Origin of the sequence: Clostridium culturomicium (genome assembly GCF_000821305.1) — a bacterium.
GTDB classification, from domain to species: domain Bacteria; phylum Bacillota; class Clostridia; order Clostridiales; family Clostridiaceae; genus Clostridium_J; species Clostridium_J culturomicium.
In genome coordinates, this window is record NZ_CCXK01000014.1 from 576715 (window position 1) to 627016 (window position 50302).

Consider the following 50302-nt stretch of genomic DNA (forward strand, 5'->3'; position numbering starts at 1 on the left):
CATCTCCGTGATAGCCATTAAGTATAGCTCCACAATCAACGCTTATAATATCTCCTTCAACAAGCACCCTGTTACCAGGAATACCATGTATTACAACCTCATTAACTGATGTGCATAAGGATCCTGGAAAACCTCCATATCCTTTGAAGGATGGAATAGCACCCTGTGATCTGATAAATTCTTCTGCAAGTCTATCAAGTTCACCTGTTGTTATTCCAGGTTTAATTACCTTCTCTATCATTGCTAGGGTTTCGGCAACAACCTTACCAGCACTTCTCATATATTCTAGTTCTGTGTCACTCTTAACTTTCATAACTATTTTACGCTCCTAAGATATCTACGATATCTTCAAAAACTTTTTCAATAGTTTGAGTGCCATCAACTTCCGTTAAAAGATTCTTATTTGAATAATACTCTATTAACGGTTGTGTTTGTGCATCATATATTTCAAGTCTTTCGCTTACTGTAGCTTCATTATCATCTGCTCTTTGATAAGTTTCTCCTCCACAAAGGTCGCATACGCCCTCTGTTTTAGTAGGATTAAACTGAACATGATAACTTGCTCCGCAAGCTTTACATACACGTCTTCCTGTCATTCTATCTATAATAAAACTCTTTGGAACCTTTATTAGTAGAGCTGTGTCAAGTTTTGTACCTAGGCCTTCAAGTAAAGTTTCTAAGGCTTCTGCTTGATTAACAGTTCTTGGGTAGCCATCTAGTAAAAAACCGTTTTTACAGTCATCCTGTTTTAACCTGTCTTTTATAATGTCGATGGTTAATTCATCTGGTACTAAATGACCCTTATCTAAGTATTTTTTAGCTTCAATGCCTAATGGAGTTCCATTAGAAATATTGTATCTAAAAATATCTCCTGTAGATATATGTGGTACAGAGTATTTATTAGAGATTGACTTTGCCTGTGTTCCTTTACCGGCTCCAGGAGGACCTAATAAAACAATCTTCACTAGTATCAACTCCAACTAAGTATTTTATTTAAGGAACCCTTCATAGTGTCTCATTACCAGTTGAGATTCTAATTGTTTCATAGTATCTAATGATACTCCTACTAAAATTAACAAACTAGTTCCACCGAATGAAATGCCTTGAAAATTTGTGAATATAGCTGCAAGTATAGGAACTACTGCTATAATAGCTGCAAAGGTTCCACCTAAAAGTGATATTCTAGTTAATATCTTTTCTAAGTATGCTGCTGTTTTCTCTCCTGGTCTAATACCTGGAATAAATCCTGATGATTTATTCATATTTTCAGCCATCTCATCTGGCTTGAAAGTAATTATAGTATAGAACCAAGCAAAGAATAATATTAGTAAGAAATATGCTACTACATATTTCAATGTATTCTGTTGGAATATGCTCCAAGGGCTACTTGTAACAAATTTAGCGAAGGAAGAATTAGGCCATATTTGAGCAATAACCGTTGGGAATTGCATCACTGACATACCAAAGATGATAGCCATAACTCCAGAAGAGTTTAAGCTAATTGGAATGTGAGATGATTGGCTCTTCACAACTTTTCTTCCTACTGCCTTTCCTGCATACTGAACTGGAATTCTTCTTTCTGCTAAGTTTATAACAACTACTGTTACTAATAAAGCTAAAGCTACTGCTACGAATATTACAACCTCTACTAAGCTAACTCTATTTGATTGAAGAAGTCCTGCTATTTGATAACCTGTAGTTGGCAGTGACGAAATTATATTAACAAATATAATTACCGAAACTCCACTTCCAATTCCTCGAGTTGAGATTTGCTCGCCTATCCAAACTAATAACATTGTACCTGTAATCATTGTTAAAAGTATTAGTAGTAATCCAAAAGTACCATCTATTAAAATGGCTCCTGAATTTTTGATTAATACATAAGATGCATATCCTTGTATTAGTGCAAATACCATTGCTGCATACTTTGTATAGTTTTGAATTTTCTTTCTGCCATCTTGACCTTCTTTAGAAAGTTCTTCTAAGTATGGAATTGCTACTGTTAGCAATTGAATTATAATCGAAGCATTAATGTATGGTGTAACTCCTAGAGCAAATATACTAAATTTACTGAAGGCACCTCCTGCTATCATATCATAAAAGCTCAATAATGATCCTGAATCTCCAACTAAAGTAGCAACTTTACTAGCATCTACGCCTGGTACTGGAATAAAGATTCCCATCCTAAAAATCGCTACTATCATTAAAGTAAATAGTATTCTTCTTCTTAACTCTGGGACTCTCCAAGCATTTCGTAGGGTTGATAACATTTTATATCACCTCAACTTTTCCTCCTGCTGCTTCTATCTTTTCTGCTGCAGCCTTGGAAATTTTATTAGCTTTAACAGTTAATTTCTTTTCAATGTTTCCATTTCCAAGAATCTTTATCCCATCGTTTACTCTCTTAGCCATACCCATTTCACGAAGTAACTCTGGAGTAACTTCTGTGCCATCTTCGAATATGTTAAGTCTATCTACATTTATACAAGTATATTCTTTAGCGAATATATTTGTGAAACCTCTCTTAGGTAATCTTCTGTATAAAGGCATTTGGCCTCCCTCAAATCCAGGTCTTACTCCACCGCCTGATCTTGAGTTTTGTCCTTTTTGACCTTTTCCAGCTGTTTTACCCCAACCTGAACCAGCACCTCTACCGATTCTTTTAGGAGATTTTTTAGCACCTTCTGCAGGTCTTAACTCATGAAGTCTCATAATTTACACCTCCTTAGTTTAAGCTTCTTCTACTTTAAGTAGATAACTAACTTTATTTATCATGCCTCTGATCTGAGGAGTCTCCTCGTGCTCAACAGTTTTTCCTATCTTTCTTAATCCAAGAGCCTCAACAGTAGCAATGTGATCTTTCTTTCTACCAATTAAACTCTTTACTAATGTTATTTTAACTTTAGCCAAGGTATTCCCCTCCTATCCTAGTATCTCTTCAACAGTTTTGCCTCTTAGTTTTGCAACTTGCTCTGCTGTTCTTAGTCTTGATAATCCATCTATTGTAGCGCTAACCATGTTTCTTGGGTTGTTTGAACCTAATGATTTAGCTCTAACGTCCTTTAATCCTGCAAGCTCAAGTACTGCTCTTGCTGGACCTCCAGCGATAACTCCTGTACCTTCAGAAGCTGGCATTATGTGAACAGTACCAGTTCCGAATTTACCATCGATTGTATGAGGAACTGTAGTTCCTGCTAATTCAACTTTAACGATGTTCTTTTTAGCATCTTCGATACCTTTTCTGATTGCTTCAGGTATTTCGATAGACTTACCCATTCCAACACCAACGTGTCCGTTTTCGTCACCAACAACTACTAGTGCGCTGAATCTGAAGTTTCTACCACCTTTAACAACCTTAGCAACTCTATTTATGTGTACAACTTTCTCTTTAAGATCAAGTGTGCTAGGATCTATTCTCATGTGTATACCTCCTTTTTTTAGAATTTAAGTCCTGCTTCTCTTGCGCCTTCAGCAAGCATTTGTACTCTTCCGTGGTATACATAACCACCTCTGTCGAATACTATTTCAGTTATTCCTGCTGCGATAGCTTTTTTAGCAACTGATTCTCCTACTAATTTAGCAGCTTCTTTGTTACTTCCAGCTTTTCCAGCAAATTCTTTATCTAAGCTAGATGCAGCAACTAATGTTCTTCCAGCTACGTCATCAATTATTTGAGCGTATATATTCTTTTCACTTCTGAATACTGCAAGTCTTGGTCTTTCAGCAGTTCCAGTAATTTTCTTACGAACTCTTAAGTGACGCTTAGCTCTTGATAGTTTTCTATCAGCTTTATTGAACATGAAATTCTCTCCTTTCCTAATAGCTATTATTTACCAGTCTTACCTTCTTTACGTCTGATAACTTCGTCAGAGTACTTAATACCTTTTCCTTTATAAGGCTCAGGTTTTCTCCAAGTTCTTATGTCAGCTGCAACCGCACCAACTAATTCCTTGTCGATTCCTCTTACTACTACTGTTGTAGAATCTGGAAGTTCAAATGTAATTCCTTCTACTGCTTCTATTTCAACTGGATGTGAGAATCCTAAGTTTAATGTTAAGCCTTTACCTTTAGCTGTTGCTCTATAACCAACACCAATTAATTGTAATGTCTTAGCAAATCCATTAGTTACTCCTACTACCATGTTGTTTATTAATGCTCTAGTTAATCCGTGTAGAGCTCTATGTTCTTTCACGTCGCTTGGTCTTGTAACAACCACTTGATTTTCTTCTATAGCTATGCTTATCTCTTTAGACATCGCTTTAGTTAATTCACCTTTTGGTCCCTTAACTGTAACAACGTTGTCTGGTGTTACTGTAACAGTTACACCTGCTGGTATAGCTATTGGAAGTCTTCCTACTCTTGACATAATCGCACCTCCTTGTTCATATACTACCAGATGTAGCAGATAACCTCTCCACCTAATCCTAATTTTCTTGCTTCTCTATCAGTTACTAAACCTTTAGAAGTTGATATTATTGCAACTCCTAGTCCGTTTAATACTTTAGGAATGTCCTCTTTACTAGAGTAAACTCTTAGGCCAGGCTTAGATATTCTCTTAAGTCCAGTGATAACTCTTTCTTTGTTTTGACCATATTTCATGCTTAATCTTAACATTGAAACATTACCATCTTGATACTCTTCTATATTTTTAAGGTATCCTTCTTCTAGCATTATGTTTGCTATAGATTTCTTTATTGTTGAAGAAGGTACTTCTACTATTTCATGTCTAACAATATTTGCATTTCTTATACGTGTTAGCAAATCTGCTATCGGATCAGTCATATTCATTATTTTTTGCCTCCTTTCAAATGATCTGTGTATTACCAGCTCGCCTTTTTACATCCAGGAATTTGTCCTTTGTATGCAAGTTCTCTGAAACATATACGGCAAATACCAAATTTCTTTAAGACAGAGTGTGGTCTTCCACATAATCTGCATCTAGAGTAAGCTCTAGTTGAGTATTTAGGTTCTTTTTTCCACTTTTCTATAATAGCTTTACGTGCCAAGTCATTCCCTCCTTTTATTGAGCAAATGGCATTCCAAGGAATCTTAATAATTCTCTTGCTTCCTCGTCTGTCTTTGCAGTAGTTACAAATATTATATCCATTCCTCTTACTTTATCAATCTTGTCATATTCTATTTCAGGGAATATTGTTTGCTCTTTTATTCCTAGAGCATAGTTACCTCTTCCATCGAATGATTTTGTAGGTACGCCTCTGAAGTCTCTAACTCTTGGTAATGCTATGTTCATTAATTTGTCCGCAAATTGGAACATTTTCTCTTTTCTTAATGTAACTTTGCAACCAATAGCCATATTTTCTCTTATCTTAAAGTTAGCTACTGAATTCTTAGCTCTAGTTAAAACAGCTTTCTGTCCAGTAATTAATTCCATGTCGCTTACAGCAGCGTCTAACACTTTCGCGTTATCTTTTGCTTCTCCAACACCCATGTTTATAACTATCTTTTCAAGCTTTGGTACTTCCATGATATTTTTGTATCCGAACTTATCCATCATAGCTTGAACTACTTCATTATTATATTTCTCTTGTAGTCTTGCAACCATTTGTTATACCTCCTTTCGCGAATTAAAATGTTTCTCCGCACTTCTTGCAAACTCTTACTTTAGTACCGTCTTCAAGTACTTTATTGCTTATTCTAGTTACGTTCTTACATTTATCGCAGTATAGCATAACTTTTGAGCTGTTTATAGCTGCCTCAAAGTTAACTATTCCACCTTGCATATTTTGTCTGTTTGGTTTTTGATGTTTTGTTACTACGTTAACGCCAGCAACAACAACTTTTCCAGTCTTAGGATAAACAGCTAAAACTTCTCCAGTTTTACCTTTATCTTTTCCAGAGATAACCATTACAGTGTCTTTCTTTCTAACATGTACTTTCATTTCTGCTACCCCCTATCCTATAGTACTTCAGGTGCTAATGATAATATTTTGTTGTATTCTTTATCTCTTAGCTCCCTAGCAACAGGTCCGAAGATACGAGTTCCTCTTGGATTTTTATCGTCTTTTATAATAACAGCTGCGTTCTCATCAAATCTGATATAAGTCCCGTCTGCTCTTCTTAAACCTTTAACTGATCTAACAATAACTGCTTTTACTACGTCACCTTTTTTAACAACTCCACCTGGTGTTGCACTTTTAACGCTAGCAACAATTACGTCTCCGATGTTTCCCCATTTTCTTTTGGAACCACCAAGTACTCTAATACACATTATCTCTTTAGCACCAGAGTTATCCGCTACTTTTAATAATGTCTGTTGTTGTATCATGTAAATACCCTCCTTTCAGTTAACTATTTAGCTCTTTCCATGATTTCAACAAGTCTCCATCTCTTATCTTTAGATAGTGGTCTTGTTTCCATTATTAATACTCTATCGTTAACTTTTGCTTCATTATTCTCATCATGAGCCTTGAATTTAGTTGTTCTATTAACTGTTTTACCGTAAAGTGGATGTCTAACTTTAGTTTCAACCGCAACTACGATTGTTTTATCCATTTTGTCAGATACAACTCTACCTATTCTTGTTTTTCTATATGCTCTCTCCACAAGATGAACCTCCTTTCAGTATTACTGTTCGCAAGCCCTTAATTCTTCTTCTCTAAGGATGGTCTTAATTTGGGCTATAGACTTTTTAACCTGTTTAATTCTCATTGGGTTTTCTAACTGTCCTGTAGCTAACTGAAATCTTAGGTTAAATAATTCTGATTTAAGATCAGATAATTTTGCTTTTAAATCTTGAGCAGTACTTTGTCTCAATTCTTTTAATTCATTAGCCTTCATTGATTTCACCACCCATTTCCTCAAAATCTCTTCTAGTAACAAATTTAGTTGTTACAGGTAATTTGTGAGATGCAAGTCTCATTGCTTCTCTAGCAGCTTCCTCAGATACTCCAGATATTTCGAATAATACTCTACCTGGTTTAACTACTGCTACCCAATATTCTGGTGAACCTTTACCAGATCCCATACGAGTCTCTGCTGGTTTCTCAGTTACTGGTTTGTCAGGGAAGATTTTTATCCAAACCTTTCCTCCTCTTTTAACGTATCTATTTATAGCTATTCTGGCAGATTCGATTTGGTTGCTTGTAATCCAACCGCACTCAGTTGCTTGTAAAGCGAAGTCTCCATAAGCAATGAAGTTACCTCTTGTAGCTTTACCTTTCATTCTACCACGTTGTACCTTACGATGTTTAACTCTTTTAGGCATTAACATGTCAAATTCCTCCTTCCTTACACGTTATTATGAGTTTGATTCTTCCTTTTGAACTTTCTTAGCTGGAAGAACTTCACCCTTATACACCCAAACTTTAACTCCGATTTTACCATAGATTGTGTTTGCTTCAGTGAAACCATAATCTATATCAGCTCTTAATGTTTGTAGTGGAATAGTTCCTTCATGGTACTGCTCTGTTCTAGCGATTTCAGCTCCGCCTAATCTTCCTGAACATGCAGTCTTAACTCCTTTAACACCTGTTCTCATAGCTCTTTGAATTGTTTGTTTCATAGCTCTTCTGAAAGATATTCTCTTTTCAAGTTGAGCTGCTATGTTTTCAGCCATTAATTGTGCATTGTTTTCTGGTTGTTTTACTTCAACTATGTTTATTAAAACATATTTATCTCCAACAACATTCTTTAATGCAACTTTAAGCTCTTCTATACCTTGACCGCCTTTTCCGATAACCATTCCTGGTTTAGCAGTGTATATGTTAATCTTAACTCTTTTAGCTGCTCTCTCTATCTCAATTTTTGATATGCCAGCAGTGAATAACTTTTTCTTTAAGTATTCTCTGATAGCATTATCTTCAACTAAGTTATCTGCAAAGTTTTTCTTATCTGCATACCATTTAGCGTCCCAATCCTTGATAACACCAACTCTTAGGCCGTGTGGATGTACTTTTTGACCCACTCTATTTCCCTCCTTTTTAAGCTCTTTCTTTAACTATAATAGTTATATGGCTAGTTCTCTTTAATATTCTGAATGCTCTTCCTTGAGCGTGTGGTCTGAATCTCTTTAATGTTGGACCCGCACCAGTGTGAGCCTCTGCAACATATAGTCTGTTTCTATCTAAATTAAAGTTGTTTTCTGCATTCGCAACAGCTGATTTTAATAATTTGTTTACTACAACAGCTGCATCTTTTGGAGTATATTGTAATATAGCGAAAGCTTCATTTACATTTTTATCTCTTATAAGATCAAGAACAATCCCAACTTTCATAGGAGACATTCTTACATATTTAGCTATAGCTTTAGCTTCCATTGATAACTTCCTCCTTCCCGTACTATCTCATTCTACTTGATTTTTCCTTAGCAATATGACCTTTGAAAGTTCTAGTTAAAGCGAACTCTCCAAGCTTGTGTCCAACCATGTCTTCTTGAACATATACTGGAACGTGCTTTCTTCCGTCATGTACAGCGATTGTGTGTCCTATCATTTGTGGAAAAATTGTAGAACTTCTTGACCAAGTCTTAACAACTTTCTTCTCGCCTGCTTTATTCATTTCTTCTATCTTCTTAAGAAGAGATTCTTTTACAAAAGGTCCTTTTTTTACTGATCTACTCACTTATAGTGGCCTCCCTTCATGCAAACTACTTATAATCAGAAGAGAATAGATTTCTCTTCTAATTACTTGCTATTTCTTTTCTTAACAATAAACTTATCAGAGTATTTCTTAGTCTTTCTAGTTTTGTATCCAAGAGCTGGTTTACCCCATGGAGTACGTGGGCTAGCGTGACCGATTGGAGATCTACCTTCTCCACCTCCGTGTGGGTGGTCATTAGGGTTCATAACAGAACCTCTAACTGTAGGTCTGATACCCATGTGTCTCTTTCTTCCTGCTTTACCTATGTTAACAATTTCGTGTGTTAAGTTAGAAACTGTTCCTATAGTAGCTCTGCAGTTAACTCTGATGTATCTAACTTCACCTGAAGGTAATCTTAATTGAGCGTAATCTGATTCTTTAGCCATTAATTGAGCTGAAGATCCTGCAGATCTAACTAATTGAGCACCTTTTCCAACTTGAAGCTCGATGTTGTGAACTATAGTACCAACTGGGATGTTAGCTATTGGAAGAGTGTTTCCAACTTTGATATCAGCATCTGGTCCAGATACTACAGTATCACCAACTTTTAATCCAACTGGAGCTATGATGTATCTCTTCTCACCGTCAGCATATACAACTAATGCTATGTAAGCAGATCTGTTTGGATCGTACTCGATAGTTGCAACTTTCGCTGGGATACCATCCTTAGTTCTCTTGAAATCTATTAATCTATATTTTTGCTTCGCTCCACCACCGTGGTGACGAACAGTTATTTTACCTTGAGCATTTCTACCACCAGTTTTTTTCTTTGATACAAGAAGTGACTTCTCAGGTACATTTGTAGTTATTTCTTCAAATGTTGCCATAGTCATGTTTCTTCTTGAAGGAGTGGTAGGTTTAAACTTTTTAACTGCCATTAGGTTTCCCTCCTTTTTTAGCTTATCTGGCTACTCGCCAATACTTGCTTTGTGATTTATTATTGCATTCCCTCAAAGAACTCAATAGTTTTGCTGTCTGCTGTTAATGTAACAACAGCTTTTTTGAAGTCAGCTCTTTTACCAACGTGTACTCCAACTCTTTTAACTTTTCCTAAGTTTCTAAGAGTTTTAACGTCTTCAACCTTAACTCCAAATACTTCTTCAACAGCTTTCTTTATTTGAACTTTGTTAGCGTGTATGTCAACGATGAAAGTGTATTTCTTTTCTGCCATAGCAGCCATACTTTTTTCAGTTATAACAGGTTTTCTTATGATATCATAACTAGTCATTTTCATTATGCATACACCTCCTCAATTTTTGATACAGCTTCTTTAGTGATCATTAAGTTCTCATATTTTAATATGTCGTAAACATTTATGTTGTTTACTGGAACTACTGATACACCTGGAATGTTTCTAGCTGATTTATAAACATTCTCGTTTGATTCAGCAACTACTATTAATGTCTTCTTAGCTTCGAAAGCATTTAACATGTTAACTACTGCTTTAGTTTTTGGAGCTTCAAAAGATAAGCTTTCTAAAACTATCATTTCGTTATCTTGTACTTTAGAAGTTAAAGCTGACTTCATAGCTGTTCTTCTCATGCTCTTTGGAACTGAAACTCTGTAATCACGTGGTTTTGGTGCGAACACGATACCTCCGTGAATCCATTGTGGAGCTCTTATAGAACCTTGTCTTGCTCTTCCTGTTCCTTTTTGTCTCCAAGGCTTAATTCCTCCGCCTCTTACTTCAGCTCTTGTTTTAGCACTTTGAGTTCCTTGTCTCTTGTTAGCTAACTGAGCTAATACAACTTGGTGCATAGCTTCAACGCTAACTTCAGCACCAAATATGCTTTCATTTAATTGGATTTCTCCAACTTCTTTTCTCTCAGTGTTATACACTTTTAATGTAGGCATTCTGCATCCTCCTTCCCTTATGCTTTAACAGCGTCTCTTATTACTACTAAACCTTTGTTTGGTCCAGGTATTCCACCTTTAACAAGAATTATGTTCTTCTCAGGTATTACTCTTACTATTTCAAGGTTTAATACTGTTGTATTAACACAACCCATGTGTCCAGGCATTTTCTTGTTTTTGAATGTTCTTGATGGATCTGATGATGCTCCCATAGAACCAACTGCTCTGTGGAACTTTGAACCGTGGCTCATAGGTCCTCTGTGGAAGTTGTGTCTCTTAATAACACCAGCGAATCCTTTTCCTTTAGATATACCAGATACATCTATTTTATCTCCAGCAGCAAAAATTTCTGCTTTGATTTCGCTTCCTACTTCGTAAGCGCTTGTATCTTCTAATCTAAATTCTTTTATGTGTCTTCTTACAACAACACCTGCTTTATCGAACTCACCCTTCTTTGGTTTGTTAACGATATTTTCTCTTATATCACCGAATCCAACTTTTATTGCTTCGTATCCATCGTTCTCAACAGTTTTCTTTTGGATAACTACGCATGGACCTGCTTCTACAACTGTAACTGGAACTACTTTTCTATTCTCATCGAATATTTGAGTCATTCCTAATTTTTTACCCATTATAGCTTTTTTCATTACAATACACCTCCTACTTATTAGCGGACCACCTTAGTGATCATAATAGTTAGTAATAGTTTTTCTATTACCCGTACTATTAGTTGTTACAAACTAAATACGATTATAATTTTATTTCGATATCAACACCTGCTGGTAAGTCTAATCTCATTAAAGCATCAACAGTTTTTGGTGATGGACTTAATATATCGATTAGTCTCTTGTGAGTTCTTATTTCGAACTGCTCTCTAGAATCTTTGTATTTGTGTGGAGCTCTTAAGATAGTTATAACATCTTTCTCAGTTGGTAGTGGTACTGGACCAGCAACCTTTGCTCCTGTGTTCTTAGCAGTCTCAACAATCTTCTCTGCTGATTGATCAAGTATTGTGTGATCAAACGCCTTTAATCTAATTCTGATTTTTTGTTTTGACATTGTGTTCCCTCCTTTTCATCGCACGCTATTACTTCTTACGCGCAACAGCGGATGTTCTGTAAACTGTTCCTAGTGTTTCCTATTTTTCAAGAAAACAATAGACACACCACAGACCCCGTCGCCCAATTCTTGATTAGGACATGCTCGGTTAAGAATTCCCCCGGAAGTCCGGCAACCTCTCACCTCATCGCTGTTACCACATTGCAACTTCTATAGTATACATTATTTTATTGTATTTGACAAGACTTTTATTTTATTTTTATTCTTGCCAAATACTTGATATCACTTACATTTATTCAATAAATTTTCAACAAATTTCGTCATTCTCAAAATATATACATCATATATATTTTATCCTTCAACATCAAATTACATTCAATACTGCTTAATATTTTTTCATAACACAACTTATTATTATGTTATGTTTTCTTTCGTTTAATTCATTATTTTTCGTAACTACATTTAGTTATTCTACACTAAGTTTTATATAATTTCAACACATAAAATTAGGTAAAAAAATAGAGAGCTGGGCGTCCCCCTCTCTCTATCTTTTTTCTATAGATTTTATTGTGCACACGACTTCCATATAACATCCTAGTGTTACGTTGACTACTCATCAGTTATTGGATGTCTTGTTTTAGAATTCTTTTTAGTCTTTCAAGACTATTCCTTATCCATTACAGATATTAACTAGTTAATTCAATTCTTATTTAAAAGAATTATTTGCTTAAGCTTTTAGTACTCTTACGAGGTTTATCATGATTATATTTATTTATTTTTAATTATAGTAATTAATACTAGAAGTTAAAACTATTCGATTATAGAAGTAACAACTCCTGAACCTACAGTTCTTCCACCTTCTCTGATCGCGAATCTTAATCCTTCATCCATAGCGATTGGAGTGATTAATTCAACGTTCATGTCGATGTGGTCTCCAGGCATTACCATTTCCATTCCTTCTGGTAATTTGATTGATCCTGTAACGTCAGTTGTTCTGAAGTAGAATTGTGGTCTGTATCCATCGAAGAATGGAGTGTGTCTTCCACCCTCTTCTTTTTTAAGTACGTATACTTGACCTACGAATTTTGTGTGTGGGTGTACTGAACCTACTTTTGAAAGTACTTGACCTCTTTCGATGTCTGTTCTTTGTACTCCTCTTAATAGAGCTCCGATGTTATCTCCAGCTTGTGCTTCATCAAGAAGTTTTCTGAACATCTCTACTCCTGTACATACTACTTTTCTCTTATCTTCGCTTAATCCAACGATTTCGATTTCATCTCCTACATGAAGTACTCCAGCTTCAACTCTTCCTGTTGCAACTGTTCCTCTTCCTGTAATTGTGAATACGTCCTCTACTGGCATTAAGAATGGCTTATCTGTTGCTCTCTCTGGAGTTGGGATGTAGCTATCTACTGCTGCCATTAACTCCATTATGCATTTAGATGCTTCTTCATCTGTTGGGTTTTCTAATGCTTTTAATGCTGATCCTGTTATTATTGGAATATCATCACCTGGGAAGTCATACTCAGATAATAATTCTCTGATTTCCATTTCTACTAATTCTAATAATTCTGGATCGTCTACCATATCAGCTTTGTTTAAGAATACAACTATGTATTGTACTCCAACTCTTGATGCTAGTAGGATGTGCTCTCTTGTTTGAGGCATTGGACCATCTGCTGCAGATACAACTAGTATAGCTCCATCCATTTGTGCAGCTCCTGTGATCATGTTCTTAACATAGTCAGCGTGTCCTGGACAATCAACGTGTGCATAGTGTCTTGTTTCTGTTTCATACTCAACGTGTGAAGTGTTGATTGTTATTCCTCTTTCTTTTTCTTCTGGTGCTTTATCGATATCAGCATAGTTGAATGCTTCTGCATATCCTCTGTTAGCTAATACTGATGTTATAGCAGCTGTTAATGTAGTCTTACCGTGGTCAACGTGTCCTATAGTTCCAATGTTAACGTGCGGTTTGCTTCTTTCAAATTTTGCTTTTGCCATTTCAAATTCCTCCTTATTTAGAAAACAATGATTTATAATCTATTATTTATCTGAAATTATTTTTTAGCTATTTCTTCTTGGATACTCTTTGGAACTTCTTCGTAGTGATCGAATACCATTGAGTAAACTCCTCTACCTTGAGTTCTTGATCTTAAAGTAGTTGCATATCCAAACATTTGAGATAGTGGTACGAACGATCTGATAACTTGCGCGCCGTTAACAGCTTCCATTCCTTCTATTCTACCTCTTCTAGAGTTGATATCACCCATTACATCTCCCATGTACTCTTCTGGAACTGTAACTTCTACTTTCATCATTGGTTCAAGTAGAACTGGGTCTGCTTTAGCCATAGCGTTTTTGAATGCCATAGATCCAGCAATTTTGAATGCCATTTCTGATGAGTCAACTTCGTGGTATGATCCGTGTACAAGTCTAATTTTGAAGTTTATAGTTTCGTATCCAGCAATTATACCGTTCTTAGCAGCTTCTCTGATTCCGTTGTCGATTGGTGCAATGTACTCTTTTGGAATTGCTCCTCCAACTACAGCATTTTCGAATACGTAATCTCCTTCGATTGGTTCCATTTCGATTACACAGTGACCATATTGTCCTTTACCACCTGATTGCTTAGCGTATTTAGCTTCAGCTTTAACAGGCTTTCTGATAGTCTCTTTGTAAGCAACTTGTGGAGCTCCAACATTACATTCAACTTTGAACTCTCTTGTTAATCTGTCAACTATGATATCTAAGTGAAGCTCACCCATACCAGATATGATTGTTTGACCAGTTTCTTGATCAGTGTGAGTTTTAAAAGTTGGATCCTCTTCAGCAAGTTTAGCTAAAGCTAATCCCATCTTCTCTTGACCAGCTTTTGTCTTTGGCTCTATAGCTACAGATATAACTGGCTCTGGGAATTCCATTGATTCAAGAACTATTGGGTGGTTTTCGCTACATAGAGTATCCCCTGTAGTAGTGTTCTTTAATCCAATAACTGCTCCTAATTCACCAGCTTCTAATGTCTCAACTTCTTCTCTTGTGTTAGAGTGCATCTTAACAAGTCTTCCGATTCTTTCCTTCTTACCTTTTGTTGAGTTAAGAACGTAAGAACCACTTTGCATTATTCCTGAGTATACTCTTGTGAAAGCAAGTTTTCCAACAAATGGGTCAGTAGCAATTTTGAATGCTAACGCTGACATTGGAGCTTCATCTGAAGCTTCTCTTGAATCTTCTTCTCCCTCAAGGTTAGTTCCAGTAACAGCAGGGATATCTAATGGTGATGGTAAGTATGCCACAACACCGTTAATCATTTCTTGAACCCCTTTGTTTTTGTATGAAGAACCGCAGATACATGGAACAATTTCGTTAGCTATAGTAGCTTTTCTTAATGCAACATGTAATTCCTCTTCAGTGATCTCTTCACCTTCAAGATACTTTTCCATTAATACTTCATCTGTTTCAGCTATAGCTTCTATCATAGCCATTCTGTACTCTTCAGCTTGATCTTTTAATTCTGCAGGAATTTCTTCTCTTCTTACATCTTTTCCAAGATCATCGTATGTTATTATAGCATGATTTCCTATTAAGTCGATCATACCTTTGAATTCTGATTCAGCTCCAACTGGTATTTGTATTGGAACTGCATTAGCTTTTAATCTATCTCTTACAGTATTGATGCATCTAAAGAAGTTTGCTCCAGTTGCATCCATCTTATTTACGTATATCATTCTTGGTACGCCATACTTGTCTGCCTGTCTCCAAACAGTTTCAGTTTGTGGCTCAACTCCACTCTTAGCATCAAGAACTGTAACAGCACCATCAAGTACTCTTAAAGATCTCTCAACCTCTACTGTGAAGTCTACGTGTCCAGGAGTATCGATGATGTTAAGCTCATGTCCTTCCCAGAAACAAGTTGTAGCAGCAGAAGTAATTGTTATTCCTCTCTCTTGCTCTTGAACCATCCAGTCCATTTGAGATGCACCTTCGTGAGTTTCCCCTATTTTATGTGTTTTACCTGTATAAAATAGAATACGCTCAGTAGTAGTAGTTTTACCTGCATCTATATGCGCCATAATTCCAAAATTACGGAATTTTTCTAACGGATATTGTCTAGCCATTCGTATTTCCTCCTCTAGCGAGTATTTTTAAATTCGACAAAACTGTTTTGGCTTTAGCCAAAACAGTTTTGAATTAGTATCTGTAATGAGCAAAAGCCTTATTCGCTTCAGCCATTTTATGAGTATCTTCTCTTTTCTTAACTGCAGCTCCAGTATTATTAGAAGCATCAACTAACTCGTTAGCTAATCTTTCTCTCATGTACTTCTCGCCTCTTTTTTCGCAAGCAAGTAACATCCATCTAATTCCTAAAGTCTGTCTTCTTTCAGGTCTAACTTCGATAGGCACTTGGTATGTTGCTCCACCTATTCTTCTAGCTTTAACCTCTAGTAATGGCATTATGTTGTTCATAGCTGCCTCGAACACCTCTAGTGGTTCTTTACCAGTTTTCTCAGTAACGATTGCGAATGCATCGTATACTATCTTCTGAGCAACACCTTTTTTACCATCTTCCATTACACTGTTTATTAACTTTGTAACAACTTTTGAGTTGTACATTGGATCTGGTAATACATCTCTTTTTGCAATAAATCCTTTTCTTGGCATCTTTCTTCCCTCCTTAACATTTTAAATTAACTCATAGGTACTCGGTACATATACCGTAAAATGCTCTGCTTCTATATCTATTTAAATTAATTATTTAACTCTCCATAAATTCGAAGGCATAGCACTCTCTAACTATGACCTATTTTTTCTTAGGTCTCTTAGCACCGTATTTAGATCTTGATTGTAATCTGTTTGCTACTCCAGCTGAGTCTAAAGCTCCTCTTACGATGTGATATCTACATCCTGGAAGGTCCTTAACTCTTCCACCTCTTATAAGAACAACACTGTGCTCTTGTAAGTTGTGTCCCTCACCTGGGATATAAGCAGTAACTTCGTATCCGTTTGTAAGTCTAACTCTGGCAACTTTTCTTAACGCTGAGTTTGGCTTCTTAGGAGTACTAGTTTTAACAACTGTACAAACTCCTCTTTTTTGTGGGCACTCTTTTAATGCTGGTGCAGTAGATTTTGTTGCTAATGTTGATCTACCTTTTCTTACTAATTGGTTTATAGTTGGCATTGTGTCACCTCCTCATTTATTTGGAAAATTTTTGTTTTTATCTATCATATAATAATAATAGATATTCTATAATAATTAGATTGATAGCTATTCTTTAATTATGAGTGCTGTTGCAGCTGAAACATCAATCCCACAAAGAACTCCTAGTTCTTTCATGGTGTCAATCTCTTCAATCTCTAGGGACTTATCTGCTGCTATCTTAAGTATTGGTTCAAGTAATCTCATATCAGCATCTTTCGCAACATATAATTTACTTCCTAGATTGTTTTTCAAGGCTTTTGCTGTTTGCTTTATGCCAACAACCTTTTCACCTGTCAGTCTAGTTACCATACTACTATCCCCCCTCATAACTCAAGTTTAGAAAGTGATAAAACACATTGTTTTTATTCACACACAAAATGTATTTTATCACTTAATATATATCATGTCAAGAAAATGTAAGGCATGATTATGCGTTAATTTCTACCTCTTCTACCACTGGTTTATTATCAGAAATTTTGATACCTCTATATCTGTTCATTCCTGTTCCAGCAGGTATTAATTTACCTATAATTACATTCTCTTTTAATCCAACAAGTGGATCAATTTTTCCTTTAATTGCTGCATCTGTAAGAACTCTTGTAGTCTCTTGGAATGAAGCTGCAGATAAGAATGAATCTGTAGCAAGTGCAGCCTTAGTAATACCAAGTAATGCAATCTTACCTTCTGCTGGCTCTCCACCTTGAGCTATCGCTCTTTCATTTGCTTCTTCGAAGTCGAATATATCCATCATTGTACCTGGTAATAAATCAGTATCTCCAGTCTCTTCAACTTTTATCTTTCTAGTCATTTGTCTAATTACTACCTCAAGGTGTTTATCATTGATATCAACCCCTTGCAGTCTATAAACCTTTTGAACTTCAGAAAGAAGATAGTTTTTAACACCTTTAACACCTTTAATTCTAATGATGTCATGTGGGTTAACTGATCCTTCTGTGATTTCGTCTCCTGCCTCTATTATTTCACCATTTTGAACTTTTACTCTTGAGCCAAATGGTATATCATAAGAATGCTCTTCTCCATCATTTCCAGTAACAATAACTGTTCTCTTCTTCTTAGTTTCTTCTATTCTAACTGTACCTGCACAATCACTAACTATCGCAAGTCCTTTTGGTTTTCTAGCTTCAAATAACTCTTCAACCCTTGGAAGACCCTGTGTAATATCGGCTCCAACAACTCCCCCTGTGTGGAAGGTTCTCATTGTAAGCTGTGTTCCAGGTTCTCCGATTGATTGAGCTGCTATAATTCCAACAGCCTCACCAATATTAATCTTATCTGCTGTTGCCATGTTCATACCATAACACTTAGCGCAGACACCAATTTTACAGTTACATGTGAATACAGATCTAATTTTAACTTTCTTAACTCCAGCTTTTTCAACTTTTTCAGCTAAAGCCGAATTCATGTATTCATCTCTCTCAACAATAACTTCACCAGTTGCTGGATGAAGTACTTGTTCAGCACTATATCTACCTGATAGTCTCTCACTTAGTGGCTCGATTACTTCAGATCCTTCTTTGATTTCAGTAACCTCATACCCCTCATGAGTACCACAGTCTTCTTCTCTTACTATAACATCTTGGCTTACGTCAACAAGTCTTCTTGTTAAGTATCCTGAGTCAGCAGTCTTAAGGGCTGTATCGGCGTTTCCTTTTCTCGCTCCGTGAGTAGATAAGAAGTACTCTAATACTTCAAGACCTTCTCTGAATGAAGCTCTGATTGGAAGCTCGATAATCTTACCAGATGGACTCGCCATAAGTCCTCTCATCCCTGCAAGCTGTTTAATCTGACTCTTAGAACCTCTGGCTCCAGAGTCCGCCATCATGTTGATTGGATTGAACTTATCCAAACTATCCATAAGTGCGTTCGCTACATCTTCTGTAGTCTTAGTCCACTTATCAATAACCTTCTCATATCTTTCATCTTCAGATATGAATCCTCTTCTGTACATTTTTTCAATCTTCTCTACTGTCGCATCTGCATCTGCAAGTAAATCCTTCTTAACTGGAGGAACTTCCATGTCAGCAATAGCAACTGTAATAGCACCAATTGTAGAATAGTGATATCCTTTTGCTTTTATAGCATCTAGCATTTTAGATGTTTCAGAAGGTCCATGTAATGTATAGCATTTATCTATAATTGTACCAAGATTCTTCTTACTTACTAGGAAATCTACCTCTAATTTAAACTCATTACCTGGAATAGATCTATCTACAAAACCTAAATCCTGTGGTATTGACTCATTAAATAATAATCTTCCTAAAGTAGTATCTATCATACCATACTCTTTTTTACCATCTACTTCTCTGCACATTCTAACTTTAATAGCAGCATGTATTTCTACATCTTTAGCTGCATATGCCATCATAACCTCATCTGGTGAAGAGAATACTCTTCCTTCTCCCTTAGCTCCCTCTCTATCTAATGTTAGGTAGTAAGAACCAAGAACCATGTCCTGTGTAGGTGCACAAACTGGTTTACCATCTGATGCTTTCATGATGTTGTGAGCTCCAAGCATTAAGAATCTTGCTTCTGCTTGTGCTTCTACTGACAATGGAACGTGAACCGCCATTTGGTCTCCGTCGAAGTCAGCGTTATATGCTGTACAAACAAGTGGATGTAATTTTATAGCTCTACCTTCTACAAGGATTGGCTGGAATGCTTGAATTCCAAGTCTGTGAAGAGTAGGAGCACGGTTTAGAAGAACTGGATGATCTTGAATTACACCTTCAAGTATATCCCATACTTGAGGCTGAACTCTTTCAACCATTCTCTTTGCACTCTTAATGTTGTGTGCAACTCCACTTTCAGTAAGCTTTTTCATTACAAATGGCTTAAATAATTCTAATGCCATTTCTTTTGGAAGACCACATTGATACATCTTTAATTCTGGTCCTACAACGATAACCGAACGTCCTGAGTAGTCAACACGCTTACCAAGTAAGTTTTGTCTGAATCTTCCTTGCTTTCCTTTTAACATATCAGAAAGTGATTTTAAAGGTCTGTTACCAGGACCTGTTACTGGTCTACCTCTTCTTCCATTGTCGATTAATGAGTCAACTGCTTCTTGAAGCATTCTCTTCTCATTTCTAACGATAATGTCAGGAGCTTGTAAATCAAGCAACTTTTTAAGTCTATTATTTCTGTTTATAACTCTTCTGTATAAATCATTAAGGTCAGATGTTGCGAATCTTCCTCCATCAAGCTGGACCATAGGTCTAAGGTCTGGTGGAATAACAGGTATTACATCTATTATCATCCATTCTGGCTTATTGTGAGATTTTCTAAAAGATTCAACTACGTCTAATCTTCTAATAGTTCTTATTTTCTTCTGTCCTGTACTTGTTTTAAAATCTTCTTTTAACTCAGCAGAAAGTTTTTCTAAGTCTATATCTTGTAATAAGATTTTTACAGACTCAGCTCCCATACCTGCTACGAATCCATCATATCCATATTTGTCTACTGCTTCTCTATAATCTTTTTCAGTTAAGATTTGTTTCTTATCTAGTGGTGTATCTTTTGGATCTAACACAACATAAGAAGCAAAGTATAATACTTTCTCTAAAGAACGTGGTGACATATCAAGGATTAATCCCATACGAGATGGTATACCTTTGAAGTACCAGATGTGAGACACAGGGGCAGCAAGCTCTATGTGCCCCATTCTCTCACGTCTTACTTTAGATTTTGTGACCTCAACACCACATCTATCACATACTATACCTTTATATCTAACCCTTTTATATTTTCCACAGTGACATTCCCAGTCTTTTATTGGTCCAAATATTCTTTCACAGAATAAACCATCTCTTTCTGGCTTTAAGGTTCTGTAGTTTATTGTTTCAGGTTTCTTTACTTCTCCTCTAGACCATTCTCTGATCTGTTCTGGTGAAGCTAACCCTATTTGTATTGCATCAAAATTATTTAATTCAACCAAGGGTACATCCTCCCTTCCATTTAGTGTTCATCATTAAAATCATCTAAAACTAAATCGCTATCCAAATCAGATTCTAGGTTAATATCCAAATCTGAATCTAAGTCATCACTGAATTCATCTAAATTAATATCTAATTCAGCATCCTCATCCACATCAGATCCTTCAATATCTATAGGCTCAGCAAATTCTTTTGATGGTTCAGCAGGAGTCACTTCTTCCTTGCCTTCCATATTCACTTCTAATTCCTCTACCTCATCTTCAATAGACTCTCTAAGTTTTATTTCTTCAAGGCTTTCATCAAGCAACTTAACATCTAAGCAAAGCGCTTGAAGTTCTTTGATAAGAACTTTGAATGATTCTGGAACACCTGGTTCTGGAATATTCTCACCCTTAACAATAGCCTCATAAGTTTTAACTCTTCCAACAACGTCATCAGACTTAACAGTTAAGATTTCTTGAAGTGTGTGTGCAGCTCCGTATGCTTCTAGAGCCCAAACCTCCATCTCTCCAAATCTTTGTCCTCCGAACTGTGCTTTACCACCAAGTGGCTGTTGAGTTACTAGTGAGTATGGTCCAGTAGATCTTGCGTGTATCTTATCATCAACTAAGTGGTGAAGCTTTAAGATATACATGTATCCAACTGTTACTCTGTTATCAAACGGTTCCCCTGTTCTTCCATCGTATAGAACAGTCTTTCCATCTCTATTATATCCAGCTTTTTCTAAGCAATCTTGAATCTCTACGTCTAATGCACCATCAAATACTGGAGTAGCTATATGCCATCCTAATTCGCTTGCTGCCCATCCTAAGTGAACCTCTAGTACCTGACCGATGTTCATACGTGATGGTACCCCTAGTGGGTTTAAGCAGATTTGAAGTGCCCTTCCGTCTGGTAAGAATGGCATATCCTCAACTGGTAATACTCTTGAGATAACCCCTTTGTTACCGTGACGTCCAGCCATCTTATCTCCTACAGAGATTTTTCTCTTTTGAGCTATATAGCATCTTACTAATTGATTTACTCCTGGTGGAAGTTCATCTGCATTATCTTTAGTAAATACTTTAACATCTACTATAATACCTGCTTCTCCATGAGGAACTCTTAATGATGTATCTCTAACTTCTCTAGCTTTCTCTCCGAATATTGCTCTAAGTAATCTCTCTTCAGCAGTTAATTCTGTTTCTCCCTTTGGAGTAACTTTTCCTACTAATATATCTCCTGATCTTACTTCGGCACCTATTCTAATTATTCCACGCTCGTCGATATCTCTTAGAGCATCTTCACCAACGTTTGGAATATCTCTAGTTATTTCTTCAGGTCCTAGTTTAGTATCTCTAGCCTCTGATTCATATTCTTCTATATGGACAGAAGTGAAGATATCATCTCTTACTAACTCTTCAGAAATAAGCATAGCATCCTCGTAGTTATAACCTTCCCAAGTTATAAATCCGATTCTGATGTTCTTTCCTAAAGCTATTTCACCTAGGTCTGTAGATGGACCGTCAGCTAAAACAGTGTTTACTTCAACCCTCTCGCCTTTATCAACGATTGGACGTTGGTTTACACAGGTTCCTGCGTTTGATCTCTTGAACTTTAATAGGTGGTATGTGTCTGTACCGCCATCTGAATCTCTTTTTATTCTAACCTCGTTAGCACTTACATAAGATACAACTCCAGCATTTTTAGCCTTAGGTAATACCCCTGAGTCTACTGCTGCTTTGTACTCTATTCCTGTACCAACAACTGGTGCTTGCGTTTTTAATAGTGGAACTGCTTGACGTTGCATGTTTGATCCCATCAGTGCACGAGTAGCGTCGTCATTCTCAAGGAACGGTATCATTGCTGTCGCAACAGAAACGATCTGTCTTGGAGATATATCTATAAGATCTACCTCTTCTCTGTTTACAACAATAACATCTTCTCTTGCTCTAACAGTAACCTTCTTATCAATGAAGTGTCCTTCTGCATCTAATGGCTCACTAGCTTGAGCTACTAGGTAGTTATCCTCTTCATCTGCAGTAATATATATAATTTTGTCTATAGCCTTACCTAGCTTTTTATCAACCACTCTATATGGCGTCTGCATAAATCCATACTCATTTACCTTAGCATAAGTAGCTAATGAGTTAATAAGACCTATGTTCGGACCCTCTGGTGTCTCGATAGGACACATTCTTCCATAGTGAGAGTAGTGAACGTCTCTTACTTCAAATCCAGCTCTTTCTCTAGATAATCCTCCAGGTCCTAAAGCTGATAATCTTCTCTTATGTGTTAACTCAGATAATGGGTTAGTTTGATCCATGAACTGTGATAACTGAGAGCTTCCAAAGAATTCTTTAATAGACGCAACAACTGGTCTAATGTTTATTAATGCTTGTGGAGTAATTATCTCTTGGTCTTGAACAGTCATTCTTTCCTTAACTACTCTTTCCATTCTAGAAAGCCCAATTCTAAATTGGTTCTGTAATAACTCTCCTACAGATCTTAATCTTCTATTACCTAAGTGGTCTATATCATCTATATTACCAACTCCATATGGTAAGCCAAGTTCATAACTTAGTGTTGCATATATATCATCTCTGATTATATGTTTTGGAATCAGTCTTGTAATATTTGCTTTTATTTGTTCTCTTATATCATCTTCATCACTGTATGTGTCTAATATCTCTTTTAAAGTTGGATAATGAACATACTCTTTAACATGTAAATCTGAAACATCAAAATTCACATATTTAGCTAAATCAACAAAGTTGTTTCCTATGACTCTAATAACTCTATCATCAACCTGAATATCAACAGAATTTATTCCTAAGTTCTGAATTTCAGTTGCTAATTCTCTATCTATCCTGCTACCCTTTTCAACGATAATTTCACCTGTTTCTGGGTGTATTATATTTTCAGCAGCAATTTGATTCATAATTCTAAGTCTGATAGCTAACTTCTTATTGAATTTATATCTACCTACTCTTGATAAATCATATCTTTTCGCATCAAAGAATAATGATTCTATTAATGAAATGGCACTGTCCACAGTTGGTGGTTCACCAGGTCTTAATCTCTTATAGATTTCTAATAGCGCATCATTCTTATCCTTTGTATTATCTTTTTCAAGAGATGCCTTTAATCTTTCATCTTCACCGAAGATTTCAAGAATCTCTGCATCACTACCATAGTTAAGCATTACTCTCATTAAAACAGTAATAGGTAGCTTTCTTGTCTTGTCTATTCTTACATATATTATATCGTTAGAGTCTGTCTCGTACTCAAGCCAAGCCCCTCTATTCGGTATAACTGTTGCAGAATATAACTTTTTACCTGTTTTGTCTACTTCTTCTTTGTAATATACTCCTGGAGATCTAACTAGCTGACTAACAATAACTCTCTCAGCTCCGTTGATAACAAAGGTACCTTGATCAGTCATAAGTGGGAAATCTCCCATAAAGACTTCTTGTTCCTTTATTTCTCCTGTTTCATTGTTTTGTAGTCTAACTTTCACCTTCAATGGTGCTGCATAAGTAGTATCTCTTTCTTTGCACTGTTCAATTGAGTATTTAATATTTTCCATATCCAACTTATAGTTGACAAATTCTAAAGATAAATTGCCAGTATAGTCTTGTATTGGATTAATATCATCAAATACCTCGTGCAAACCTTCAGCTAAGAACCAATCATATGAGTCTAATTGCACCTCAATTAAATTTGGCATCTCCGCCGTTTCTTTTACCTTGGAAAAGCTCATTCTTTCCCTTTTACCAACTTTTACAGGATGTACCATATTATTTTCACCCCTTGTATAAACTAAAATAACCCAAGACACACTTTCCCCTAGGACTTTGTGTTTCGGACTCACACTTGTTCATCATGCAATTTTACCCAAATCAAAAAAAATTATTCATTGTCCGCAAACCAAAAGGTTCCACCTAATTTTTTCACATTTTACTCTTACCGCATGATTTTATATACTTTATTCGCATTGAAATATGATATCACTAAACTTATCACATGTCAACAATTATTTCATTTATTTCTAAATTTCTTCATTTTCTGAGGAAATTCTTCTGTTACAAAAATGGAGTACTTAATCTAAGTACTCCATAATATAAATCTTTTAAAGATCTACTATTTTACTTCAACAGTAGCTCCAACTTCTTCAAGTTTAGCTTTCATGTTTTCAGCATCTTCTTTGCTTACAGCTTCTTTAATTGTTTTAGGAGCTCCATCAACTATATCTTTAGCTTCTTTTAATCCTAATCCAGTTAATTCTCTAACAACTTTTATAACTTTTATTTTTCCTGCTCCAGCGTTAGTTAATACTACGTCGAATTCAGTTTTCTCTTCAGCTGCTGCTGCTCCAGCTCCTGCTCCTGCAACTGCTACTGGTGCTGCTGCGCTTACTCCAAATTCCTCTTCACAAGCCTTTACTAGCTCGTTTAATTCTAAAACAGTCATATCTTTAATAGCTTGAATTATTTCTTCTCTTGTCATTTTAAAATGCACCTCCGAATATTTTTAAATAATTAATGTGTTTTTTCTAACTACAAATTAGTATATATTACTCTGCTACTTCTTCGCCTTTTTTCTCAGCAACTGCACTTAATAAGTACGCTAAGTTTGAAAGTGGAGCTTTGAAGCTTCCAAGTAGTTTTGCAAGAAGTACGTCTCTTGATGGTATAGAAGCGATTTCTGTAATCTCTTTCTCACCGTAAAGAGTTCCTTGGATAACCCCTGCTTTTAATTTAAGTTTTTTATGAGTTTTTGCAAAGTCATTTAAAACTCTTGCTGGAGCTGTTGGATCTTCATATCCTAGAGCTATTGATACTGGCCCTTGAAGATATTGATCTAATCCTTCAATTCCTAATTCTTTAGCAGCTAATGTTACTAGAGTGTTTTTGTATACTCTATATTCAACACCTGCTTCTCTTAATGCTTTTCTTAATTGTGTATCTTCTTCAACGTTAAGTCCTTGATACTCACTAAGAACAACTCCTTGAGCACTTTGTAACTTTTCCTTTATTTCAGCAACTTTTGCTTCTTTTAAAGATCTATTTTTACTTTGCACTGTGTGTCCACCTCCTTACAGTTTTCACTGTATTTTTCCAAAAATTAAGGTCTCCCCGTAGACACACGAAGAGACCAATAAAAATCACATTTATTAGCATCCTCGGTAGGTATAAGTTACGCTTAAAGCACCTACTGTCTACGGAAATATATTCAACTCTTTGTATTATAACAGATTACTCTGTATAATGCAATACTAATCTAAAACTTTTGCTGGGTTAACTTTAACTCCAGGTCCCATAGTTGATGCTACAGTAACTGATTTAATGTATTGACCTTTAGCTGCAGCTGGTTTAGCTTTAACTATAGCGTCCATTAAAGTGTGGAAGTTCTCTTGAAGTTTTTCAACTCCGAAAGATGTCTTACCAATTCCTACGTGTACGATAGCTGTTTTATCAACTCTGTACTCAACTTTACCAGCTTTAATATCATTTAAAGCTTTAGCAACGTCAAATGTAACTGTTCCTGATTTTGGATTTGGCATTAATCCTTTTGGTCCTAATACTCTACCTAGTCTTCCAACTACACCCATCATATCTGGAGTAGCTACAACTACATCAAAATCAAACCAGTTTTCTTTTTGGATCTTATCTACTAATTCTTCTGCTCCAACGAAATCAGCTCCAGCAGCTTCTGCTTCTTTAGCCTTATCTCCTTTAGCGAAAACTAATACTCTAACAGTTTTACCTGTTCCGTGTGGAAGCACTACTGCTCCTCTTACTTGTTGATCTGCATGTCTTGGGTCAACACCAAGTCTTACGTGAACTTCGATAGTCTCATCAAATTTAGCTTTTGATGTTTTTATTGCAAGGTCCATAGATTCTGCTGGTGTATATAGAGCGTTTTTGTCTACTAATTTAGCACTCTCTATGTAGTTCTTTCCCATTTTAGCCATTTTGCATCCTCCTTTGTGGTATTAACGGTTTTTGCCTCCCACCGAATTAATTGAATTACTCTTCGATTACTATTCCCATGCTTCTAGCTGTTCCAGCTATCATGCTCATAGCAGCTTCTACTGATGCAGCGTTTAAATCTGGCATCTTAAGCTCAGCAATTTCTCTAACTTTAGCTTTAGAAACTGTTGCAACTTTAGTTCTGTTTGGAACTCCTGAACCGCTTTCGATTCCAGCTGCTTTCTTAAGTAATACTGCTGCTGGTGGAGTTTTTAATATGAAGCTGAAAGATCTATCCTGATATACAGTTATAACAACTGGTATTATCATACCTGGTTGATCCGCAGTCTTCGCGTTAAATTCCTTACAGAATCCCATAATGTTTACACCGTGTTGACCAAGTGCAGGTCCAACTGGTGGTGCTGGTGTTGCCTTCCCTGCAGGAAGTTGAAGTTTTATCATTCCTGTTATTTTCTTAGCCATGAGTTTACACCTCCTATATTGTGGTAAGCGGGCGTTAAGCCCTCCCACTTAAATAGAACTAATCCTTAGGATTTGCCCTACTAAGTCTCTCTTAAAGTTTTTGTATTTGATTAAAATCAAGTTCAACAGATGTTTCTCTGCCAAACATGTTTACTAATCCCTTAACCTTGTGTTTTTCTATAGATATTTCGGTAATAACTACGGTGAAGTCTTCAAATGGTCCTGATATGACTCTCACTTGTTCTCCTACTTCCACATCTATGTTCACTTGTTTTTCAACAATTCCCATGTTATGAATTTCGTCTTCTGTTAAGGCTACAGGTTTTGATCCAGGACCTACGAACCCAGTAACCCCTCTTGTATTTCTTACGATATACCAAGAGTCGTCAGTCATAACCATTTTAACCATAACATATCCAGGGAAAACTTTTCTAAGAATAGTTTTCTCTTTACCATCTTTGATTTCAACTTGTTCCTCCATCGGCACTTGTATGTCATGAACGAACTCGTGTAGGTTTCTATTTTCGATAACCTTCTCAAGATTAGCTTTTACTTTATTTTCGTAACCTGAATATGTATGAACTACATACCATTTTGCTTTTTCTCCTGCCATAGCTCCAGGGGTAATAATCCGTATTCCCCCTATACCTCCCTTTTAAATTATTTAAAAATCAAATTAAAGAGGTTTTTAAAACCAACATCTAACAAACCTACAGTTATTGTATAAAGAAGACAAAAGCATACTACAGCCGCGAAAGCAGTTTTCACTTCATCTTTAGCTGGCCATGTTACTCTTTTAAATTCTGCCTTTAAGTCGATAAAGAACTGTACTATCTTCATTCGTTTTTTCGGTTCTATTGTTTTAACATCAACTTTTACAGCCATTTTATTCACATCCCCAAAATATTTGAAGTTCTATATGAACTATTTTGTTTCTTTATGAAGTGTATGTTTGTGGCAGAATCTGCAGTATTTTTGCATTTCAATTCTGTCTGGATTATTTTTCTTGTTTTTCATTGTGTTGTAGTTTCTTTGTTTACATTCAGTACATGCTAAAGTTATTTTAACTCTCACAATCAACACCTCCTAGTTGCGTGTAATTAATTTCAATTTATAAAAAAATCCAATAAGCTTAAATAATTATTTGTTATCATTAACTGCAATTTGTTACTTTAACACTCTATCACATGTAGTGCATCATGTCAAATGTAAATACTTTCTTAATTCAAACCATTTTATTACTTATAAATTCACGCCATTAGATTTTTCTTTTAAAAGGACTAGGTTTTCAAAACCCAGTCCTATTTATTTTTTATTTGTAATTATTCAACGATAGAAGTAACAACTCCTGAACCTACAGTTCTTCCACCTTCTCTGATCGCGAATCTTAATCCTTCATCCATAGCGATTGGAGTGATTAATTCAACGTTCATGTCGATGTGGTCTCCAGGCATTACCATTTCCATTCCTTCTGGTAATTTGATTGATCCTGTAACGTCAGTTGTTCTGAAGTAGAATTGTGGTCTGTATCCATCGAAGAATGGAGTGTGTCTTCCACCCTCTTCTTTTTTAAGTACGTATACTTGACCTACGAATTTTGTGTGTGGGTGTACTGAACCTACTTTTGAAAGTACTTGACCTCTTTCGATGTCTGTTCTTTGTACTCCTCTTAATAGAGCTCCGATGTTATCTCCAGCTTGTGCTTCATCAAGAAGTTTTCTGAACATCTCTACTCCTGTACATACTACTTTTCTCTTATCTTCGCTTAATCCAACGATTTCGATTTCATCTCCTACATGAAGTACTCCAGCTTCAACTCTTCCTGTTGCAACTGTTCCTCTTCCTGTAATTGTGAATACGTCCTCTACTGGCATTAAGAATGGCTTATCTGTTGCTCTCTCTGGAGTTGGGATGTAGCTATCTACTGCTGCCATTAACTCCATTATGCATTTAGATGCTTCTTCATCTGTTGGGTTTTCTAATGCTTTTAATGCTGATCCTGTTATTATTGGAATATCATCACCTGGGAAGTCATACTCAGATAATAATTCTCTGATTTCCATTTCTACTAATTCTAATAATTCTGGATCGTCTACCATATCAGCTTTGTTTAAGAATACAACTATGTATTGTACTCCAACTCTTGATGCTAGTAGGATGTGCTCTCTTGTTTGAGGCATTGGACCATCTGCTGCAGATACAACTAGTATAGCTCCATCCATTTGTGCAGCTCCTGTGATCATGTTCTTAACATAGTCAGCGTGTCCTGGACAATCAACGTGTGCATAGTGTCTTGTTTCTGTTTCATACTCAACGTGTGAAGTGTTGATTGTTATTCCTCTTTCTTTTTCTTCTGGTGCTTTATCGATATCAGCATAGTTGAATGCTTCTGCATATCCTCTGTTAGCTAATACTGATGTTATAGCAGCTGTTAATGTAGTCTTACCGTGGTCAACGTGTCCTATAGTTCCAATGTTAACGTGCGGTTTGCTTCTTTCAAATTTTGCTTTTGCCATTTTAAATTCCTCCTTATTTGGAAAACATTATATTTTCACTTGATTAATGTAAACTTATCCACGTGTGTTGCTATTTAATTGGAGCTCATAACCGGGATTGAACCGGTGACCTCCACCTTACCAAGGTGACGCTCTACCTACTGAGCTATATGAGCATTCAATACTAAATTTAAGCTTATAAAATACTTTTATCAGTTTTTTATTATATATTAAACTAAATCATTTGTCAACACGGTTTCAGCTTTGTTCCAAACACTTTTCAAGCTTTCTTTTCACTCGCTGTAACGCATTATCAATAGACTTAGCTTGCCTGTCTAAATCACTTGCAATTTCTTGATAGGATTTCCCATCAAGATATGAATTTAGAACCTCCATCTCTAAACTTGATAGAACTTCTCCTATCTTACTTTCAATATTCTCCATTTCCTCTCGGTCAATGATAAGTTCTTCAGGGTCAGATACCTTTATACCGGATATTATATCCAATAATGTCCTATCTGATTCCTCATCATATATAGGTTTATTCAAAGATATATAAGTATTAAGCGGAATATGCTTTTGTCTCGTTGCTGTCTTAACTGCCGTTATTATCTGTCTAGTTATACATAACTCTGCAAATACCTTAAAGGATGCTAGTTTATCGTCTTTAAAATCTCTGATAGCTTTAAAAAGACCTATCATTCCCTCCTGGTATATATCTTCCTTGTCTGCCCCAATTAAAAAATAAGATTTTGCTTTGGATTTTACAAAGTTTTGATATTTACAGAGAAGATATTCCAAGGCTCTGTCGTTACCTTCTTTTGCCATAGCTACTACTTCTTCATCTTTTTTCCCTACAAATATGGAGTTGTGTTCATTATTGCTATTTTCATTCCCCAACAATATCCCCTCCAAAGCGTAAATAACCTCAACTAAATTATACATTAACAAATTTTATGTAGTCAAGATTAATTACCTACTTCTCCTAATCTTTTCTAATTTTTCAGCACTTTCTTTATCAATATACTCTTCAAAGAGATTTCTTTGGGTTCCCCCAGTGGTTTCACAACGTTTAGCTATCCTATTCTTCTCATCATTTATCCAATGATAAAACTCCAAAGAGGAAACTCTACTTGCTCCTCTTTGGAAAATCAACTGCTGTTCTAACGAATCAGAAGTTACTACATAGACCTCAGATTTTCTACCAATATTATTAACTGTTCTTTCAATATAACTATCAGCAGTCTCATCTGTCTTTGTAAATACTATTGTCAAATTGCCGATTCTCTCTTTTTTTTCTAAGCTTCCTTTAACCATATGAGCATCAAATACCAATACCACCTTACACCCCTTATAGGCAGCATAGTTTAATAGCAAATCAATCAGCTTAGTTCTTGCACTTTCGTAGCTATCATTTTTCAAGCTATTTAATTCCGGCCAACTATTAATTACATTATATCCATCCACGAAAATATGTTTCAATTTACTAACCTCATTATCCTATTTTAATCTTTGTTTAAGTATTTCATAGCTAATCATTCCGCAGGCAACAGATGCATTTAATGAATTAACCTTTCCTACCATAGGTATTTTCACTAAAACATCACATTTGCTTTTTGTAAGCTTAGAAATTCCTTTTCCTTCACTTCCAATTACAAGTGCTACTGGACCTTTTAAATCTGCATCATAACAGTATTTTTCACCATGCATATCAGCTCCATATACCCATATACCAGCTTCCTTTAATTGGTCAACAGCTACATTAATATTTGTAACCTTAGCGATTTTAATATGCTCTGTAGCTCCAGCAGAAGTCTTATATACTGTAGCTGTAACCCCTACATTTTTTCTTTTTGGAATTATTATTCCATGAACGCCACATACTTCTGCAATTCTTATTATTGATCCAAAGTTATGAGGATCTTCTATTTCATCAAGAACTAATATAAATGGATCCTCTTCTTTTTCCTTAGCACCCATTATTATGTCTTCTATTGAAAAATATGTATACGGTGTAACTATTGCTATAACACCTTGATGAGCGCCTGTTTCGCTCATACCATCTAATTTAGCTCTCTCAACATATTTAACAACAACTGACTTTTCTTGTGCTAATGCTGTAACAACACTAATTGAACCCTTAGTATCACCTTTAGCTATCATTATGTACTCTATAGTTCTATCAGATTTTAAAGCTTCTATAACAGCATTTCTTCCTTCTATCATATCTTCTCTTGCAGCCGCTTCAAATCTCTCTGCTCTTACAAACTCTTGTGCTTGCTCTCTACCATAGTTCTTTTCTCTTCTTGGAGCTGGTGAATATTCATTTCTATATTCCTCTCCGCTTCCACGCTTAGTCATATGTTGGTCTCTTCTGTTCTTGCCTGTACGTTTTGGCTTTGCTACTTCTCCTGAACCATAACCACTTTTGTTTTTTCTTCCATATTCCATCTTTATCTCTCCTATTACTATTTTGTTTAATATTTTTCTTTAGTTTATTATCAATATTTATTTACCTTAATATATATTTTTTTAAAGATTATTATATTTATCTCTCATTTCTATAACTCTTCCACAAGTCATAGCTCCCTCTGTGCAAGGTCCTTTAACGCATGCTGGACCACACCCTATAAATATATTAGGTGCTACTGCTTTTGCTTGTCTAAGCATTTCGTCAGCCATATCTCTAATTTCCCACTGAGCTCTATCACAGCATCTGTGTCTAAAGAAATGCTTTAATTCCCTAGCATTCATAGTAACTATAATCTTTGTTTCACATGCATTGGGAAACACATATCTAGCATCTTCTATTGCAGTTTTCTCTGCCTTTGACCTCAATGACTTAAGTTCTTTTTCTGTAAGCTCTTCAACATTTTTGCTAGCTTTAAATTTTTCAATAGATTTATCTAAGATTTCAGCCTTTAATATTTCAACTATCTTATCATAATCCTCTTGATCCCTTTTCATCGCTTCTACAAATATTTTCTTACACTCTTCATTTGCAGCAATAGCTGGTGGAATTATATACTCAAATGCTGCTAGCTTAACATATCTTTGACTTTGCTGTGAATACGAAGCAACTCTGTGTCTAACTAATTGATGTGTTAAACTTCTTGATACACCCTCAATAGCAAAAGTAAAGCTTACATGTTCCATTGGTGACTCATGCCCATAGCTTGAAAGCATTTTTATAAATTTTGCTGTTGATTCTTCACTTAAGCCTTCTGATATTTCATCTACGCCAACTGCGCTATAGCACAACTTAGCCGCTGCTGCTATAACCTTTTCTGGATTTGGTGTGTGCTCTAAAATTTTAACTTTTAACATTTAGTTTCTTCCCCCGCTTCAATAATCTTATTAAGCAAATAATTCATTCTATCTGTTTTCCCTGCAATATACAGATAACCTATAATTGCTTCGAACCCTGTAGCCCATCTATATTCGCTTACATCTGCATTTTTTGGTGCAGTTGATTTTGTATTTCTCCCCCTCTTAAAAACTGCCATCTCATCTTCTTCTAATAAATCTAGAATAGCTTTAGCATAATTACTTTGAGCTTTAGCTTTAACATATGCAACAGTTTTAAGATGAAGCTTTTGTACCTTCATCGTCTTGTTTTCACTAAGTAAATAAGTTCTAACAAACACCTCATATACAGCATCCCCTATAAAGGCTAATGTTAATGGACTAATGAGGTGCGCCTCTTCAGGTTTAAACTTTTCCTTTAGTATATCAAACTCCATAAACTTCTCCTTCGAAATAAACCTTCGTAAATTATAAGTTACATATAATTATAGTTTATATTCTTTATCTTTCCTAGACATATATTTATAAATCAAATCTACCTTCAATCATTTTACCATAAATATTTATTAATATACTTTTCATCTTAACTTTCTCCAAATTTAATTAATAATAAACAAATAAGACTATACTTACTTGAGGTTAAGTATAGTCTTATTTGAATCTTAAAATCTTATATTATTCTTTTCTAATTCAGCCTTAATTCTTTCCACTGCGTTCTCTATAGTTACTTCTTCAATATCATTTCCAGTTCTTAATTTAAACTCAACCATTCCCTCAGTAACCTTCTTACCAACAGTTATTCTCATAGGTATACCAATTAAATCTGAATCCTTAAACTTAACCCCTACTCTTTCATTTCTGTCATCTAGTAGAACCTCTATTCTATTAGCTTTTAATTCATTATATAGCTTTTCTGACACTGCAACCTGCTCTTCATTTTTCATATTGGCTGGCATTACAATTACTTTATATGGAGCTATCTCCATTGGCCATGTAATTCCATTTTCATCATAGTGCTGTTCAATAATCGCAGCAACGGTTCTATTAACACCAATACCATAGCATCCCATTACTAGTGGCTGCTCTTTACCATTTTCATCTAAGTAATTAGCTCCCATAGCACTTGAATATTTAGTTCCTAATTTAAATATGTGGCCAACTTCTACTCCTCTTCTAATATTTATTGGAGCTCCACATTTGGGACAGCAGTCACCTTCTACAACTGTTCTAAAGTCGCCAATAGTTCCTTCAAAATCTCTTCCGTAATTAACATTGTCGTAATGATATCCTGTTTCATTAGCACCAACTATAAAGTTCTTCATACTTACTACTTCTTCATCAACAAATAATAAGTCAACCTTTAAACCTATTGGTCCAGCAAATCCAACTTCAGCTCCAGTTACTTCTAGAACTGTAGCTTCATCCGCCATTTCTAATTCAAAATTTCCTTCAATAGCATTAGTAAGCTTAGTTTCATTTAGAGTTCTGTCTCCCCTTACCATTACACCTATTACTTGTTCACCAGCTTTGAATATAAGTGTCTTTGCAAACTTCTTGCTGTCAGTATTAAAGAACTTTTCTAATTCTTCAATAGTCTTAACATCTGGTGTTTCAACCTTTATCAACTCTTTTTCTGCCTCAGATGATTTTTCACTTAATTGAGATGTAGCCTTTTCTGTATTTGCTGCATAGCTGCACTTAGAGCAGAATGCAATTTCATCTTCACCACTATCTGATTTAACCATAAATTCAGCAGAGCTAGAACCTCCAATGGCTCCTGAGTCAGCCTCAACTGCACTAAACTCTAATCCACACCTTGTGAATATTTTACTATATGCTTCATGCATTTTATCATATGACTTATCTAAACCTTCACTATCCTTATCAAAACTATAAGCATCCTTCATTAAAAATTCTCTAGACCTCATAACTCCAAATCTTGGTCTTCTTTCATCTCTATATTTCATTTGTATTTGGTATAAGTTAAGTGGCAATTGTTTATATGACTTAATTTCACTCCTTGCCAAATCTGTAAATATCTCTTCATGGGTAGGTCCAAGGCAGAAGTCTCTTCCATTTCTATCTTTTAATCTGAACATCTCTGGACCATAAGCATCCCATCTTCCTGATTCCTGCCATAAGCTTGCTGGAATTAAAGCTGATGCTGATAGTTCTTGAGCTCCTGCTTCATTCATCTCTTCTCTAACAATGTTCTCAACATTTCTTAATACTCTAACCCCTGTTGGCATAAAAGTATATATTCCTGTAGCTGACTTTCTAATTAACCCAGCTCTTAACATAAGCTGATGACTTATAATCTCTGCTTCTCCTGGCACTTCCCTTAATGTACTTATTAACATATTTGATAATCTCATTTAATACACCTCATTTTAATTTTATATATTTAAATTCAATAATTAATTTTAATTGTTTTGATTTTAATTTTCTTTATATCGTTACAAGAAAAAAGTACTTAATCTTAACAAAATAAAAAAAGATAGAATCCACCCCCATTAGGGCGAATTCTATCGCGGTACCACCTAAAATTTATTACTTAATTCATTAACGGCCTGCAGCCGGTAGCTGTTAACTACTGCTCTGAAGTAGGTTCAAAGCTGTTGAGAATCTCTCAGCCCATGAATTCTCTCTCTGTGGTTCTGCTCCTACTAGTCTTCGTCATCACATATATTATATTTTATTCATTGCTAGAGTTTTTTAATATGTTTTCCCCTATAATCATATCATCAGGGGTTGTAATCTTAATATTAAAATAGCTTCCTTCATAAAGATACACCTTATGGTTAAACATTTCAACAACCATTGTATCGTCAGTAACCATTTTTCTGTTTTTATTAAGCTTCTCATGACAATCCAATATTAATTCATACTTAAAGCATTGTGGTGTTTGCACTAAGAAGGTAACTTCCCTATTTAAGGTTTCCTTAGAAAACCCTTCAGAATCCTTTAATTTAATAGTATCCTTTGCCTTAACTCCACAAGTACATGCACCATGAATATGGGCCATTTTAATACCCTCATCAATAATCTCATTAGTTATAAATGGTCTTGCACCATCATGAATTAATACTATATCACAACTTTTTATAGCTTTCAACCCATTATATACTGAATCTTGTCTCTCTGCTCCACCTGATACTAAAGATTTAACCTTAGAAAAGCCATACTCTTTAACAATACTATTCTTGCAGTAGTCCATATCCTTTTCTGCACATACCAAAACTATCTCATCTATCTTTGAATTATCAGAAAATGCTTTTAATGTGTGATATAAAACTGGTTTATCCTGCAGAGTTAAAAATTGTTTATTAATTCCTGCACCCATTCTTTTTCCTTGACCTGCAGCTAAAATAAGAGCTATATTCTTTCCCATAAGTCCTCCATTGTCCCTAATCTTCCTTTGGTCTTGCAAATATCATTCTTCCTGCGGCTGTTTGAAGTACTGATGTAACTACAACCCTAATATTCTCACCTATGAATTTTCTACCTTCTTCAATAACTATCATAGTTCCATCATCTAAATATGCAATACCTTGGCCTGCCTCTTTTCCATCTTTTATCACTACTGTATTCATCACTTCTCCAGGCAATAAAACTGGCTTAACTGCATTAGCTAATTCATTAATATTTAAAACTGGAACTCCCTGAAGTTCTGCCACTTTATTCAAATTATAATCATTTGTTATTACTTTTCCATTTAAAGTTTGGGCAAGTTTAAGAAGTTTAATATCTACTTCCTTTATATCTTTGAAATCACCTTCCCAAATTTCTACCTTTATACTTAATTCCTTTTGGATTTTATTAAGTATATCTAATCCTCGTCTACCCTTTGTTCTCTTTAACGAATCAGACGAATCTGCAATATGTCTAAGCTCATCCAATACAAATGTTGGTATTACCAGTGTGCTTTCAATAAAACCTGTTTCACAAATATCAAAAATTCTTCCGTCTATTATTACAGAAGTATCTAACACCTTTGGACAACCCTTATCCACAGCTACCTTATTTTTTGAATCCTTAACACCGGTTTTTCTTAGGTTAGAAAAAACATGCATAATTTCATCTTTTTTTCTAACGCAAATATCCGCACATAATACTGTAATTATTATAGTTACAATTACAGTTATTATAGTAAATATCACGGACTCAATTCTTATCAATGATGATAGTAAAACTGATATAACAAGTCCAATTAAGGCCCCAACCCCTGCAAATACGATATCAATAACAGGTACCTTCTGTGCTGACCTTTCTAAGTATTCCATACTTTTTATAATTCCTGAATTTAAAACTGGTGAAATAAAATAAAATATAAGTCCGACAAATAAAATGCAAAAAACAACAAATATAACTGGTGCAAGAGGAATTTTACTTAATCCTAGTTTTGATACAAATTCCATAGATACGCCCCACGCACCTAATATATATCCAAGAACGCCTCCAATTAAAGTAAACAGCCCTCTTAGTATTTTTTTCAGCATTATAACACCTCCCTAAAATTTAATATTATAACTTGATTATTTACAACTTTTAACCATAATATCCTATATTATCGACTTATTTTAAACATTCTTAAGTTTTTTCAATAATCATACATTACCCTTTACAATTAATATATATTATCACTTAATTCATTTCAACGAAAACTAAAAATATTAACTAAAATTTGATTAAGTATATATAAATTTAATCTTTTACAAATTTCCCCTTAAACTAATAGTTTGAATATATTCCCATCAACTAAAAATAATATCAAAGTCTTCATCACCCCCTATCAATAAATTAAATAATGAGATATCATATATTTAAAGATATTTCCAGTAAGCACATAGGTTTAAAAGGAGTGATACATTATGAAGGATCTAATATTTGATGAATATCAAAATTCCGTTGATAGCTGTCTTTTAAGACATAAGAGTATACTTGATATACTAAGTAAGATTCAGGAATCCCAAAGCAGAGTTAACAGATCCGTTGTAAAAGCTGTTACTGGCTGTGGATGTATTAAAATCAAAGCTGAAAAACAGAATATTAATTACTCTTTAAGCAATGAAGAGTTAGATAAATTAACACTCGATGATCTAGACGTCCAACTAAGTTCACACCTTGAAGGATGCATATGTGAAAATTGTAGAAAAGTAATTGAAACTGAAATAGGCAACCACTTATTTTACATAACCTCATTATGCAATAGTTTAGATCTAAATTTATACGATATACTTCTTACTGAGTATAAAAACATTACAACCTTCGATAAATTGCATTTACTTTAATATTAATACAATAAAAAGTAATAATAAATATTCTTTAACAACTCAAACGGTCTTTATTTAAAATAAGCTAATTTAAAATTTTTAATATTATACTAAAGAATAGCACAAAGCCTTAGCTTTGTGCTATATTTGTCTGTCCAAAATAAATCTTTCCTTCAATGTTCTAAGTCCGTTTTTTATAGCTTTAGCACGTGCCTCTCCAATACCATCTACTAAGTCTAACTCTTCTAAGGAAGCATTCATAATTTTTTGAAGTTCCCCAAAATGCTTTACCATATTATCTACGATACTTGATGGAATTCTAGGAATCATATTTAGAATTCTATATCCTCTTGGTGAAATCAATTTATCAACTAACTGAATTCCAGGATACCCTAACACCTTTGCAATTATATCTAAATCAAGTAAGTCCTGTGATGAAAGCTTCTCTATATTCTTATATATTTCCTCATATTTAGCTTCATCGCTGCAATAATCTCTGATTAATCTTCTTCCCTCTTGCTCCACTCCATTAATCAATTCATATAACTGCATAGAAATAAGTCGTCCTTCATTTCCAAGTTCACATATATATGTTTCAATTTCATATACAATCCTCATTACCATCTCATTACGCTGAACTGCAGTAACTACATCTAATAAACTTGATAAATCCTGAAGCTCTAATAAGTTCAAATTGCTTATAACACGATTTAGTACAAGCTGATATTTCTCCAGTGTTTGGATAGCCTGATTAGCTTTAGCTAATACTTCTCCACTCTCTCTTAATACATATTTAATATCACCTTTATATAAACTAATAATATTTCTTCTTTGTGAAATAGCTACAACGATATCGCCTGTCTGCTTAGCAACTCTTTGTGCTGTTCTGTGTCTAGTTCCAGTTTCTTGTGTCACAATTGAAGGATTAGGCATTAATTGCGTATTTGCATAAAGAATTCTTTTCAAATCGCTGCTTATAACTATAGCTCCATCCATCTTAGCCAGCTCATATACATATGCAGGAGTATACTCTGAATTTATTGCAAAACCTCCATCAACCATTTTTAAAACTTCTTCTCTATCACTTAACACCACGAGTCCACCTGTTTTTGCTCTTAGTATATTATCTAATCCTTCTCTTAACAAAGTTCCTGGAGACATGATATTTAATATTGCCATTAACTCCTTCTGCTTTTGTTCCCTCATAAAACCCTCCTATAGCTGCTTCTACTAAAATATTTTCGAAACTGCTTCTTTAACTGTTGTTACACCAATAAGATTTACCATCTTATTAGTTATTTTTGCTTTGTTTTTTTCAGGTAAGATAATGTTCGTAAATCCCATTTTAACAGCTTCATTTATGATTTTTTCAGCATGTGCTATAGGCCTTACCTCACCTGTCAATCCAACCTCACCAATTACCAAAAGGTTTTCTAGTTTAATCTCACGACTTTTTATGCTTGAAATTAAAGCTAACACTATACCTAAATCTCCATAGGTTCCATCTACATTTAATCCACCAACTACGTTCACATAAACATCACTGTTATAAAATGGAACTTTAAGCTTCTTCTCTAAAACTGCTAGAATTAAGCTCAATCTTTGATGATCGACTCCAACCGCTGTCCTTCTTGGCATAACAGCTTTAGTTTCACTTGCTAATGCTTGTATTTCTACTAATATAGGTCTAGTTCCTTCTAATATTCCAATAACTACTGACCCCTCTTGCTGCATTGATTTTTCTTGTAAAAACACAGATGAAGCATCTGTTACTTCCTCAAGACCACTTTCTCTCATTTCAAAAACACCAATTTCACTAGTTGTTCCAAAACGATTTTTAATAGTTCTTATTATTCTAAACTCCTGTGTTCTTTCACCTTCAAAATAAAGTACTGTATCTACCATATGTTCAAGAACTCTTGGTCCTGCCAATTCACCTTGCTTTGTAACATGGGCCACAATAAATAAAGGAATATTTTTTGTTTTTCCAATTCTCATCAAGTCATTAGTACACTCTCTAACCTGAGATACACTTCCTGGTGCTGACGTTATAGTTGCTTTATATAAAGTCTGTATAGAGTCTATTATTACAAAAGTTGGCTCCATAGATAAAATATGCTCTTCAATTATATCTATATTAGTTTCGGAAACTATATAAAGCTCATTACATGTAGCTTTAAGTCGTTCTGCCCTCATTTTTATCTGTTCTTCGGATTCCTCACCTGAAACATAAAGAACCTTACCATATTTTTTTGCTATATTACTTGCACTTTGAAGCAAAATTGTAGATTTTCCAATCCCAGGATCTCCTGAAATTAAAGTTAAAGACCCCTTAACTAAACCCCCGCCTATAACTCTGTTTAACTCCCCAATACCTGTATCTAATCTTTCATATTCGCTAGATTTTACTTCAGTTATACTTTTAGGCTTATTGCCTGATGATATTGTTACAGCCCTCTTAAAATTATTTATGGACTCATCCTTAACTTCTTCTGTAAATGTGTTCCATCCATTACATCCGGGACATTTTCCCATCCATTTTGGTGACTCATATCCACATTCATTACACACAAACATCTTTTTTATCTTGGCCATAAAACACCTCACCCACTAATAAAAAATCATTAGTTTTTCTTCCCTTATTTCATATTCTAAATATATTTATACACTAATAAATAATTTCTATACAATTAAAACCACTTATTCAAGTGGTTTTAATTAAACGTGCACAGTAATTATATACCTATTTTTACATTAAAACAATATAACTTCTACATGGATTTCATGATCTTCAAATCATTATTATCCATATCCACAGTAATACAATCAGTAACTTCTAAATTTCCTTTTAATACTTCCTCAGCTACTCTATCTTCAATTAATTTAGTAACTAATTTTCTTAGTGGCCTTGCTCCATAAGTATCTGTTTCACTTTGTTTACTTATATATAATTTAACTGCATCTGTTACTGTTAAATTAAGCTTGTTTTTTCTCGCACGTTCACAAAGTGCCCTAACCATTATATCGGCTATACTTATCATATCTTTTTCTGTAAGCTTACGAAATACGATAATTTCATCAACTCTATTTATAAGCTCTGGCCTAAATGTCTTCTTTATATCCTCAAGAAGTATTACCTTCATTTTCTTATATTCTTCCTCATCCTCTTCAAATGGCTTTGCAAATCCTAAGGAATTTTGTTTTTTAAGCATGGCTGTGCCAGCATTTGAAGTCATTATTATAATTGTATTTTGGAAATTTATCTTTCTACCTGTTGAATCTGTTAGTATTCCATCGTCTAATATCTGTAACAATATATTGAATATATCAGGATGAGCTTTTTCAATTTCATCAAATAGAACTACTGAATACGGCTTTCTTCTTATCTTCTCTGTTAATTGTCCTCCATCATCAAACCCAACATATCCTGGTGGCGATCCGATTAATTTAGAAATAGAATGCTTTTCCATGTATTCTGTCATATCAACTCTTATCAAAGCTTCTTCGTCATCAAATATTGCTTCTGCCAGGGCCTTTGATAACTCCGTCTTACCAACTCCAGTTGGTCCTAAGAAAATGAAACTTCCAATTGGTCTCTTAGGATCTCTAAATCCAACCCGAGCCCTTCGCACAGCTTTTGATATAGCTTCAATTGCTTCCTCTTGACCAATTACTCTTTCTCTTAATATATCTTCCAGCTTCAAAAGCTTTGCAGTTTCTTTTTCAGTTAGTTTGTCAACAGGTATTTTCGTCCATCCTGCTAATACTCTAGCTATTTCCTCTTCATCAACTCTAATCCTCATGGTCTCTTTGCTTCCAACAAGATTTCTCTTTTTAGAATTAATAGAACTTCTAAGAGTATTCTCTTCTTCACGTATAACTGCTGCTTTTTCAAACTCTTCATTTTTAACTGCAAGGAGCTTACACTCTATTAAAGTATCTAAATCTGATTCCATTACTTTAACTTCTGTATTTCCATTAATGCTGCTAGCTTCAATTCTCGACTTAGCTCCAGCCTCATCAATCAAATCTATCGCTTTATCAGGGAGATATCTATCTGGAAGATATCTAGAAGATAAATTTACTGCTGCTTCAATAGCTTTATCTGTAAACTCTACCCCGTGATAAAACTCATATCTCTCCTTTAATCCTCTCAATATTTGTATTGCTTCTTCCTTTGATGGTTCACTTATCAAAACTGATTGAAATCTTCTTTCTAAAGCAGAGTCCTTCTCAATATGCTTTCTAAATTCTTCTATTGTAGTTGCTCCAATACATTGTAATTCTCCCCTTGCCAATGCTGGCTTTAATATGTTAGCAGCATCTATAGCACCTTCGGCTCCTCCTGCTCCTACAATTGTATGAATTTCATCAATGAATAAGATAACATCCTTACTTTTAGTTACTTCTTCAATTAGAGATTTTAAGCGTTCTTCAAATTCACCTCGATATTTTGTTCCTGCAACCATGGTTGCCATGCTTATGCTTACAACTCTTTTATTTCTTAATACCTCAGGTACTCTTTCCAAATAAATTAATTGTGCTAAACCTTCAATTACAGCAGTTTTTCCAACCCCAGGCTCACCTATTAAACAAGGATTATTTTTCATCCTTCTGCAAAGAATTTCTAAAACCCTCTCTATATCCTTTTCTCTACCTATAACAGGGTCTAGTTTTCCTTCCATTGCATAAGCAGTTAAATCCTTTCCATACTTATTAAGTATAGGTGTATTTATTTTTATATCCTCATTAAATTCATTACTATTTTCATTTAATACTATATTCCTAGCTGTTCTGTATCCCTCCTGTTGATCTCTTATATTGGATTTAACAGTTTTAGAGCATCCATCCTTTAACTGATTCGTTAAATTTCTAAAATCAACATCCAATCCATCCAAAATGGTATATGCCACTCCACTTTCCTCTTTTATAATTGCCAAAAGCATATGTTCAGGTGAAACAAATTCCTCACTCAGAGCTCTAGCTTCAACAACACTGAGTTCCATTAGTTTTTTTGTCCTTGGAGTTAAATAAATATCCTCTTGTTGTACTTTACTTTCTCCATACCCAACTAAATCTTCAACTTTTTTGTTGAGAACCATATTGCTAACTTTAATATTACTTAATAACTCTGCAGCAATGCCGCCTTCTTCAGAAATTCCCATTAAAACATGTTCTGTCCCTATGTAATTATGTTGAAACTTTCTTGCTTCTCTGTGAGCGTACATGAGAACCTGACGTGATCTTCCATTATATTTATTAAACATAACTCTACCCCTTGTCATTTCCTATTTTCCTATATAAATAAGTTTACCCATTTTTACCATTAATATCCACACATTTTGGTATAAAACTAAAAAAACTCTCCTTTAAAATAAAATGCTCCCTGTTAACTTACCAGGGAGCATTAAAAATTGCTTAACTTTATTTAATTCTTACTCTGCTATATCTCTCATAAATCCATTAAATTGAGAATTATATAATTTCGCATACATAGAGTTATTTTCAATTAATTCCTTATGATTTCCTCTTTCTAAAATTCCATCACTAGTTATAACCACTATTTCATCAGCATTTTTTACTGTAGATAGTCTATGAGCCACTACTATTGTGGTTCTTCCTTTAGATAAGGCTTCTAATGATTTTTGAATAACCAGTTCCGAAGCATTATCAAGAGCTGATGTAGCTTCATCTAATATAAGTATTGGTGGATTCTTTAAAAATACCCTTGCAATTGATATCCTCTGCTTTTGTCCACCAGAAAGCTTAACCCCTCTTTCACCAACATAGGTATCATACCCATCTGGAAGTGACATTATGAAGTCATGGATATTTGCATTTATGGCAGCTTCAACAACCTGTTCATCTGTTGCTTCTGGATCCCCATAAAGAATATTATCTTTTATACTACCTGTAAATAAAAATACGTCCTGTTGAACAACTCCAATATTCTTTCTTAAAGACTTAATAGTAATTTCTTTTATGTCATTTCCATCAATTGTTATTTTTCCACTTGTCAATTCATAAAACCTCGGTATAAGATTACAAATTGTTGTCTTTCCACCACCAGATGGTCCAACTAACGCCAAGGTCTTTCCAGCTTCTATATCTAAATTAATATTTGAAATTATTTCAGTACTATCACTATACTTGAAAGTAGCATTATTAAATTGAATTTCACCCTTGATATTTTCTATATCCTTAGCATTTTCACTATCAACTATATCAGATTTAGTATCCATTAATTCAATAAATCTCTTAAATCCTGACATACCAGACTGATATTGTTCAACAAAAGAAGTTAGCCTTCTTATAGGGTTCATAAAGTATGCAATATATAGAAAATACGTTGCTAAATCTACAACTCCCAAAGATCCATTATAAACAAAATATCCTCCAAAACCTAATACTACAACATTAAGCATATCAACAAAGAATCTCATTCCAGACATAAACTCTGCCATATACTTGTAAGCATAGGATCTGCTTTCTTTAAATTCACTATTTCCCTCATCGAATTTATCCATTTCGAACTCTTCATTTGTAAAAGATTTTGAAACCCTTATTCCTGATATACTATTTTCTAATTTTGTATTTACTACAGCAACCTTTTTTCTAACATCATAGAATGCTTTAGACATTTTTACTCGCTTTGACATTGCAAAGATTATTATTAAAGGTATGCAAGCAAAAACTATTAGTGTTAACTTAATGTTTATTGTGCATAACAAAATAAATGAACCGATTAATGTAACTATTGATATAAATACATCTTCTGGACCATGGTGTGCTAATTCAGATATATCCATCAAATCATTAACAATCCTAGACATAATTGTTCCTGTCTTATTATCATCAAAATAGCTAAAAGGTAATGTCTGCAGATGTGCAAAAACTTCCTTTCTCATATCATACTGCAGTCTTACGCCCATAACATGCCCCCAATAATCTACTACGTAGTTAGCTATCAGTTTTATAACATATAACCCTGCAAGTACAGCTGTAAATATAATTATTGCCCTCAGGTTTTTATTTGGAATTGCATCCTTTAATAAGAAATTTGTGAGCATTGGAAATACTAAGTCCATGGCTGCTACTAAAAATGCACAAAGCATATCTATAAAAAATAGTTTCTTATGCGGTTTATAGTAAGCTAAGAATCTTTTTATCATTTTAAGTCCCCCCCATTATAAATCTAATTAATTTTTCATATAGTTTTCTATATCTTCTACAGATTTTATTATATTTTTAGATAAATTCACATATCCATCCTCTGTAACTAATATATCATCTTCTATTCTAATTCCAATTTTTTCCTCTTCAATATATAATCCTGGCTCATCAGTAATAATCATACCTGCCTTTAGCTCTATACCTCTCGGACCAACATCATGGGTATCAAGTCCTAATGGGTGTGCAACTCCATGGTAATAATATCTGTCTATCTCTGAATCTTCTTTTATAAGGCCTATAGCTTTGCAGCCTTCTGATAAAACTGCTTTTGCAGTCTTTTGTAAGTCTAAAGTTGTTACACCAGGCTTTACGGCTTTCATAACTTCTTCATTAGCTTTTAAAACTATGTTATAGATGGCTTTCTGTCTTTCCGTAAATTTACCATTAACCGGAAATGTTCTGCTTATATCTGCATTATAATATTTATATTGTGCACCTAAATCAAGTAATAATAAATCCCCATCAGCCGTTTTAGAATTATTCTCTCCATAATGAAGGATTGTACCATTAACTCCCGCCGCTGCAATGGTTGGAAATGCAAAATCTTTAATTCCATTTCTTTTAAGTTCAAAATCAAAATATGCTTCTATTTCATATTCCATCATACCTGGTTTAGCATTTTTCATCATTGATAAAATACCTGTATTGGTAACTTCTATTGCTTTAGTGATTAGCTCAACCTCCTCCTTAGATTTTACCGTTCTAAGCAATGCAATTTCATGATATATATTTTTTATTCTTATGTATGGATATTTATCAAGCATTTTTTTTGCAAAATCTTGTGCTTCTGTTGAAGCCATCTTAAACTCTTGTCTTTCTAAATCTAAATATATATTTTCAACATTAATTCTACTTAAATAACTTCCAACAGTATCATTAAAATCCTTTATATATTTAACATCTGTTAAGCCTGAAATCTCATTAACTTCATTAGCACTAATAGTTTTTCCTACCCATTTTTCCATTACTGGATCACTTTCTTGTATAAATAAATGCTCAATAATTTTATCCTCATCTTTTATAATCATTAGTATTACTTTTGATTCATCAATACCTGTAAGATAATAGAAATTTCTATTTGGTGTAAATTTATATGTCTCATCAGCAGACTTATAAGGTGCTTGTCCTGCGAAAAGTATTAAAATAGAACCATTGTGAAGCTTCTCTGAAATTTTTCTTCTGTTTGAGATAAAAAACTCTTTATTCATTTATATTCCCCCTTTAAAATAAATCTTTAATCATGTTTACTTTATCAACTTATTACTTTATTAACTTATTAAACCCACAAATATTATTACAAAATTTAATTACACATACTCATTTGTTATAACTTTAAAATCTTAAATTATAACTATAAGTAGAATTTTTATTAGATATAAATTTTAAATACCTAATAGACTACTCTAATAATATTACCTTTTTTTATTATTAAATATATTTTATACCAATATTTTAATTTTAATATAATCACTGAAAATATGCAATTATTTAGAGTTGCTAAATAATTATTAACTTTGAAATTATCTTCTTTTTGATGCTAAAATACGATATCCTCTTTCAAATTGCTGTCTATCAATAATATCAAACTTATCACTTTCTAAAATGGAGCATAGAACCTTTACGTCATCTTCACCAGTATCCTGCATATCTATTTGGAAATTATCAGTTGCTCCTATTATCCCCATATAATCATGAATATAGCTGTAATCACTTAGGTTAATGCCTCCTGATATATTCATTCTATAATCAGACATAATTGGCCCCCTTTCATATTTAGTTAAGGTTAATCTTTATTACTAAATAAAAGTATAATTTAATAATATGATAACCTTATTTTCAAAAAATAACCTAGAAATAAATAAATTTATAAAAAAATAACCTATGGAATGAAATTCTCACTCCATAGGTATCTCTATTTCATATTTAAAACTTTGTAACTTGAATTTACGCTTCTTTTTTAATATCAGCTATTATTTTATTTACTATGTCATTAGGAACTTCTTCATATCTTTCAAATTTTGTACGGAAGGTTCCTCTTGCACCAGTAATACTTCTTAAATCAGTTGCATAGCTGTATAATTCTGATTGAGGTACCTCTCCAATAATTCTCTGCCCTTTAGATACAGGCTCCATCCCAAGAATCCTACCTCTCTTCTTATTAATATCAGCTATAACATCACCCATATAATCATCTGGAACATCTATTTCAATATACATTATTGGCTCAAGAAGTACTGGCTGAGCATCTTGAAGTCCTTTCTTATATGCTAAAGAAGATGCAACCTTAAATGCCATTTCTGATGAATCAACTGGATGGAATGAGCCATCATATAAAGTAGCCTTTAATTTAATAACTGGATATCCCGCTAATACTCCATGAGATATACATTCTCTAAGTCCTTTTTCTACTGCCGGAATATACTGTCTAGGAACGGCACCACCGACTACAGCATCTACAAATTGTAATTCATCTTCACCATCAATTCTTGGCTCAAATTTTATCTTAACATCTCCATATTGTCCATGCCCACCAGATTGCTTTTTATGTTTACCTTGAACATCAGCAAGTTTTTTAATTGTTTCTCTATATGGAGTCTTTGGCACTCTAAGAAGAACCTCCGCACCAAATTTACTTTTTAGTTTACTCACAAGAACCTCTAAATGAGTTGATCCTAAACCTGAAATAACCATTTCGGCATTTTCTACGTCCCTAGATATTGCAAATGTAGGATCCTCTTCTAACAATCTTGCAAGTCCATTAGAAATCTTATCTTCATCACCTTTTGCATTAGCTACTACAGCTCGTGAATAAACTGGTAATGGGAAAGATAGTCTTTCATACACAACAGGTTTATTAGCTGCGCATAACGTATCTCCTGTACTTGTATATTGCAACTTAGCTACTGCTCCAATATCTCCAGCTTTAATTTCATTTACTTGATTCTGTTTTTTACCCTTTAGGAAATATAATGAACCTAACTTCTCATCTTTTTCCTTAGATGAATTATATACTAAACTATCTGATTTAGCAGATCCAGTTATAACTCTAAACATAGATAATTTACCTATAAATGGGTCAACAACAGTTTTAAATACTATTGCGGAGAATGAATCCTCTTCATTAATTTTGACTTCAACCTCATTACCACTTGCATCTTTAGCTGCATATGTTGTATTCTCAACTGGTGATGGGAAACATTCAACTATATCTTCAAGTAAGGTCTGAATACCAACACCTGTTATAGCTGAACCACACATAATTGGACATATTTCTCCTTTGGATGCCCCCTTTACTAATCCTTGATATATCTCTTCATTACTAAGTTTACCTTCTGAAAAATACTTTTCAAGTAATTCTTCATCAGTTTCTGCAATAGCTTCCATTAACATCTGCTTACACTCATCAACCTTACTAATTAATTCAGTAGGTACTGATGTTTCATCCATAGCATTTGTTTTTGGATTATATAATCTCGCTCTGTTTGATACTATATTAACTATACCTTTAAAATCACTTTCTTTACCTATTGGATACTGAATAGGTACTACTGATGTACCAAATTTTTCTTTTAACTGTTCTAATACCTTCTCAAAGTTGCTATTTTCACGATCTAACTTATTTACAAAGATTGCTCTTGGTAATTTACGATCCATTGCATAATCCCATGCTTTCTCTGTTCCAACTTCAATTCCTGATACTCCACAAACAGTCATCATTGCCATATCAATGGCGCATAATCCTTCAATAACCTCTCCTTCAAAGTCAAAGTATCCTGGCATATCAACCAAGTTAATTTTTACATTATTCCATTCACAGCAAGCTACTGATGTTGAAATAGATACCTGTCTTTTCTTTTCTTCTACATCATAATCACTTACTGTAGTTCCATCTTCAACTCTTCCAATCCTATCAACTTCCTTAGTCTGATATAACAAATTTTCCATAAGACTTGTTTTGCCTGAACCACCATGGCCAATTAAACCAACGTTTCTTAGGTTGTTACTTTTATACTCTTTCATAAGGCGTACCCCCTAAAATAAATTTAGTGTGTTAAGTTAATATATTAGTAAATATATTGTTTATTCTACAAAAACTTCATTTCTCCTTTAATTATCAGAATATTTATAATATTTAATTAATATGTCCGGTAATTAATTAACATTTTTCTGTTCACTGTATTTACTAAACTATTAAATAGTTTTACCTTAATAAAGTATCTTATAACATAAATGTTTGTACTTTTTTCAAACTTCAAAGGTTTTTACTAGTTACTTATAACTTAAACACTTCCTTTATAATTCTATGGGCATCCCCCTAATAATATTTCTTATATTGTACAATTTTTTTCATGTAAATTTATTTATGGTGATATAAAAATAATCCACAGATAAGTTATTTATGTTTATAATTTAACCACAATATTAGGTTAATTGTTCATAAATATTAATGTGCTTATTACGATATGCTCTAAAAGTAAATGATATCCACAATGAAAGCTGAATAATGTGTATTTTAAAATATGAAATATTAACTTATCCACACTAATATTAATTTTAATTTATAACTTTAATATATGAATGAGTTCTATTTATGTAAATTTGGAGTAAAAAAATAGAGAGATGAAAATCATCTCTCTATTTTTTTGTGTTTGATTCATAGCATTAATTTAATAGTTATTCAAAAAAGTAAAAAAGATAATTCTCATTATCTACTTATACTTAACTATACATAAAAAATGGCTCCGCGAAGAGGATTCGAACCTCCAACCTATCGGTTAACAGCCGAGTGCTCCACCGTTGAGCTATCGCGGAACATTTACCTGGCAACCACCTACCCTCCCACACAGCTTCCCATGCAGTACTATCGGCCTCTTAATGCTTAACCTTCGTGTTC

55 protein-coding genes, 2 tRNA genes and 1 other annotated feature (1 of these 58 cut by a window edge) are annotated in these 50302 nt (G+C 34.3%); of the genes, 1 reads left to right on the forward strand and 56 read right to left on the reverse strand.

All coding sequences use genetic code 11. The features are described 5' to 3' along the window. The 48 genes from map to BN1075_RS06905 form a co-directional block, all read right to left on the reverse strand. Nucleotides 1–313: the 5' end (the start) of a type I methionyl aminopeptidase gene (map, locus tag BN1075_RS06670; protein WP_040192281.1), read on the reverse strand. Its footprint begins 431 nt before the window's first position; the window shows 313 of its 744 coding nt (coding positions 1–313); its start codon is at nucleotides 311–313; its stop codon lies beyond the left edge, outside the window. Between the two features lie 7 nt (nucleotides 314–320). Further along, nucleotides 321–965, reverse strand: a complete 645-nt coding sequence (locus tag BN1075_RS06675; RefSeq protein WP_040192283.1) for an adenylate kinase — start codon at nucleotides 963–965, stop codon at nucleotides 321–323. A 24-nt stretch (nucleotides 966–989) separates the two neighbouring features. Beyond that, complete coding sequence (gene secY, locus BN1075_RS06680) at nucleotides 990–2270, reverse strand: preprotein translocase subunit SecY (RefSeq protein WP_040192284.1); 1281 nt, start codon at nucleotides 2268–2270, stop codon at nucleotides 990–992. 1 nt (nucleotide 2271) lies between these two features. Beyond that, a complete protein-coding gene (rplO, locus tag BN1075_RS06685) occupies nucleotides 2272–2712 on the reverse strand; it encodes a 50S ribosomal protein L15 (protein ID WP_040192285.1) in 441 nt (146 codons plus the stop codon). Between the two features lie 18 nt (nucleotides 2713–2730). Further along, a complete protein-coding gene (gene rpmD, locus BN1075_RS06690) occupies nucleotides 2731–2910 on the reverse strand; it encodes a 50S ribosomal protein L30 (RefSeq protein ID WP_040192286.1) in 180 nt (59 codons plus the stop codon). Between the two features lie 12 nt (nucleotides 2911–2922). Continuing rightward, entirely contained in the window at nucleotides 2923–3420 is a 498-nt protein-coding gene (gene rpsE, locus BN1075_RS06695; RefSeq protein WP_040192287.1) for a 30S ribosomal protein S5, read from the reverse strand. Nucleotides 3421–3437: 17 nt separating this feature from the next. After that, the gene (rplR, locus tag BN1075_RS06700) at nucleotides 3438–3800 is read right to left on the reverse strand and encodes a 50S ribosomal protein L18 (protein ID WP_040192288.1); all 363 of its coding nucleotides are present in this window, start codon (nucleotides 3798–3800) and stop codon (nucleotides 3438–3440) included. A 26-nt stretch (nucleotides 3801–3826) separates the two neighbouring features. Continuing rightward, a complete protein-coding gene (gene rplF / locus BN1075_RS06705; protein ID WP_040192289.1) occupies nucleotides 3827–4366 on the reverse strand; it encodes a 50S ribosomal protein L6 in 540 nt (179 codons plus the stop codon). Nucleotides 4367–4389: 23 nt separating this feature from the next. Beyond that, entirely contained in the window at nucleotides 4390–4788 is a 399-nt protein-coding gene (rpsH, locus tag BN1075_RS06710) for a 30S ribosomal protein S8 (protein WP_040192290.1), read from the reverse strand. A gap of 32 nt (nucleotides 4789–4820) precedes the next feature. Beyond that, the gene (locus BN1075_RS06715; RefSeq protein WP_040192291.1) at nucleotides 4821–5006 is read right to left on the reverse strand and encodes a type Z 30S ribosomal protein S14; all 186 of its coding nucleotides are present in this window, start codon (nucleotides 5004–5006) and stop codon (nucleotides 4821–4823) included. A gap of 14 nt (nucleotides 5007–5020) precedes the next feature. Then, nucleotides 5021–5563, reverse strand: a complete 543-nt coding sequence (rplE, locus tag BN1075_RS06720; protein ID WP_040192292.1) for a 50S ribosomal protein L5 — start codon at nucleotides 5561–5563, stop codon at nucleotides 5021–5023. A gap of 22 nt (nucleotides 5564–5585) precedes the next feature. Beyond that, the gene (gene rplX / locus BN1075_RS06725; RefSeq protein ID WP_040192293.1) at nucleotides 5586–5900 is read right to left on the reverse strand and encodes a 50S ribosomal protein L24; all 315 of its coding nucleotides are present in this window, start codon (nucleotides 5898–5900) and stop codon (nucleotides 5586–5588) included. Nucleotides 5901–5917: 17 nt separating this feature from the next. After that, nucleotides 5918–6286: a 50S ribosomal protein L14 gene (gene rplN / locus BN1075_RS06730; protein WP_040192294.1), complete on the reverse strand. Its 369-nt coding sequence runs from the start codon at nucleotides 6284–6286 to the stop codon at nucleotides 5918–5920. 23 nt (nucleotides 6287–6309) lie between these two features. Beyond that, nucleotides 6310–6564: a 30S ribosomal protein S17 gene (rpsQ, locus tag BN1075_RS06735; protein WP_040192295.1), complete on the reverse strand. Its 255-nt coding sequence runs from the start codon at nucleotides 6562–6564 to the stop codon at nucleotides 6310–6312. 21 nt (nucleotides 6565–6585) lie between these two features. Further along, the gene (gene rpmC / locus BN1075_RS06740; protein ID WP_040192296.1) at nucleotides 6586–6798 is read right to left on the reverse strand and encodes a 50S ribosomal protein L29; all 213 of its coding nucleotides are present in this window, start codon (nucleotides 6796–6798) and stop codon (nucleotides 6586–6588) included. Further along, nucleotides 6788–7231, reverse strand: a complete 444-nt coding sequence (gene rplP, locus BN1075_RS06745; protein WP_040192297.1) for a 50S ribosomal protein L16 — start codon at nucleotides 7229–7231, stop codon at nucleotides 6788–6790. The genes rpmC and rplP overlap by 11 nt, the downstream gene beginning before the upstream one ends. Nucleotides 7232–7258: 27 nt before the next feature. After that, nucleotides 7259–7924, reverse strand: coding sequence for a 30S ribosomal protein S3 (gene rpsC / locus BN1075_RS06750; protein WP_040192298.1), 666 nt, complete (start codon nucleotides 7922–7924; stop codon nucleotides 7259–7261). A 16-nt stretch (nucleotides 7925–7940) separates the two neighbouring features. Next, nucleotides 7941–8276, reverse strand: coding sequence for a 50S ribosomal protein L22 (gene rplV, locus BN1075_RS06755; RefSeq protein ID WP_040192299.1), 336 nt, complete (start codon nucleotides 8274–8276; stop codon nucleotides 7941–7943). A 22-nt stretch (nucleotides 8277–8298) separates the two neighbouring features. After that, nucleotides 8299–8580 (reverse strand): 30S ribosomal protein S19, encoded by a 282-nt coding sequence (gene rpsS, locus BN1075_RS06760; protein ID WP_040192300.1) that lies wholly within the window; start codon nucleotides 8578–8580, stop codon nucleotides 8299–8301. Between the two features lie 62 nt (nucleotides 8581–8642). Then, a complete protein-coding gene (gene rplB, locus BN1075_RS06765) occupies nucleotides 8643–9476 on the reverse strand; it encodes a 50S ribosomal protein L2 (RefSeq protein ID WP_040192301.1) in 834 nt (277 codons plus the stop codon). A gap of 59 nt (nucleotides 9477–9535) precedes the next feature. Continuing rightward, the gene (rplW, locus tag BN1075_RS06770; RefSeq protein WP_040192302.1) at nucleotides 9536–9832 is read right to left on the reverse strand and encodes a 50S ribosomal protein L23; all 297 of its coding nucleotides are present in this window, start codon (nucleotides 9830–9832) and stop codon (nucleotides 9536–9538) included. Further along, nucleotides 9832–10452, reverse strand: coding sequence for a 50S ribosomal protein L4 (gene rplD / locus BN1075_RS06775; RefSeq protein WP_040192303.1), 621 nt, complete (start codon nucleotides 10450–10452; stop codon nucleotides 9832–9834). Before rplD ends, rplW begins: the two co-directional genes overlap by 1 nt. Nucleotides 10453–10469: 17 nt before the next feature. Continuing rightward, nucleotides 10470–11099 carry a 50S ribosomal protein L3 gene (rplC, locus tag BN1075_RS06780; RefSeq protein ID WP_040192304.1) on the reverse strand — a complete coding sequence of 210 codons (630 nt, stop codon included), beginning with the start codon at nucleotides 11097–11099 and terminating at the stop codon, nucleotides 10470–10472. A gap of 103 nt (nucleotides 11100–11202) precedes the next feature. Further along, the gene (gene rpsJ / locus BN1075_RS06785) at nucleotides 11203–11511 is read right to left on the reverse strand and encodes a 30S ribosomal protein S10 (protein WP_040192305.1); all 309 of its coding nucleotides are present in this window, start codon (nucleotides 11509–11511) and stop codon (nucleotides 11203–11205) included. 810 nt (nucleotides 11512–12321) lie between these two features. Next, nucleotides 12322–13515: an elongation factor Tu gene (tuf, locus tag BN1075_RS06790; RefSeq protein ID WP_040192306.1), complete on the reverse strand. Its 1194-nt coding sequence runs from the start codon at nucleotides 13513–13515 to the stop codon at nucleotides 12322–12324. Between the two features lie 56 nt (nucleotides 13516–13571). Continuing rightward, nucleotides 13572–15629: an elongation factor G gene (gene fusA, locus BN1075_RS06795; RefSeq protein WP_040192307.1), complete on the reverse strand. Its 2058-nt coding sequence runs from the start codon at nucleotides 15627–15629 to the stop codon at nucleotides 13572–13574. Nucleotides 15630–15702: 73 nt separating this feature from the next. Next, the gene (rpsG, locus tag BN1075_RS06800; protein ID WP_040192308.1) at nucleotides 15703–16173 is read right to left on the reverse strand and encodes a 30S ribosomal protein S7; all 471 of its coding nucleotides are present in this window, start codon (nucleotides 16171–16173) and stop codon (nucleotides 15703–15705) included. Nucleotides 16174–16312: 139 nt separating this feature from the next. Continuing rightward, complete coding sequence (gene rpsL, locus BN1075_RS06805) at nucleotides 16313–16690, reverse strand: 30S ribosomal protein S12 (RefSeq protein ID WP_040192309.1); 378 nt, start codon at nucleotides 16688–16690, stop codon at nucleotides 16313–16315. Between the two features lie 87 nt (nucleotides 16691–16777). Then, a complete protein-coding gene (locus BN1075_RS06810) occupies nucleotides 16778–17020 on the reverse strand; it encodes a ribosomal L7Ae/L30e/S12e/Gadd45 family protein (protein ID WP_040192310.1) in 243 nt (80 codons plus the stop codon). A 118-nt stretch (nucleotides 17021–17138) separates the two neighbouring features. Beyond that, nucleotides 17139–20666 carry a DNA-directed RNA polymerase subunit beta' gene (gene rpoC / locus BN1075_RS06815; protein WP_040192311.1) on the reverse strand — a complete coding sequence of 1176 codons (3528 nt, stop codon included), beginning with the start codon at nucleotides 20664–20666 and terminating at the stop codon, nucleotides 17139–17141. A gap of 20 nt (nucleotides 20667–20686) precedes the next feature. After that, nucleotides 20687–24442: a DNA-directed RNA polymerase subunit beta gene (rpoB, locus tag BN1075_RS06820; protein ID WP_040192426.1), complete on the reverse strand. Its 3756-nt coding sequence runs from the start codon at nucleotides 24440–24442 to the stop codon at nucleotides 20687–20689. Nucleotides 24443–24786: 344 nt separating this feature from the next. After that, nucleotides 24787–25152 carry a 50S ribosomal protein L7/L12 gene (gene rplL, locus BN1075_RS06825; RefSeq protein WP_040192312.1) on the reverse strand — a complete coding sequence of 122 codons (366 nt, stop codon included), beginning with the start codon at nucleotides 25150–25152 and terminating at the stop codon, nucleotides 24787–24789. Between the two features lie 67 nt (nucleotides 25153–25219). Next, complete coding sequence (gene rplJ, locus BN1075_RS06830) at nucleotides 25220–25726, reverse strand: 50S ribosomal protein L10 (protein ID WP_040192313.1); 507 nt, start codon at nucleotides 25724–25726, stop codon at nucleotides 25220–25222. A gap of 33 nt (nucleotides 25727–25759) precedes the next feature. Next, nucleotides 25760–25888: a sequence feature (ribosomal protein L10 leader region), on the reverse strand. A gap of 33 nt (nucleotides 25889–25921) precedes the next feature. Continuing rightward, entirely contained in the window at nucleotides 25922–26611 is a 690-nt protein-coding gene (gene rplA, locus BN1075_RS06835) for a 50S ribosomal protein L1 (protein ID WP_042387061.1), read from the reverse strand. Between the two features lie 64 nt (nucleotides 26612–26675). Then, nucleotides 26676–27101 carry a 50S ribosomal protein L11 gene (gene rplK, locus BN1075_RS06840; RefSeq protein ID WP_040192315.1) on the reverse strand — a complete coding sequence of 142 codons (426 nt, stop codon included), beginning with the start codon at nucleotides 27099–27101 and terminating at the stop codon, nucleotides 26676–26678. A 91-nt stretch (nucleotides 27102–27192) separates the two neighbouring features. Continuing rightward, nucleotides 27193–27714, reverse strand: coding sequence for a transcription termination/antitermination protein NusG (nusG, locus tag BN1075_RS06845; protein WP_040192316.1), 522 nt, complete (start codon nucleotides 27712–27714; stop codon nucleotides 27193–27195). Nucleotides 27715–27761: 47 nt separating this feature from the next. Beyond that, the gene (gene secE, locus BN1075_RS06850) at nucleotides 27762–27986 is read right to left on the reverse strand and encodes a preprotein translocase subunit SecE (RefSeq protein ID WP_040192317.1); all 225 of its coding nucleotides are present in this window, start codon (nucleotides 27984–27986) and stop codon (nucleotides 27762–27764) included. Between the two features lie 39 nt (nucleotides 27987–28025). Continuing rightward, nucleotides 28026–28175: a 50S ribosomal protein L33 gene (rpmG, locus tag BN1075_RS06855; RefSeq protein WP_035135045.1), complete on the reverse strand. Its 150-nt coding sequence runs from the start codon at nucleotides 28173–28175 to the stop codon at nucleotides 28026–28028. A 248-nt stretch (nucleotides 28176–28423) separates the two neighbouring features. Further along, entirely contained in the window at nucleotides 28424–29617 is a 1194-nt protein-coding gene (tuf, locus tag BN1075_RS06860) for an elongation factor Tu (RefSeq protein WP_040192318.1), read from the reverse strand. 79 nt (nucleotides 29618–29696) lie between these two features. Beyond that, nucleotides 29697–29772, reverse strand: a tRNA-Thr gene (locus tag BN1075_RS06865). An 82-nt stretch (nucleotides 29773–29854) separates the two neighbouring features. Then, a complete protein-coding gene (gene sigH, locus BN1075_RS06870; RefSeq protein ID WP_040192319.1) occupies nucleotides 29855–30496 on the reverse strand; it encodes an RNA polymerase sporulation sigma factor SigH in 642 nt (213 codons plus the stop codon). 72 nt (nucleotides 30497–30568) lie between these two features. Beyond that, nucleotides 30569–31078 carry an NYN domain-containing protein gene (locus BN1075_RS06875; protein ID WP_040192320.1) on the reverse strand — a complete coding sequence of 170 codons (510 nt, stop codon included), beginning with the start codon at nucleotides 31076–31078 and terminating at the stop codon, nucleotides 30569–30571. A gap of 18 nt (nucleotides 31079–31096) precedes the next feature. Beyond that, complete coding sequence (gene rlmB, locus BN1075_RS06880) at nucleotides 31097–31822, reverse strand: 23S rRNA (guanosine(2251)-2'-O)-methyltransferase RlmB (protein WP_040192427.1); 726 nt, start codon at nucleotides 31820–31822, stop codon at nucleotides 31097–31099. A 306-nt stretch (nucleotides 31823–32128) separates the two neighbouring features. Beyond that, the gene (thyX, locus tag BN1075_RS06885) at nucleotides 32129–32923 is read right to left on the reverse strand and encodes an FAD-dependent thymidylate synthase (protein ID WP_040192321.1); all 795 of its coding nucleotides are present in this window, start codon (nucleotides 32921–32923) and stop codon (nucleotides 32129–32131) included. After that, nucleotides 32917–33339, reverse strand: coding sequence for a Mini-ribonuclease 3 (locus tag BN1075_RS06890; protein WP_040192322.1), 423 nt, complete (start codon nucleotides 33337–33339; stop codon nucleotides 32917–32919). The genes thyX and BN1075_RS06890 overlap by 7 nt, the downstream gene beginning before the upstream one ends. A gap of 225 nt (nucleotides 33340–33564) precedes the next feature. After that, nucleotides 33565–35277, reverse strand: a complete 1713-nt coding sequence (locus BN1075_RS06895) for a proline--tRNA ligase (protein ID WP_040192323.1) — start codon at nucleotides 35275–35277, stop codon at nucleotides 33565–33567. Between the two features lie 320 nt (nucleotides 35278–35597). Then, complete coding sequence (gene ispD / locus BN1075_RS06900) at nucleotides 35598–36293, reverse strand: 2-C-methyl-D-erythritol 4-phosphate cytidylyltransferase (RefSeq protein WP_040192324.1); 696 nt, start codon at nucleotides 36291–36293, stop codon at nucleotides 35598–35600. Nucleotides 36294–36309: 16 nt separating this feature from the next. After that, nucleotides 36310–37401 carry a PIN/TRAM domain-containing protein gene (locus BN1075_RS06905; protein WP_040192325.1) on the reverse strand — a complete coding sequence of 364 codons (1092 nt, stop codon included), beginning with the start codon at nucleotides 37399–37401 and terminating at the stop codon, nucleotides 36310–36312. A gap of 372 nt (nucleotides 37402–37773) precedes the next feature. Here BN1075_RS06905 and BN1075_RS06910 point away from each other — a divergent pair, with 372 nt between their 5' ends. Further along, entirely contained in the window at nucleotides 37774–38193 is a 420-nt protein-coding gene (locus BN1075_RS06910; RefSeq protein WP_040192326.1) for a hypothetical protein, read from the forward strand. A gap of 123 nt (nucleotides 38194–38316) precedes the next feature. Here the strand turns inward: BN1075_RS06910 and disA are convergent, their stop codons facing one another. The 8 genes from disA to BN1075_RS06950 all read right to left on the reverse strand — a co-directional run bounded on the left by disA (nucleotide 38317) and on the right by BN1075_RS06950 (nucleotide 50220). After that, entirely contained in the window at nucleotides 38317–39381 is a 1065-nt protein-coding gene (gene disA / locus BN1075_RS06915; RefSeq protein WP_040192327.1) for a DNA integrity scanning diadenylate cyclase DisA, read from the reverse strand. Nucleotides 39382–39405: 24 nt separating this feature from the next. Then, nucleotides 39406–40770 carry a DNA repair protein RadA gene (gene radA / locus BN1075_RS06920; RefSeq protein ID WP_040192328.1) on the reverse strand — a complete coding sequence of 455 codons (1365 nt, stop codon included), beginning with the start codon at nucleotides 40768–40770 and terminating at the stop codon, nucleotides 39406–39408. Between the two features lie 176 nt (nucleotides 40771–40946). Beyond that, a complete protein-coding gene (locus tag BN1075_RS06925; protein ID WP_040192329.1) occupies nucleotides 40947–43442 on the reverse strand; it encodes an ATP-dependent Clp protease ATP-binding subunit in 2496 nt (831 codons plus the stop codon). 168 nt (nucleotides 43443–43610) lie between these two features. Then, nucleotides 43611–45347, reverse strand: coding sequence for an ABC transporter ATP-binding protein (locus BN1075_RS06930; RefSeq protein ID WP_040192330.1), 1737 nt, complete (start codon nucleotides 45345–45347; stop codon nucleotides 43611–43613). Between the two features lie 27 nt (nucleotides 45348–45374). Next, entirely contained in the window at nucleotides 45375–46616 is a 1242-nt protein-coding gene (locus BN1075_RS06935) for an aminopeptidase P family protein (protein ID WP_040192331.1), read from the reverse strand. Between the two features lie 312 nt (nucleotides 46617–46928). Continuing rightward, complete coding sequence (locus tag BN1075_RS06940; RefSeq protein ID WP_040192332.1) at nucleotides 46929–47162, reverse strand: hypothetical protein; 234 nt, start codon at nucleotides 47160–47162, stop codon at nucleotides 46929–46931. Between the two features lie 190 nt (nucleotides 47163–47352). Beyond that, nucleotides 47353–49428 (reverse strand): elongation factor G, encoded by a 2076-nt coding sequence (fusA, locus tag BN1075_RS06945; protein WP_040192333.1) that lies wholly within the window; start codon nucleotides 49426–49428, stop codon nucleotides 47353–47355. 717 nt (nucleotides 49429–50145) lie between these two features. Beyond that, a tRNA-Asn gene (locus BN1075_RS06950) sits at nucleotides 50146–50220 on the reverse strand. Between the last annotated feature and the right edge of the window lie 82 nt (nucleotides 50221–50302).

Bases quoted from the DNA above. Each gene is read 5' to 3' on its own strand.
- BN1075_RS06895 (WP_040192323.1), bottom strand. From the start codon at position 35,277: ATGAGATTATCAAATATGTTAATAAGTACATTAAGGGAAGTGCCAGGA.
- BN1075_RS06910 (WP_040192326.1), top strand. From the start codon at position 37,774: ATGAAGGATCTAATATTTGATGAATATCAAAATTCCGTTGATAGCTGT.
- fusA (WP_040192307.1), bottom strand. From the start codon at position 15,629: ATGGCTAGACAATATCCGTTAGAAAAATTCCGTAATTTTGGAATTATG.
- rplK (WP_040192315.1), bottom strand. From the start codon at position 27,101: ATGGCTAAGAAAATAACAGGAATGATAAAACTTCAACTTCCTGCAGGG.
- radA (WP_040192328.1), bottom strand. From the start codon at position 40,770: ATGGCCAAGATAAAAAAGATGTTTGTGTGTAATGAATGTGGATATGAG.
- rplD (WP_040192303.1), bottom strand. From the start codon at position 10,452: ATGCCTACATTAAAAGTGTATAACACTGAGAGAAAAGAAGTTGGAGAA.
- rpmC (WP_040192296.1), bottom strand. From the start codon at position 6,798: ATGAAGGCTAATGAATTAAAAGAATTGAGACAAAGTACTGCTCAAGAT.
- rpsG (WP_040192308.1), bottom strand. From the start codon at position 16,173: ATGCCAAGAAAAGGATTTATTGCAAAAAGAGATGTATTACCAGATCCA.
- BN1075_RS06930 (WP_040192330.1), bottom strand. From the start codon at position 45,347: ATGATAAAAAGATTCTTAGCTTACTATAAACCGCATAAGAAACTATTT.
- rplN (WP_040192294.1), bottom strand. From the start codon at position 6,286: ATGATACAACAACAGACATTATTAAAAGTAGCGGATAACTCTGGTGCT.
- thyX (WP_040192321.1), bottom strand. From the start codon at position 32,923: ATGTTAAAAGTTAAAATTTTAGAGCACACACCAAATCCAGAAAAGGTT.
- disA (WP_040192327.1), bottom strand. From the start codon at position 39,381: ATGAGGGAACAAAAGCAGAAGGAGTTAATGGCAATATTAAATATCATG.
- tuf (WP_040192318.1), bottom strand. From the start codon at position 29,617: ATGGCAAAAGCAAAATTTGAAAGAAGCAAACCGCACGTTAACATTGGA.
- rplO (WP_040192285.1), bottom strand. From the start codon at position 2,712: ATGAGACTTCATGAGTTAAGACCTGCAGAAGGTGCTAAAAAATCTCCT.
- BN1075_RS06935 (WP_040192331.1), bottom strand. From the start codon at position 46,616: ATGAATAAAGAGTTTTTTATCTCAAACAGAAGAAAAATTTCAGAGAAG.
- BN1075_RS06810 (WP_040192310.1), bottom strand. From the start codon at position 17,020: ATGGTAACTAGACTGACAGGTGAAAAGGTTGTTGGCATAAAGCAAACA.
- tuf (WP_040192306.1), bottom strand. From the start codon at position 13,515: ATGGCAAAAGCAAAATTTGAAAGAAGCAAACCGCACGTTAACATTGGA.
- rpoB (WP_040192426.1), bottom strand. From the start codon at position 24,442: ATGGTACATCCTGTAAAAGTTGGTAAAAGGGAAAGAATGAGCTTTTCC.
- rplW (WP_040192302.1), bottom strand. From the start codon at position 9,832: ATGAAAATGACTAGTTATGATATCATAAGAAAACCTGTTATAACTGAA.
- BN1075_RS06905 (WP_040192325.1), bottom strand. From the start codon at position 37,401: ATGCTGAAAAAAATACTAAGAGGGCTGTTTACTTTAATTGGAGGCGTT.
- BN1075_RS06925 (WP_040192329.1), bottom strand. From the start codon at position 43,442: ATGTTTAATAAATATAATGGAAGATCACGTCAGGTTCTCATGTACGCT.
- secE (WP_040192317.1), bottom strand. From the start codon at position 27,986: ATGGCTGTAAAAGTTGATGTTAAAACAATAGAACCGAAAAAACGAATG.
- rplR (WP_040192288.1), bottom strand. From the start codon at position 3,800: ATGTTCAATAAAGCTGATAGAAAACTATCAAGAGCTAAGCGTCACTTA.
- rplE (WP_040192292.1), bottom strand. From the start codon at position 5,563: ATGGTTGCAAGACTACAAGAGAAATATAATAATGAAGTAGTTCAAGCT.
- rplL (WP_040192312.1), bottom strand. From the start codon at position 25,152: ATGACAAGAGAAGAAATAATTCAAGCTATTAAAGATATGACTGTTTTA.
- rplX (WP_040192293.1), bottom strand. From the start codon at position 5,900: ATGAAAGTACATGTTAGAAAGAAAGACACTGTAATGGTTATCTCTGGA.
- rlmB (WP_040192427.1), bottom strand. From the start codon at position 31,822: ATGATAGAAGGAAGAAATGCTGTTATAGAAGCTTTAAAATCTGATAGA.
- ispD (WP_040192324.1), bottom strand. From the start codon at position 36,293: ATGGGAAAGAATATAGCTCTTATTTTAGCTGCAGGTCAAGGAAAAAGA.
- rpsH (WP_040192290.1), bottom strand. From the start codon at position 4,788: ATGAATATGACTGATCCGATAGCAGATTTGCTAACACGTATAAGAAAT.
- rplV (WP_040192299.1), bottom strand. From the start codon at position 8,276: ATGGAAGCTAAAGCTATAGCTAAATATGTAAGAATGTCTCCTATGAAA.
- rpsE (WP_040192287.1), bottom strand. From the start codon at position 3,420: ATGAGAATAGATCCTAGCACACTTGATCTTAAAGAGAAAGTTGTACAC.
- fusA (WP_040192333.1), bottom strand. From the start codon at position 49,428: ATGAAAGAGTATAAAAGTAACAACCTAAGAAACGTTGGTTTAATTGGC.
- rplA (WP_042387061.1), bottom strand. From the start codon at position 26,611: ATGGGAAAGAACTACATAGAGAGTGCTAAATTAGTAGACAAAAACGCT.
- nusG (WP_040192316.1), bottom strand. From the start codon at position 27,714: ATGGCAGGAGAAAAAGCAAAATGGTATGTAGTTCATACATATTCAGGT.
- rplC (WP_040192304.1), bottom strand. From the start codon at position 11,099: ATGAAAAAAGCTATAATGGGTAAAAAATTAGGAATGACTCAAATATTC.
- rplF (WP_040192289.1), bottom strand. From the start codon at position 4,366: ATGTCAAGAGTAGGAAGACTTCCAATAGCTATACCAGCAGGTGTAACT.
- rplB (WP_040192301.1), bottom strand. From the start codon at position 9,476: ATGGCAGTTAAAAAGTTTAAACCTACCACTCCTTCAAGAAGAAACATG.
- BN1075_RS06890 (WP_040192322.1), bottom strand. From the start codon at position 33,339: ATGGAGTTTGATATACTAAAGGAAAAGTTTAAACCTGAAGAGGCGCAC.
- secY (WP_040192284.1), bottom strand. From the start codon at position 2,270: ATGTTATCAACCCTACGAAATGCTTGGAGAGTCCCAGAGTTAAGAAGA.
- rplP (WP_040192297.1), bottom strand. From the start codon at position 7,231: ATGTTAATGCCTAAAAGAGTTAAACATCGTAAGGTACAACGTGGTAGA.
- rpsL (WP_040192309.1), bottom strand. From the start codon at position 16,690: ATGCCAACTATAAACCAATTAGTAAGAAAAGGTAGATCAACATTAGCA.
- rpsJ (WP_040192305.1), bottom strand. From the start codon at position 11,511: ATGTCAAAACAAAAAATCAGAATTAGATTAAAGGCGTTTGATCACACA.
- BN1075_RS06940 (WP_040192332.1), bottom strand. From the start codon at position 47,162: ATGTCTGATTATAGAATGAATATATCAGGAGGCATTAACCTAAGTGAT.